The 57,671-nt window shown below is 71.2% G+C and carries 46 protein-coding genes (1 of these 46 running past the window's edge); 23 read left to right on the top strand and 23 right to left on the bottom strand.

The features are described 5' to 3' along the window. Window positions 1-1,004 carry the 3' portion of an Imm49 family immunity protein gene (locus AB0D99_RS16595; RefSeq protein ID WP_362361849.1) on the top strand. It extends 730 nt beyond the left edge of the window, so only the last 1,004 of its 1,734 coding nucleotides appear in the window; its start codon lies off the left edge, out of view; its stop codon occupies window positions 1,002-1,004. A gap of 515 nt (window positions 1,005-1,519) precedes the next feature. Beyond that, window positions 1,520-2,038 carry an RDD family protein gene (locus tag AB0D99_RS16590; protein WP_362361610.1) on the top strand — a complete coding sequence of 173 codons (519 nt, stop codon included), beginning with the start codon at window positions 1,520-1,522 and terminating at the stop codon, window positions 2,036-2,038. 595 nt (window positions 2,039-2,633) lie between these two features. On the opposite strand, the gene AB0D99_RS16585 is transcribed toward AB0D99_RS16590, so the two are convergent. The 3 genes from AB0D99_RS16585 to AB0D99_RS16575 form a co-directional block, all read right to left on the bottom strand. Continuing rightward, the gene (locus AB0D99_RS16585; protein WP_362361607.1) at window positions 2,634-3,320 is read right to left on the bottom strand and encodes a restriction endonuclease; all 687 of its coding nucleotides are present in this window, start codon (window positions 3,318-3,320) and stop codon (window positions 2,634-2,636) included. Window positions 3,321-4,430: 1,110 nt separating this feature from the next. After that, window positions 4,431-4,877, bottom strand: coding sequence for a hypothetical protein (locus tag AB0D99_RS16580; RefSeq protein ID WP_362361604.1), 447 nt, complete (start codon window positions 4,875-4,877; stop codon window positions 4,431-4,433). Between the two features lie 746 nt (window positions 4,878-5,623). After that, window positions 5,624-6,646 carry an excalibur calcium-binding domain-containing protein gene (locus AB0D99_RS16575; RefSeq protein WP_362361601.1) on the bottom strand — a complete coding sequence of 341 codons (1,023 nt, stop codon included), beginning with the start codon at window positions 6,644-6,646 and terminating at the stop codon, window positions 5,624-5,626. A gap of 659 nt (window positions 6,647-7,305) precedes the next feature. Here AB0D99_RS16575 and AB0D99_RS16570 point away from each other — a divergent pair. The 3 genes from AB0D99_RS16570 to AB0D99_RS16560 all read left to right on the top strand — a co-directional run bounded on the left by AB0D99_RS16570 (window position 7,306) and on the right by AB0D99_RS16560 (window position 10,031). Next, window positions 7,306-8,100, top strand: a complete 795-nt coding sequence (locus AB0D99_RS16570) for a hypothetical protein (protein ID WP_362361598.1) — start codon at window positions 7,306-7,308, stop codon at window positions 8,098-8,100. A 243-nt stretch (window positions 8,101-8,343) separates the two neighbouring features. Further along, window positions 8,344-8,826: a hypothetical protein gene (locus AB0D99_RS16565; protein ID WP_362361595.1), complete on the top strand. Its 483-nt coding sequence runs from the start codon at window positions 8,344-8,346 to the stop codon at window positions 8,824-8,826. 887 nt (window positions 8,827-9,713) lie between these two features. Further along, window positions 9,714-10,031 (top strand): Imm51 family immunity protein, encoded by a 318-nt coding sequence (locus AB0D99_RS16560; protein WP_362361592.1) that lies wholly within the window; start codon window positions 9,714-9,716, stop codon window positions 10,029-10,031. 112 nt (window positions 10,032-10,143) lie between these two features. Here the strand turns inward: AB0D99_RS16560 and AB0D99_RS16555 are convergent, their stop codons facing one another. Both AB0D99_RS16555 and AB0D99_RS16550 read right to left on the bottom strand, forming a co-directional pair. After that, a complete protein-coding gene (locus tag AB0D99_RS16555; RefSeq protein WP_362361589.1) occupies window positions 10,144-10,611 on the bottom strand; it encodes a S26 family signal peptidase in 468 nt (155 codons plus the stop codon). An 81-nt stretch (window positions 10,612-10,692) separates the two neighbouring features. After that, a complete protein-coding gene (locus tag AB0D99_RS16550) occupies window positions 10,693-11,262 on the bottom strand; it encodes a dienelactone hydrolase family protein (protein ID WP_362361586.1) in 570 nt (189 codons plus the stop codon). A gap of 395 nt (window positions 11,263-11,657) precedes the next feature. On the opposite strand from AB0D99_RS16550, the gene AB0D99_RS16545 reads away from it, so the two are divergent. Beyond that, a complete protein-coding gene (locus tag AB0D99_RS16545) occupies window positions 11,658-12,236 on the top strand; it encodes a hypothetical protein (RefSeq protein ID WP_362361583.1) in 579 nt (192 codons plus the stop codon). A gap of 278 nt (window positions 12,237-12,514) precedes the next feature. Then, window positions 12,515-12,952 carry an MscL family protein gene (locus tag AB0D99_RS16540; protein ID WP_362361580.1) on the top strand — a complete coding sequence of 146 codons (438 nt, stop codon included), beginning with the start codon at window positions 12,515-12,517 and terminating at the stop codon, window positions 12,950-12,952. A 30-nt stretch (window positions 12,953-12,982) separates the two neighbouring features. On the opposite strand, the gene AB0D99_RS16535 is transcribed toward AB0D99_RS16540, so the two are convergent. Continuing rightward, a complete protein-coding gene (locus AB0D99_RS16535; protein WP_362361577.1) occupies window positions 12,983-13,852 on the bottom strand; it encodes a hypothetical protein in 870 nt (289 codons plus the stop codon). Window positions 13,853-13,974: 122 nt separating this feature from the next. Between AB0D99_RS16535 and AB0D99_RS16530 the strand changes: the two genes are divergently transcribed. Both AB0D99_RS16530 and AB0D99_RS16525 read left to right on the top strand, forming a co-directional pair. After that, entirely contained in the window at window positions 13,975-14,523 is a 549-nt protein-coding gene (locus AB0D99_RS16530; protein WP_362361574.1) for a GNAT family N-acetyltransferase, read from the top strand. A 154-nt stretch (window positions 14,524-14,677) separates the two neighbouring features. Continuing rightward, a complete protein-coding gene (locus AB0D99_RS16525) occupies window positions 14,678-15,664 on the top strand; it encodes a glutathione S-transferase C-terminal domain-containing protein (protein WP_362361571.1) in 987 nt (328 codons plus the stop codon). Window positions 15,665-15,908: 244 nt separating this feature from the next. Here AB0D99_RS16525 and AB0D99_RS16520 read toward each other — a convergent pair whose 3' ends face one another. From AB0D99_RS16520 to AB0D99_RS16495, 6 genes are all read right to left on the bottom strand, one after another. Continuing rightward, window positions 15,909-18,704: a hypothetical protein gene (locus AB0D99_RS16520; RefSeq protein ID WP_362361568.1), complete on the bottom strand. Its 2,796-nt coding sequence runs from the start codon at window positions 18,702-18,704 to the stop codon at window positions 15,909-15,911. After that, window positions 18,701-19,822, bottom strand: a complete 1,122-nt coding sequence (locus AB0D99_RS16515; RefSeq protein ID WP_362361565.1) for an AAA family ATPase — start codon at window positions 19,820-19,822, stop codon at window positions 18,701-18,703. Before AB0D99_RS16515 ends, AB0D99_RS16520 begins: the two co-directional genes overlap by 4 nt. Before the next feature lie 89 nt (window positions 19,823-19,911). After that, a complete protein-coding gene (locus AB0D99_RS16510) occupies window positions 19,912-21,330 on the bottom strand; it encodes a VWA domain-containing protein (protein WP_362361562.1) in 1,419 nt (472 codons plus the stop codon). Continuing rightward, complete coding sequence (locus tag AB0D99_RS16505) at window positions 21,327-22,745, bottom strand: hypothetical protein (RefSeq protein WP_362361559.1); 1,419 nt, start codon at window positions 22,743-22,745, stop codon at window positions 21,327-21,329. Before AB0D99_RS16505 ends, AB0D99_RS16510 begins: the two co-directional genes overlap by 4 nt. Continuing rightward, window positions 22,715-23,236 (bottom strand): hypothetical protein, encoded by a 522-nt coding sequence (locus AB0D99_RS16500; RefSeq protein WP_362361846.1) that lies wholly within the window; start codon window positions 23,234-23,236, stop codon window positions 22,715-22,717. Before AB0D99_RS16500 ends, AB0D99_RS16505 begins: the two co-directional genes overlap by 31 nt. A gap of 289 nt (window positions 23,237-23,525) precedes the next feature. After that, a complete protein-coding gene (locus AB0D99_RS16495; protein WP_362361556.1) occupies window positions 23,526-24,119 on the bottom strand; it encodes a TetR/AcrR family transcriptional regulator in 594 nt (197 codons plus the stop codon). Window positions 24,120-24,263: 144 nt separating this feature from the next. Between AB0D99_RS16495 and AB0D99_RS16490 the strand changes: the two genes are divergently transcribed. The 3 genes from AB0D99_RS16490 to AB0D99_RS16480 all read left to right on the top strand — a co-directional run bounded on the left by AB0D99_RS16490 (window position 24,264) and on the right by AB0D99_RS16480 (window position 28,671). Further along, window positions 24,264-24,698 (top strand): hypothetical protein, encoded by a 435-nt coding sequence (locus AB0D99_RS16490; RefSeq protein WP_362361553.1) that lies wholly within the window; start codon window positions 24,264-24,266, stop codon window positions 24,696-24,698. Between the two features lie 273 nt (window positions 24,699-24,971). Then, on the top strand, window positions 24,972-26,255 hold the full coding sequence (locus tag AB0D99_RS16485; protein ID WP_362361550.1) for a family 16 glycosylhydrolase: 1,284 nt from the start codon (window positions 24,972-24,974) through the stop codon (window positions 26,253-26,255). A gap of 223 nt (window positions 26,256-26,478) precedes the next feature. After that, window positions 26,479-28,671, top strand: a complete 2,193-nt coding sequence (locus tag AB0D99_RS16480) for a discoidin domain-containing protein (RefSeq protein ID WP_362361547.1) — start codon at window positions 26,479-26,481, stop codon at window positions 28,669-28,671. Between the two features lie 70 nt (window positions 28,672-28,741). Here AB0D99_RS16480 and AB0D99_RS16475 read toward each other — a convergent pair whose 3' ends face one another. The 4 genes from AB0D99_RS16475 to AB0D99_RS16460 are packed head-to-tail and all read right to left on the bottom strand — an operon-like array spanning window position 28,742 to window position 33,347. Further along, complete coding sequence (locus AB0D99_RS16475; RefSeq protein ID WP_362361544.1) at window positions 28,742-30,118, bottom strand: GH1 family beta-glucosidase; 1,377 nt, start codon at window positions 30,116-30,118, stop codon at window positions 28,742-28,744. Window positions 30,119-30,155: 37 nt separating this feature from the next. Continuing rightward, window positions 30,156-30,995 (bottom strand): carbohydrate ABC transporter permease, encoded by an 840-nt coding sequence (locus AB0D99_RS16470; protein WP_362361843.1) that lies wholly within the window; start codon window positions 30,993-30,995, stop codon window positions 30,156-30,158. A 31-nt stretch (window positions 30,996-31,026) separates the two neighbouring features. Next, the gene (locus tag AB0D99_RS16465; RefSeq protein ID WP_362361541.1) at window positions 31,027-32,019 is read right to left on the bottom strand and encodes a sugar ABC transporter permease; all 993 of its coding nucleotides are present in this window, start codon (window positions 32,017-32,019) and stop codon (window positions 31,027-31,029) included. A gap of 14 nt (window positions 32,020-32,033) precedes the next feature. Then, on the bottom strand, window positions 32,034-33,347 hold the full coding sequence (locus AB0D99_RS16460; RefSeq protein WP_362361537.1) for an extracellular solute-binding protein: 1,314 nt from the start codon (window positions 33,345-33,347) through the stop codon (window positions 32,034-32,036). 185 nt (window positions 33,348-33,532) lie between these two features. Here AB0D99_RS16460 and AB0D99_RS16455 point away from each other — a divergent pair, with 185 nt between their 5' ends. Then, window positions 33,533-34,855: an ROK family protein gene (locus AB0D99_RS16455; RefSeq protein ID WP_362361534.1), complete on the top strand. Its 1,323-nt coding sequence runs from the start codon at window positions 33,533-33,535 to the stop codon at window positions 34,853-34,855. A gap of 6 nt (window positions 34,856-34,861) precedes the next feature. Here AB0D99_RS16455 and AB0D99_RS16450 read toward each other — a convergent pair whose 3' ends face one another. From AB0D99_RS16450 to AB0D99_RS16440, 3 genes are all read right to left on the bottom strand, one after another. Beyond that, complete coding sequence (locus tag AB0D99_RS16450) at window positions 34,862-35,869, bottom strand: HEAT repeat domain-containing protein (protein ID WP_362361531.1); 1,008 nt, start codon at window positions 35,867-35,869, stop codon at window positions 34,862-34,864. 3 nt (window positions 35,870-35,872) lie between these two features. Next, complete coding sequence (locus AB0D99_RS16445; RefSeq protein ID WP_362361528.1) at window positions 35,873-36,547, bottom strand: HEAT repeat domain-containing protein; 675 nt, start codon at window positions 36,545-36,547, stop codon at window positions 35,873-35,875. Between the two features lie 110 nt (window positions 36,548-36,657). Continuing rightward, on the bottom strand, window positions 36,658-37,605 hold the full coding sequence (locus AB0D99_RS16440) for an alpha/beta hydrolase (RefSeq protein WP_362361525.1): 948 nt from the start codon (window positions 37,603-37,605) through the stop codon (window positions 36,658-36,660). A gap of 471 nt (window positions 37,606-38,076) precedes the next feature. Between AB0D99_RS16440 and AB0D99_RS16435 the strand changes: the two genes are divergently transcribed. After that, entirely contained in the window at window positions 38,077-38,481 is a 405-nt protein-coding gene (locus tag AB0D99_RS16435) for a hypothetical protein (RefSeq protein WP_362361522.1), read from the top strand. A 95-nt stretch (window positions 38,482-38,576) separates the two neighbouring features. On the opposite strand, the gene AB0D99_RS16430 is transcribed toward AB0D99_RS16435, so the two are convergent. Next, on the bottom strand, window positions 38,577-39,095 hold the full coding sequence (locus AB0D99_RS16430; RefSeq protein WP_362361519.1) for an N-acetyltransferase family protein: 519 nt from the start codon (window positions 39,093-39,095) through the stop codon (window positions 38,577-38,579). Here AB0D99_RS16430 and AB0D99_RS16425 point away from each other — a divergent pair. Genes AB0D99_RS16425 through AB0D99_RS16415 form a run of 3 tightly spaced genes read left to right on the top strand, consistent with a single transcriptional unit; the run spans window position 39,094 to window position 45,007 of the window. Next, window positions 39,094-39,684, top strand: coding sequence for a helix-turn-helix domain-containing protein (locus AB0D99_RS16425; RefSeq protein ID WP_362361516.1), 591 nt, complete (start codon window positions 39,094-39,096; stop codon window positions 39,682-39,684). The two genes, AB0D99_RS16430 and AB0D99_RS16425, sit on opposite strands and share 2 nt — an antisense overlap. Continuing rightward, window positions 39,684-40,982: an MFS transporter gene (locus AB0D99_RS16420; RefSeq protein ID WP_362361513.1), complete on the top strand. Its 1,299-nt coding sequence runs from the start codon at window positions 39,684-39,686 to the stop codon at window positions 40,980-40,982. Before AB0D99_RS16425 ends, AB0D99_RS16420 begins: the two co-directional genes overlap by 1 nt. Beyond that, complete coding sequence (locus AB0D99_RS16415) at window positions 40,940-45,007, top strand: hypothetical protein (protein ID WP_362361510.1); 4,068 nt, start codon at window positions 40,940-40,942, stop codon at window positions 45,005-45,007. The genes AB0D99_RS16420 and AB0D99_RS16415 overlap by 43 nt, the downstream gene beginning before the upstream one ends. A gap of 45 nt (window positions 45,008-45,052) precedes the next feature. On the opposite strand, the gene AB0D99_RS16410 is transcribed toward AB0D99_RS16415, so the two are convergent. The 3 genes from AB0D99_RS16410 to AB0D99_RS16400 form a co-directional block, all read right to left on the bottom strand. Further along, window positions 45,053-45,199 (bottom strand): hypothetical protein, encoded by a 147-nt coding sequence (locus tag AB0D99_RS16410; protein ID WP_362361507.1) that lies wholly within the window; start codon window positions 45,197-45,199, stop codon window positions 45,053-45,055. Between the two features lie 318 nt (window positions 45,200-45,517). Then, on the bottom strand, window positions 45,518-47,095 hold the full coding sequence (locus tag AB0D99_RS16405) for a glycerol-3-phosphate dehydrogenase/oxidase (protein WP_362361504.1): 1,578 nt from the start codon (window positions 47,093-47,095) through the stop codon (window positions 45,518-45,520). Beyond that, window positions 47,092-47,691, bottom strand: coding sequence for a TetR/AcrR family transcriptional regulator (locus tag AB0D99_RS16400; protein ID WP_362361500.1), 600 nt, complete (start codon window positions 47,689-47,691; stop codon window positions 47,092-47,094). The genes AB0D99_RS16405 and AB0D99_RS16400 overlap by 4 nt, the downstream gene beginning before the upstream one ends. A gap of 74 nt (window positions 47,692-47,765) precedes the next feature. Between AB0D99_RS16400 and AB0D99_RS16395 the strand changes: the two genes are divergently transcribed. The 6 genes from AB0D99_RS16395 to AB0D99_RS16370 all read left to right on the top strand — a co-directional run bounded on the left by AB0D99_RS16395 (window position 47,766) and on the right by AB0D99_RS16370 (window position 57,501). After that, the gene (locus tag AB0D99_RS16395) at window positions 47,766-49,361 is read left to right on the top strand and encodes an FAD-binding oxidoreductase (RefSeq protein ID WP_362361497.1); all 1,596 of its coding nucleotides are present in this window, start codon (window positions 47,766-47,768) and stop codon (window positions 49,359-49,361) included. Between the two features lie 68 nt (window positions 49,362-49,429). Beyond that, window positions 49,430-50,311, top strand: coding sequence for a diacylglycerol kinase family protein (locus AB0D99_RS16390; RefSeq protein ID WP_362361493.1), 882 nt, complete (start codon window positions 49,430-49,432; stop codon window positions 50,309-50,311). A gap of 323 nt (window positions 50,312-50,634) precedes the next feature. Then, window positions 50,635-51,183, top strand: a complete 549-nt coding sequence (locus tag AB0D99_RS16385; RefSeq protein ID WP_362361490.1) for an HPP family protein — start codon at window positions 50,635-50,637, stop codon at window positions 51,181-51,183. Window positions 51,184-51,315: 132 nt separating this feature from the next. Then, window positions 51,316-52,293, top strand: coding sequence for a hypothetical protein (locus tag AB0D99_RS16380; protein WP_362361487.1), 978 nt, complete (start codon window positions 51,316-51,318; stop codon window positions 52,291-52,293). A gap of 322 nt (window positions 52,294-52,615) precedes the next feature. Then, window positions 52,616-54,478 carry an HSP90 family protein gene (locus tag AB0D99_RS16375; protein WP_362361484.1) on the top strand — a complete coding sequence of 621 codons (1,863 nt, stop codon included), beginning with the start codon at window positions 52,616-52,618 and terminating at the stop codon, window positions 54,476-54,478. Beyond that, the gene (locus AB0D99_RS16370) at window positions 54,478-57,501 is read left to right on the top strand and encodes a hypothetical protein (RefSeq protein ID WP_362361481.1); all 3,024 of its coding nucleotides are present in this window, start codon (window positions 54,478-54,480) and stop codon (window positions 57,499-57,501) included. Before AB0D99_RS16375 ends, AB0D99_RS16370 begins: the two co-directional genes overlap by 1 nt. Window positions 57,502-57,671: the final 170 nt, after the last annotated feature.

The following is a 57,671-nucleotide window of genomic DNA, read 5'->3' as shown; positions in this document are numbered from 1 at the left end:
CACCGAGCAGCCTGCTCCCGCTCGTGCCCCTCGCGCTGGCCGCGATCGCCTACCGGACGCTCGGCTGGGCTCCGGCGGTTCACACGGACTACCTCCCGCACGCCCTGGTCACCGGTTTCGAGACCAGGGGCCCGCGGGTCGCGGGGCTTGGCCGGAACAGACGGCCGGACGCCGTCGCCGCCCTCGCCGCGGGACCGCTCGTGGTGGAACGGCCCGCCTGCGAGCGCGAGGGCATCGCGCGGATCGAGGCCATGTACGAGGAACACCTCCAGGAGGCCTTCACCCCCGCCGACGGCAAGCCCCTCGCGGTCTCGCGTCTGAGCAGCGTCCTGAGCGATCAGGAGCGCCTGTTCCAGTGGAGGGCGGGGACCCCCGGCGACGTCACGGAGTCCCAGGTCGCCCTTCTTCGGCTGGCCTCTCAGATGGGGGCGGCTCTGTTCCGCATCGCGCTGGCGGAGCCGGACACCGAGGTCGAGGTGTCCATCGGCGGGCGCACCCTGCGCTACCCGGCCAAGCGGGGCGCGGAAGCCGGTCCCGGGTACTGGCAGACGGCCGTTGCCTTCGCCCTCATCACCGGCGTGCGCGAGGACCTCGCCCCGCTGGTCCTCACCGGCCCCACCTTCGCGCGCCCGGACGGCTCCGCGTTCACTGCGTACCGCGAAGCCCTCCACGCCTATCTGAGGGGCACCGAGCCCGAAGCGGCCGCGAAGCGAGCGCTGCAGGAGGCCGAGAGGGCCAAGGACTGGGGCTTCGCGATGCCGCCGGCCGTGTTGCTGTCGCAGCTCGTGGACGGTGACGAGGAGAGCTTCAACCTGGCCCTGGCCGACGCCCTCGAAGCCCACCGCGCCTATTACGAAGTCGCCGACCGCGCCGACTATCCCGAAACCTCCATCAACCTTGACGTCCTCGCGCTGGCCTGCCACGCCCGCCGCCGCGGCTGGACCATTCGCGTGGACTCCCCCTACCTGCCACACGACCTCCTGGGGGCCGCCGAACCCTTCTAGAGACCGCACGAACGCTCCTCCGGCCCGAACTTCGAGGAGGCTGGAACGCGGAACCCCCGCACCTGCGCTCTCGCGCTGTTCCAGAGCGGCCAGAGGCCGCCCCAAGATCGCCGGCGAGCCTCCCGGCGTCGAGGTCGGCTCTTCGTTCGGGCCCCGGCATTAGCGAGTGACGGGTGCGGCCGGATCGCCTGGTGGGTGCCGTGTCCGTCGCCGGGGGCGAGCATGTGCGGCGTCGGTGCTGTTGGTGGGACGCGCATGTTGTCCGTGCATGGCCTCTCGTGTGGCCGGACAGCCCACGGATACCCACCCTGGTGGACCGGCCACCCCCGCCCCGCGCTTGCGGGCAGCGGAGCAAGCCAGTGACACCGGACAGCTCGCGCTCGGTCCGGGGTCGCTGGTGCCGGGCTGTCAGACTCGCAAAAATGATCATAATGCCACGAATCGCGCACCCCGCGATGGCTACGACGGTCCCTGCCGGGGAACTCTCCACATCAGCGGAATGTAGTATTCCGCCGATGCGCGAGATCGACATGTCCAACTCCATGGCCTCCGGCAGCGACCTCGGTCGACTCCAAGCGGCTCCGACCACCCGTCACGGATCTCCGGCGGGTCTCCTGCCGCGCTGCGCCGCAACTGCCATCGACCTGGTCATCGCTGTCGCGGTCATTCTTGTTCCGCTGGTCGGCCTCGACCGGCTTCTCGCGGCCGTCGGTGTCGCCGACGGTGAAGCCGGTGCGATCTGGCGCACCACCGCCGCCCTCTGGGTCACGGCCTTTTTGCTGCTCTACTCCCCGTTCAGCGTGTCGAGCCGGGGCGCGACTCCCGGCAAGCGGGCCCTGCGCCTCCAAGTAGTGCACCTTGAGACCGGAGAGCGCATCGGCTACGGCGCGGCCGTCACCCGGCACTTCACGAACCTCGTGGTGACGGGCATCCCGGTGTTGTGTGTCGCCAACGTCTCCTCGATCAACCTCAGCAAGGACCGCCGTGGCCTGCACGACAAGGCGTCGGGCAGCGTGGTGATCCACCGCCGGTGACGGAGCGGCCAGGGCGGACGGCGACGCCGGGCCGCCGACGAGAAGGTGGCTGGCAGAGGCCGACCACCAAGCCCACCCGGTTGTCAGTGTTGGGGGTGTTTCTCGGCGCCGGGTCGGCGGTTCGGTGGGTTGGGGTGCTGGCGCTGAGCCGGCGCGACGCTTGCTTCACTTGTCTTAGACCACGGTTCCCGCGATGCTGAGCCGGTGAGGGCGGCGCCGATGATGAAGCCCTGGCAGCGGTAGAAGTATCGGAGCGTGTCGGGGCGCAGGCGCGCTTGCCGGCTTCCTTGGCTACTTCCGCGCAGACCACGCCGTGGTGCCGCGCTTAGCTCGTGTCGCTCGTTCAGGACGGGTTGATGATCGCAGGACGCCGCCGCGTGGGTGGAGCGTTCGCGAATGTTCGTCACCGTGAAGGGGTGCCTCCCGCCGCCGAAGTGCGCCCGCACCGGGACGCTGGGTGGCCGTCCTGACGAGTTCGAGCGCGGTATGCGGCGGGAGGCCCGAGGGTTCTGCCGGGCCGGTGCTCACGCCTGTTGTGCGGGGCCAGGTCGCCGGTCTGTTGGCGGAGAGCAGGCCGGAAATGGTCTGCTCGGGGTCAGGACAGGGTGCTGGGTCCTCGCGGTGGGGGGACGGCGCGCAGCAGTTCCCACAGGGGACGGGAGCCGCCGGCCCACTGCGCGAGGACGGTGCGGTCGACCAGGTGCAGGCGCTGGTCGCGGGCGAAGGCGAGGGCGGGTTTGGAGAATCTGCCGTTGGTGACGAGGACGACGACGTCGCCCTTGTGAACGGGGCGTCCTGTGCCGTTGAGGACCTGCAGGTCGGGCGTGCCGACCGCGGCCCCTGCCAGGCCGGCCTTGCGGTGCTTGCACTGGATGACCCACCGCCGCCCGTACGGGTCGGTGGCCTTCACGTCCGCACCGTTGTCGCCGGCGCCGCCGACCTGCACGGCATCGCTGCATCCGTCGCGCCGCATCAGGTCCCGCACCGCGTGCTCGAACTGCCGGTGGTGCAGGGCGTCCAGGTGCGTGAGTGCGTAACGCAGCCCTTGGGCGCGCACTCGCTCCCACTGCGCTGCGCGCTGCCGTCGGATCACCCAGAGCGCGACCGCACCGCCGCTGAGCAGCACCAACACAACAGGGATCCAAGGGTGGGCGGTGAGGAAGCTGACCACACCCGTCAGCACCACCCACAGCAGTACCAGGCCGCCGCCGATGAGGGCGAGCTGATCGCCACCGGTTGCCTTCCGTGACCGCCGTCGCGCGGGCGGCCGCCGACGGCTCACCTGGTGCTCCCGCTACGGTCCCACTTGATCGGGTACGACACCGTCGGCACCGGGCGCGGCGCGGATTCTGTCCACCCAGGCCATTTGATCGGATAGGACACAGTGGGTGTTGGGCGGGGAGCTTGCTTCGCCGAGTCGGGCGACGTGATCGGATGGCTCGGCACGGCCGAGGGCCGCGGCGCCGGGTGCCGCTCGGTGCCGGGGCCGCTACCGGTCGAGGTGCCCGGGTTGCCGAACACGAACACGGCCGCAACGATCGCGACGGCCCACGCGGTCTGTTTGCTGGTTCCGGCCGGCGCCCTCCAGTGCGTTCGGACTACGGTCCCGTCCTGCTTGGTGTATCCCCTGACTAACGGCAAAGCCGTTCCTCCCCTGGTCACGGCGCGAATCCCGCGCAACGAACCAATGTAGCGGCCGCCACTGACAGCCCGTCATTACATGACCGCCCTTTGTGATCACAAAGGATGGTGGTGGCAGCGCGGCCTGTCAGAGCCTGTCCATGGCCGCGGCGTGCCAGCGGCTCGTTGTGAACGCATCGATCGGCCTGGAGGATTGGGCGACGACGGCGGAGGGTTGTGTGCGGCTCGCGCTGGTGGCGGCACGGTACGGATGCCGCGTGATCCACGGATGGAGCGAGGCGATGCTACCGGTGTGGGAGTTCACGATGACGAGTCCAGCCTTTCCTACCCCGTCACCCCGTTACGGTGCGGCCAAAGCGACGGCCGAGACCGGGGTTCTCGCCGTGCCAAGGCCACTGCCGCCCGAATCGTCGCTGATCAGCGGCCACGGCCGCTCGGCCCACGAGAGGCTCGTCCACGAAGTTGTTGAGGGAACCCGCAGACCCGTAGGCAGTCGGGTGGCCATCGAGGCCATCGCAAGGCGACCAGAGTGCCGAGTTCATGGCGTCGGCAGATGGTGTCGTGGCCCGCGAGGTGATGGATGCCAGTCGGGTCGGCTGTAGCCAGCTCCAAGGGCGCATGCGGCCAGGTCGGCCACATGCACCGGACAGCGGACATCCTCAGGAACAGCAAGCCGTCGTGGCTGGCAGGTGTTCTCCCCGCCGGCGACGCGAACTGCTAGGCAAGGGCAACGGCACCGGTCGCCGGTGAGTTAAAGAGCCCACCAGCAATACAGCCGTTGACCGGAGGAGTGAGCGCGCTGAGCCAGGTCGGCCAGTGCTTCCAGCACACCAGTCGTGAACTCGACGCCGACACCGATCTGCCGAAGCTCGTCCGTCTTCGACCACGGATCGGCAAAGCGGACGAGGTCGTCCTGCGATGCCGAGGCGAGAGCAGCGGTCAAGCTGTCCGTCAGGCTGACCACGAACGCCCCGCCTTCCTCCGGATCGGACAACAATTGCCCGGACCGCGGACGACCTCTTGCCTCCTCATGGCAGCAGCCCGTCATGATCGCTTCGAGCCGGACGACCGAGACGACCGGGTCGATGTTCTTGAGAGAGACCACGTCGAGGTCTGCCTGACCCGGCCCTCCCGAACTCTGGAGGACAGCGATAGCAGCCTGATCGTCAGCGGCCGAGAAATAGTCGCACAGTGGCATGCCGAGGATTCTGGCACCCGCGGCTGACAGCCCTGCCGCCACGAGCGGGGCGCTAGCTGACAACCACGCCAGGGTCAGACGGGGCCAAATTTCAGGGAGCGTTGACGCAAGGATGCTGTCGATGAGTGCTGCGTCCCAGACGTTGCCACCGTCGGCCCAGGTCCACAGCCACCGCTGCAGTCACGCGGTCGCATGACGCAGCCCGTCGTGGGGACGCTGGCCCTGTCTGCGTCCGCGTTCGTGGGCACGGACTGCCAGCTTCTCAATCAGCTCATCGTCGTCTCCCTCCTCTGCGTTGGTCGCCGGTGACGTTCCGGGTGGGGAGACGTCGGATCGTCGGGGAAGGCCGAGGCCATGAATCGGGCGCCCTACTGCGAGGCTCAGACTGCTTCCCCAGCCGTCGCAGGCAGATGATCGCGCAGGCCAGGTCCAGCCGGCTTTGATGCAGGTCGGTCCCCGCCGCTCGTAGCGAATGCGCCGGTGTCCGCGGCATCGAGTGGACGACGGCCGCGGACAACATCCAGCTCGTCAGATGGCCAGGAGGGAGCACGAGATAAACGAGAACGCTCCCCGCTCGCCCCAGACCGAGGGCCTGTTCATCGCCCGCGAGGGCAATGCCGCCGCGACCCGCGCGCAGCAGGGGGCGGAGGGCGGTTCGAACGGGGCTCCGACAGCAACGACCGAACGGAGCCTCGACCGTGACAGCCTTCTCGAAGGCGGCTGAGGTGCTGTCGTGAGGTGAGTCGTTACTTGTCGCAGGCGATACCGTCGCCGTCCCGGTCGAGGGCCTTGCGGTAGCCGGGTTCGCCGCGGCGGATAGGAGCTGCGTTGGCGGCCTTAGCGGCGTCGCAGTTCTTGTAGTAGGCGCTGTCGCCCCCACCGGACGGCGAGGAGTTGGAGTCGTCCGTACTGGGCGGCGTCGGGTCGGGGTGCAGCTCAGTGAACTCCGTCTTCGGGCACGCGGTGCCAGGCGCGGTCACTTTGAGGTAGGCCGTAGTGGTCTTCGGGTACTCGATCTTCTCGCCGACTTCCGGCCCCTGGAAGCAGACGGTCCAGTCGTCGACGGTGGCGGGGAGAGTGACGTCGGTGTAGGCGCTGTCCGCCTCGATCGCCTTGAGGGAGAGCGGCTTGAGCGACATGGACGCTTTCTCGAAGGTCTGGCCGACGACCTTCGGCATCTTCGGGTACGGGATCGGCTCGCCGTCCTTCACCGGGCACGGCCACTCGTTGCGGACCACGCCGAAGTCGAGCGTGGGCATCGAGCCGACCTTCTTGGTCGCCGAGGTCTGGAAGCACACCTTCCAGTTGTCATCGTCCCACTGTCCAGTGTCGCTGTCCGAGGCGTCATGAGAGACCGAGTTGAAGCCGGCGGAGTAGGCAGCAGCCTTGGCGTTCTTGAGGTTCTGGCCCACATAGCTGGGCGGCCCACTGGGTGACGGGCTCGCAGACGGGGTGGACGCTGCCGTTGCCGGCACGGTTGCAGCGGCCTTCGGCTTGGCGTCGTTCTTCTGGTCCTTCGGCGGGTCGCCGAGGAACGGCGTGATGAACCAGAGGCTCGCGAGAACGGTGGCGATGATCTTCTTCGCCCGACTCCATGAGGTGAGCCACACGAGCGCGATCCCGCCGGGCGGGAAGACGACCAAGGCGGCGATGACGACCGCCGGGTGCTGCCACCACCGCCGCACGGGTGCGGGCTGAGGCGCGTACGGGTGATGGTCGTACGGCGGCGGCTGCTGGGGGTAGCCGTAGCCGGGAGGCGGCGTCGACATGATGAACTCCTCAGAGCGTGAACTTGAGCGGCGCTCAACGTACACAGAAAATTCACGTTATGTGCGCTAGGTGTCTGAACTGAGATGGCCCGGCTCTCCGGCCATGGGACGGCACAGCGTCAAGAAGTGCTACGGCAGGGCGTATTGCTGCACGCACTCGTCCCTTCCCGCTCTCCCTTCGCCGGAGTGCGGCACGCCGCCGCGTCTGATCAGCGCTTGTGTGTCTCCCTGCCCAGTGCGGACAGGTCCTCGCGCGAAGAGCAGCGAAGTTGTAGCAGCCCAGGCGGTCGAGGACGGTGTGCCTCAGCGGGGGAGCCCAGGCCCACTTCCTGGACCAGGACGCCACGCTCCGGCCGCAGGAGGTCTATGGCGGCTGAGAGGTAGCGTGTTGTCCAGTACGCGGCGGCATTGATGGCCAGGCCGAGTGTGCCGAGTTGTTACCCGTGCGCCTACGTCAGCCGTCAGCGCTTGCCCTGGCGAGCATGACAGCGAGGTCCGGTCTTGGGGCGCCACAGGAACATGTTGCCGGTATCCCGGCCGCCGCACAGGGCCGGGCTGTCGGCTGGGTGTGCTGGGGGTCACACGTGGGCCGATGCAACTTCCCTGCTCTCCCGGTGGTCGTGGCTACGCCAGGTCGTGATCGTGAGAGTGGGAACCGTATGACCTCTGTCCGGAGGGTTCGGATCGCGTCGCTGATGTGCGCCGCTGTTGTTGTCTCGGGCGTTACCGGCTGCGTCAAGAGCGAAGGTGCAGTCGGCGAGCCGGGGAGCAGTGCGAGCGCGTTCCCCGCGGACGCCTTCGCCGGCCTGACCGCACAGCAGATCGACCGAAAGGCTCGCGACGCCACCAGCGGTGCCGCGTCGCTCCGGATCGCGGGCACGTTCACCACCAACGCCAAGAGCATCGAGTTCGATCTGGCGGTGACCAGGGCCGGGACCTGCAAGGGCTCGTTCAATGACGGAACCGGCATCCTGCAAGTGCGCAAGACCAGTGAGACCGCCGTCTACATCCAGGCCGAGGAGGCGTTCTGGCGGGCAGCGCTGGCCAGCAGGTCGAAAGAGTTCAGTCCCGTGCAGCGGGACACCGTCGCGGAAAGGCTCGGGGGTCATTGGGTGAAGGCCGACCGGGCCATGGCGCGAACCCTCGGCGGCGGTCTGTGCAACCTCGACAAGCTGATGAAGCCGCTCCTGGACGGTGGCACCGGCAACCCCGTCAGGGTCGCCGACAGCAGCGTGGACGGCAAACCGGCTGCCGTGCTGACAGAGCGGGGCAAGGGGGGAACGTCCATCCTCAACGTGGCCAAGGAAGGCAAGCCGTATGTGCTCACGTGGGAATCAGTCGGCGGAGCCACCTCGGGCAAGCTCACGATGGGCGAATACGAGAAGCCAGTCGTGGTGACCCCGCCGCCTGCCAGTGAGATCGTCACCCCGCCGAAGCCCCGCCCCGGCTCCTGAGCCCGCCAAGTGTTCCGCGCGAGTGCCGGGCAGCCGTTCTCGGGCTCCCCCGCATGAGGGCTGGGTCGGCCTTGCGTTCGTAGCGGCGGCTGAGTCGGCGCCAGCGCGAGCCTGGCCATGGTGCGTTCGATCGTCTGTCTTTGCCAGCCGTTTGGACATCCGGGCCCGAGTTGCGAGCTGAGTGACTAAGACATCGCTTCTTGCGGCGTTTCCGCGCTAGGGGCCATGCCGGATACTGCTGTGGTGCTGTTGACGTGGATTGCTGAGGTGGCAGACGAGCCGCTGGTGCTGGAGCCGACTGACCGTCGGGCGGAGTGGGAGACCAACACTTGGTGGCTGAGCGCGGAGGACGAGGACAGGAAGTCGTTGTCCGTCACCGCGGTGGTGGCTGCCTTCGAGCGGACTGCCTCAGCCATCCAGGTCCGTATCCGTGAACTGGGCTTTCATGGGGTGGCGACGTTCTACGTGTGGCATGACGAGCAGGCCGGTCAGCTCCGGTGCTCCACGGGATCGGTGCCTGTGGAGGCATTGTCGTTCGGCGGCGCCTACGAGCTCTGCGACGGCCTCGGGCCAGTCATCGAAGGGTTCCTGACCTGCAGCGCTCCGGGCGCCATAGGCTGGCCGGTCCTGGAAGACGTGCAGAGCCACTCGGAGCAGACTGCGGCCGAGCCAGCGACAGTGCCCATTCGGGTCTGGGCTTGCAGAGTTGGAGCAGCTTCACGCTGACCGGTCCTGCGTGTCTGCACGGACGAGTCGGCGGTGGCAGATGACGGCTGCGGAACTACCCGCAAAGGTGAGGAAGTGCTCGGCCTTGTGTTCGTGTTGCCGGTGCAGGCCGCGGCATGGGCTGCCCAGGTCGGCCTTCACCGGCCGCCCGGGGAGGGTTGCACCACTCGCTCGTTGGTTGTCGTGGACGCGGAATCCCTGACTCTCCTGGAACCTTCGTTTCTCCGAGAACAGCTCGTATTCCGTAGCCAACTGATGCCAGGTGATGTTCGCCTTTGCCACTCGACCTGGATCGTCCAGGCCGACGGTGTGGTCCCGCCGGCCCTCGTCGGGATGGCATGACGTCACCATTCCTGCGAGGTAGGGTGGAATCCGGTCGAGCGTTTGAGCCCGAGGAACCGCAGGCCACACTCCAATATCGCGTGGTGGAAGAACTCGCTGTCCACTGCGGCTCCTTTGTTTTTTTACAGGCATCGGGGAACGTGTCAATGAGCTTGTCGCAGTTATGCCCGGCTCCCTTCTGGTTTCCCTGAGGGTTTGACCGTTCTCGGCGAACCGCTGGTCTCTGAAGTATGCGGCCGACGGGCAGTCCTTCCGGCACGACGCATCCCCTCAGGTGGCGCACAGTCTGCAGGCGGCCCGGCTCGACCTGGGCGTTCCTGTGCCTTCTCGAGTCGCTCGACTCATCCGCGTACAAGGATGGGCCGCCGCGCTGTGCCTGCGACCAGTGGCCCGTGCAGAGCCCGCAGGAGACGTACGTGGCGAACACAGCACCTTGTCGAGTGGCCGGACGCCTCCTAGTGCTGCGGCCGGAATGGTTCACCGGGTTCGGGAGCGGTGAGGGGATGGACGAACGGTGCGTGAGCTGGGCGTGAGAGGATCGCGTCGTGACCCTCCACCTGCATGACTTCGATGGCGAGTACTCGTTGACGTTCGATGCCGGTGGACTGGCTGCCGATGCCGCGATAGCCGCCACTGGGCACGAGCCGAACGGGTACTTCTGGGAAGGTCTCGTGCGATTTGCTTGGCCGGACCTTGCCGAGCGCCTCGATTTCGACAGTGAGGCTGGCATGTTCTGCGCGGTCGGCGTTTTGAGCGACCTCACGCGGCTCAAGACGGCCGTCGAATCCGTCATCTCGAACCCTGAGGAAGTCCGCGACATCATTGCCCGTGCGGGGACTTCGGGCTTCGATTTCGACGATTAGTGCTGCGACATCGCCCGGTGGGCGGGTCAGGCCGCGGCCGACTGTGGCCTGCCACCCCAGCGGAGACCTCGTCCTCGCCGAAGGCATCGCCCACACCTACATCAAATCCGCATCACCGTACCTCAACGGCACCTTCGAACGCGCACACCGGCATGACGCCGAGGAGTCCTGCCGAATGCTCGACGCCGTCGTCATCGATGACACCCCAGCCTTCGACGACGGGGTCGGCTCGCCGCGAGGCAGCGGGAGTCTTGCCCGCGATTCCCGACCGGGGGACGCCGTCGACCGCCACGCACAAGCCAAAGACACGATCGTGGCTGGTCCAGCCGTTGACGTGTCCGCGGTTGTTGCTGCTCTGGCCCGCTTCCTGGCGAGGTCGACGGACGACACCATTGCAGGTATACCGTCCCCGAGACGTGGGCGAGGACGATGTCTCGACCTCCAGCTTCGAGGGGGCGACCGGGGCGACGACCACCTGCTGCCGGCTGCGTATCAGCGGGACCATGGAGGAGCCGCTGGGCCGGGACGTCACGGTGACCCCGCCGGCAACCCTGCTTGCCACTGCGTCCCATGCGCCCATCCCATGATGGTGTCGGCTTCCCCGGCGCCACCCCACCGATTTTCTTCTCCGTGCTCCACCCGCGAGGCGACCGACATCGCCCTACCGGGAGCCGAGGAAGTCGATCGCTCGTTGGGTCAGGAGCTTGGCGGCGTCCGGGTCGTGGGACGGCAGCGAACCGTCCGCGAACAGGTGCTGGTCTCCGGGATACAGGAACATCTCCGCGTCGGGGCACGCGGCGACGAGTGCGCGGGCGGCGTCGATGTCCTCGGTGAAGAACGGATCCGACTCCTTTGCGTGGATCTGTACCGGCACACCGTCGGGCCATGCCGCACCGAACTCTGACACGGGGATGCAGGCGTGGAACAGCAGCGCCCCCAAGGCGCCCGCCCGTGTCTGGGCCAGCTTCTGGGCCGGCAGCACACCGAGCGAGAAGCCCGCGTACACGGCTTCCCGAGGCAGGGGCTCGGCCGCGCGGACGCCGCGCTCGATGATCTCGCCGAAACCGGTGCGCCCGACGTAGTCCATGCCGTCCTCGAGCGAGTCGAAGGTGTGCCCCTCGAAGAGATCGGGCGTGTGGACGGTGTGGCCGGCCGCGCGGAGTTCGTCGGCGAACGCGACGACTCCGGGAGTCAACCCCTGCGAGTGATGGAACAGTACGACCTCGGTCATGCCCGAACTCCCCTATCTGCCCGTAGCGAATGATCCGGAACTCTAGAACGATCGAGATGTGTCGAACAATGCCCGTCTCCCGGACCGCGGCCTCGCCGACGCCACGGAAGCGACGGCATCGGTGCGGCTCCGCGCGCCGGGCGATCGGTTGCGCGACGCCGCCCTCGAACTCCTCCTCGAACGCGCCGTGATGGTCAGCGAACCGACCTCGGGGTCGACCGTCCGCAGCGCACGGTCGCGCCCCACGGGGGCGTCCTGGTGGGCGCCCCCATGGTGCACGTCGTACGGACCCGCCGCGTTCGGGCCGTCCGCGTTTAGGCGGCAGTGATCGTTTGCTATAGCGTGTCCGCGTCAAAAGGCGCGCTCGCCTCACACGTACTCACGGGGTTTCCCACATGACCTTTCCGCCGCAGCAGGGCCCTGGCCCGTACGGCCAGCCTGCTCCGTACGCACAGCAGCCACCGCAGGGACACCCGCCCCAGCCGGGGTACGGCTACCAGCAGCAGCCGTACCCGCAACAGCCGTACCCACAGCAGCAGTACGCGCCTCAACAGCCCTACCCGCCCCAGCAGCAGATGCCGATGCAGCCACCGCCGCCTCAGCAGCCGCAGTGGTCGGCGCCGCCGCCGTCCCGGAGCGGGGGGATCGGCATCATGAAGATCCTCAAGGGCATCGGTGTGGTGATCGTCCTCATCGTGTGCGTGGTGGCCTACTTCGCTAGCCAGGACGACGCCGACCACGCGGAGGCCGGAGACTGCCTCAAGAACGCCGGGTCCACGGTCTCTCCGGACCTGGAGGTCGTCGAGTGCGGCGCCACCGAGGCCACGTACAAGGTGGTCGAGGTGATCCCCGACACGCTGGACACCACCCAGTGCGAGGGCAAGTCGGACCTCGGCTACCACGAGCAGACCCGCGGTGGTCGACGCAGCTCGGGCAAGCAGTTCGTGCTCTGCCTCGACGAGCTCAAGAAGTAGCCGAGCCCGCGAACGCCTCGGCCGGATGTCGCGTTCGAGGGCCTGGACGGAGCGGTGGGCTTAGCGATCGGGTCCCTTCGACCTGATCGCCGAGCCCACCGCTCCGTCGTGTCGCCCCGGGCCCGCCGGCCCGGGGCACTCGGGGTCAGGGCGGCCGCGAGGCGCGGCGAGCGCGCCGGTAGCCGCCGTCCGGGTGCTTCCCGCTGTGGCGCACCGCTCCGGAGCCGAGCGGGACTTAGCGTGCTGAGCACTCCTGTCTCCGGAAAGAGAGAAGAAACGTGCTCAAGGGCTTCAAGAACTTCCTCATGCGCGGCGATGTCATCGTGATCGCCGTCGGTCTGGTCATCGCGCTGGCCTTCTCCACTCTGATCAAGGCGTTCACCGACTACGTCATCAACCCGATCGTCGCGCGATTCCAGGGCGGCAGCTCGGACGGGCTGGGCTGGCAGCTGGGGGACGAGGGGAACTCCGCGACGTACCTCGACATCGGGCAGTTCATCTCGGCCCTCATCTACTTCCTCATCTTCGTGGCGGTCGTGTACTTCCTGATCGTCGTCCCCTACAAGCACTATCAGGCTCGCCGCGGTGTCACCGTCTTCGGTGAGCCGGGGCCGGTCAAGACCTGCCCCGCGTGCCTGTCCGAGGACATCCCCGAGGCGGCGACCAGGTGCCGGTACTGCACCACCCAACTGCCGCCCACGGGCGCACCCGCCTGACCACCCCGATCAGAACCGACGCCCCGGGAATCACTCCCGACCGGCTCCCTCCGCCCGACCGGCTCCCTCCGTCCGCTCGTGCGGCCGGCAGGCGGAGCACACGCCGACGTCGAGCGGCAGCCGGTAGGCGTCCGGCGAGGGCGGCGCGGCCTTCTGGGCGCCGCTCAGGGGAGACTCCCACGTGGGGTCGTGCCGGGACCGTCGCTCCAGATGGGCGAGCAGGTGCTCCGCGGCCGTGGCGGCCGTATCCCCCGGTGAGCCGACCGCGGTCAGGGCGGCGGTGAGCGTCTCCGTCGCCGCGTCCGGCAGGCCGGGGTCGGCGAGGAGGGGAAGGAGCAGGAGGAGACGGGCGGCCGTGTCCCGGACGCCCACGTCCGCGGCGGACGGGTTGTCGGCGAGGTGGACCAGTTCGTGCCAGGACAGTCCCGTCCCCGAGAAGTCCTGCTCCCAACTGGCGATCCGGCGGACGCCGCTGCCGTCGGGACGGGTGAGGAGGTAGTCGGTGCCGTACGCGCCGTCCAGGTTGCGGTAGATCACCACGGCCCCGGGACCATGGTCGGCCGGCACCCGGAACACCGGCCACCGCTCGGGAGCGAAGAGGGCCTCGGACATGGCATCGGCATCGGCGCCGTCATCGCCGAACCACTCCGGGCTCGGCTGCTCGGTGCATGACCCGTCACCGCACATCACCAGCAGGTGGTTGGACCAGAAGCCCGGCCGGGCCACCCATGGTTCGCCGGCCACCAGAGGGCTGCCGTCGTATCCCTGGATCGCGGTCACGGGTTCCCGGCGTGGCTCGGCGTCGGCCGCCATGATCAACTCCGTACCCACTCGGTCGGAATCGAGCGGTACCCGCCGTACCGCTTCCACCCTGTCGGCGCCCGAGGCGTCAGTCGTCATGCGCGGATTCTCGCGTGTCACCTCTCACCGGCCGTGATCGGGGTGCTCGACGGCGGGCGCCGATCGCGCCGAATGCGCCGAAGCCTGATGACCGCGGCCCGCGCGGGACCTAACGTGGGCCCATGATCATGATGCCGTCACGGGTCGCACTGGACCCGCTCACCCTTTCCGATCAGGACGAGTTCTGCGCGCTCGTGCAGGCCAGCTCAGAGCTGCACCGGCCCTATTCACAGCTGCCCGCGACCGCGGAGGCGTTCCGGGCATGGATGCGTCGCTTCGACGACGGAACGAACCTCGGGTTCCTGATCCGTGTCCGGGAGACCGGCGTGGCCGCCGGCATGGTCAACATCAACTCGATCATCCGGGGCCGCTACCAGGGCGCGTCCCTCGGCTACGCGGCCTTCGCCCCGTCCGCCGGCGGCGGATACATGACCGAAGGGATCGCCGCCACGCTGCGGTACGCCTTCACGGAACTGCGCCTGCACCGGCTGGAGGCCAACATCCAGCCCGGGAACAAGAGATCCCTGGCCCTCGTCCAGCGGCTCGGCTTCCGGTACGAAGGCAATTCTCCCGCCTACCTCTTCATCGACGGGGACTGGCGGGACCACGAACGCTGGGCCATCACCGCACCGGCCCCCTGGACTCCCGACCCCTCCCTCCCCGAGGTCTGAGCCGCCCGGCGGAGCCCGGAGAGCCACGCTCTGAAGACGCCCCCGACGCCGGGCAGGATCTCGGGAGCTCCGGACCCGCGCCCGAGAGTCCCCGAAAGGGGCGGAGGTCGTCCGTACCGCCACCGAGAGGGCCGCGCATGGCTAGGCTCGACACATGGCTGGTGACGGTGAGTTCAAGCGGGACAAGAACTACATCACGACGCGGATCACGGCCGACGGCCGCGACGGCTACCCCGTGGAGCCCGGGCGCTACCGCCTGATCATCGCCCGGGCCTGCCCCTGGGCGAATCGGGCGGCCATCGTCCGGCGTCTCATGGGACTCGAGGACGCGCTGTCGCTGGGTGTCGCCGGGCCGCTGCACGACGAGCGGAGCTGGTCGTTCCATCTGGACCCGGGCGGCAAGGACCCGGTCCTGGGGATCGAACGGCTGCAGGAGGCGTTCTTCGCCCGCCGGCCCGACTATCCGCGAGGCATCACGGTGCCCGCGATCGTCGAGGTCTCGACGGGGCAGGTGGTGACCAACGACTTCGTCCAGATGACACTCGACCTGGGGCAGGAGTGGGCGGCCCACCAGCGGGACGGCGCGCCGGACCTCTACCCGGAGAAGTGGCGCGACGAGATCGACGACGTGGCGGACAAGGTCTTCCAGGACGTGAACGACGGTGTCTACAAATGTGGCTTCGCCGGCTCGCAGGAGGCGTACGACACGGCTTACCGGCGGCTGTGGGAGCGCATGGACTGGCTGGAGCGGCGCCTGGAGAGCCGGCGCTACCTGGTGGGCGACACCCTCACCGAGGCCGACGTCCGACTCTTTCCCACCCTGGTCCGGTTCGACGCCGTCTACCACGGCCACTTCAAATGCAACCGGCAGAAGCTGACCGAGCTGCCGGCGCTGTGGGCCTACGCGCGCGACCTGTACCAGACGCCCGGATTCGGCGACACGATCGACTTCGAGCAGACCAAGGAGCATTACTACGGGGTGCACCGCACCATCAATCCGACCGGGATCGTCCCCCGGGGCCCGGACACGAGCGGCTGGCTCACCGCGCACGGCAGGGAGGCGCTCGGCGGGCGGCCGTTCGGGGACGGCACGCCTCCCGGTCCGCCACCACCGTCCGAGCGGGTGCCCTCGATCACCTGAACCGAGCGTCGGTGAACGTCCGCCGGCCCGTATGGGCGGCCCTCCGCCGGCACGGACTGCCCGTCGGCCCATACGGGTGGCCTTCACAGGCACGGGAGACGACGAACGGCCTCGTCGCCGCGGCCGCCGTGTGGCCCGGCGAGTCGCGGGGCGGCCGATCATGCGGGTGTGCCCGCGCAGGAGCCCCCCGCCGGGTGCACCGGCAAGCAGCGGCTCCTGCGCGCTCCGCGACGGACGACGGGCCTCAGATCCGGGCCAACAGCACCCCCACCGCCTCCGCCGTGGCGGGGTGCCGACCCACCAGTGCCACACCGGACGGCGCCGTCGTGGCAGGCTCCCAGGAGCCCTCGCAGCCGAGCAGTGCGGCGACCGCGTCGCAGGACGCCGGATGGGCGTCGAGCAGGATCGCGCGGCTCCCGGCCCCCGGGCCCGACGTCGCACGGGTACGGATCGGGTGCGGCGTCTCCCGCCACGGCGGGACCCAGCGGTCCAGCTCGCCGAGGCGCGAGGGGAAGATCCGTCCGGCCTCGCGGATGAGGAGCGGGGCCAGTTCGGCTCCGCTGGAGCGCAGGGTGGTGATCAGGGTCGGCAGCCAGGGCAGGAGCACCGGGTCGGGCAGCCGCCCGAAGGCGTTCGACACCGCCTCCACGACGAAGTCGGTGAGACCGGGCGCCGGCTCCAGGGCATGCAGGAGACCGCTGAGGTAGCGCGGGTACGTCGGCAGGGCGAGGGGGTTGTCGAGCAGGTCGTCGCACCGCTCCCTGAGCTCGCTCCGCGTCATGGTCCCGAGCTGGGTCTGCGCGGCCCACAGCAGCGCGGTCTTCGCCGGGTCCTCCGGGTGCGACTGCGCGACCGCGAGCTCGAGCTGGGTACGGTCGCAGCCGAGCGACAGCGCCAGGGACTCCATGCTGAACAGGAAGCCCAGCATCGCCGCCACCTGCCGGACTCCCGCGTCCTCGTCCGCGAACGCGGTCGGCAGCAGCGTGCAGTAGTGCGCGTACCCCGTCTTCACGAACGATTCGATCCACCCGGGCAGCACCGGCTCGCTCGTCCGGTAGTACGCGAGGAGCCGGCGTACGCGGCGAAGCACCTCCGGCGCCCCGTCGACGCTCCGCTCGGCCGCCAGCACCTCCAGGGCGCGCGTGCCCAGCTCGTCGGCGAGGCGACGGCTGCGCAGATGGAGTGTGGCGTCCTCGACGGCCTGGAGGACGGTCGCGGCGGTGGCCTGCGGTCCGTAGGCCGCGCGGCGCAGCCGCTGCTCCAGGACCTGTTCGATGCTGACGCCCTCGTAGCCGAGCTCGATGAGGGCGCGCTGGTGGGTGCCGAGGGCGAGGTCCCAGGACTCCTGGATCGGACGCTCCCCGAGGGTCCGCTCGCCCATGATCGGACGGGCGGCGCCGTGCGGCATCAGGTACCGCAGCATCCAGAGCACGTCGGAGCAGCGCTCCAGCTCGGGGCGGCCGGCGATGTCCAGCAGCGCCCGCTTCACGCCTCGCGCTTCGAGTTTCAGCCCCAGCGGTGCGAGCCGGTCGTGGACGTCGCGCGCGAGGGGCGGCAGGGCTTCGTAGCCGACCTGCCCGATCCGGTCCCCGCCCATCATGATCTCCACGAGCCGGCGCACGTCGCGCCGCCCGGGGACGGTGTCCTTCTCGATGCAGGTGACGGCCGCGTCCTGGAAGTCGTACGGGGTGGGCTTGGCCCGGTCCCGCATTCCGGCGAGCAGGATCGACGTCTCGAAGACCGCGATGGCGTCGGCGGTGGAGGCGAGATAGCCGTTGCGGCGGGCGGCCCGCACGATCTCCACGGACCAGCCGAGCAGTTCGGTCTCGTCCAGCCGGTCCAGGACCGGCGGCTGCCGAAGGAACCCGGTGAGCATGTCCGCCGGCTCGGCCTGCGTCACGGCCGCCACGGCCGCGGTCTTCTTCGGCCGCGTCTTCTTCGCGCCCGCCTGCCCCACCAGCCGGTAGGGCTCGACGCGGGTGCGCTTGAGGTTCTTCGCCCACACCGTCGCCGCGATCGACACCGAGCCCGCGGCCAGCCCGAACTGTGCCTCGATCGCCGCGTGGCTCGACGGGATCAGGCCGTACTGCCAGGTGGTGCCGGTGCGGGGGCTGATCTCGAAGGTGTCGTCGCCCTCCACACCGAACTCCGCCACACGGCTGGCGGCGTGGAAGGCTCCGCAGACGTAGAGGCAGTCCGCCGGGTCCGTGCCGGTCGCGCTCAGGTGTTCGCGCATCCGCGTCCACATGTACCGCTCGCGGTCCTCGTCGACCCGTACCCGCTCCGCGTCCCCGGGGGCCAGGCGACGGAAGAGGCTTCCGATCAGGAACATGGCCTGGCGGTACGTGTCGTGGTCGCTGTCGCCCAGGGGCAGTTCGACGTACTGGTGCCACCACTCCGACCAGTGCCGCACCCGGCCGTGCCGCAGCAGGTGCTCCTCGAGCTCGGCGAACCGCGGCCGCAGGTCGCCGATCTCCACGCCCACGGCGTCGCCGTGCAGCGCAGCCTCCTCCTCGGCCGCCGGCGCGTCCGCGTCGCCCGTCTCCGTGCCCTGCTGGCGGGAGTTCCACTGGAAGACGTGGTCCGAGGAGCGGTCGACGAGGACGAGTTCCACCCCCGGGGTGTCCAGCGCGTACGCGATCGCCTGGTACTCGGCGGACGCCTCGGTGATCGGGGCGACCACCGAGAGCGGCGCCCACTCCTCCGGGAAGCCGTCGAGCCGGGACGCGAACGCCTGGACCGCGACGGGGAGCCGGCAGTTGCGCAGTTCGGTGAGCAGGGGCGCCATGTCCTCGCACAGCTCCAGGTACACGACCTTCGGCTGCTTCTCGCGCAGCCGGCGTGCCATCGCGAGCGCGGAGGCGGGGGAGTGGTGGCAGACCGGGAAGATCTCCAGCGGCTCGCGCGCGGCGCGGTCGACGTCGTCCACGAGGCCGAGGAGTATGCCCTCCAGTGCCGTCGGCCCGTCGGAGAACTCGGCTGCCGCCTGCTGGAGCTGGACGCGAAGGGCCTCGAAGGTCCCTTCCTGGCGGCCGCTCACGAGAGGGTCGCGATCGCGTCACGGCCGCCGTCGAGGAACTCCGGCCACAAGCCGCCCTCCTCCTTGCCGCGGGGCTCGACCACCCCGTGCAGGTACTTGTTCAGGATCGCCAGGTCCTCGGGCTCGCGCCGGACCAGGGAGCCGACGAGGGAGGAGGCGAGGGTGCGGGCGGTGAGGGAGCGCTCGCCGAAGAAGTTGGAGTGCAGGATGGCGTCCTCCAGGACTCCGATCTGCTCGGCGGTCGACAGCGCGGACTCCAGCTTCTCGTCGTCGCTGGTGGCGGCGGTCGCCGAGGCGCGGAGATCGGCGAAGCTCTGCAGCAGCACGTCCAGCAGGTTCGGCGGGACGTCCAGTTCGATCTGGTGGCGGCGCAGGAGTTCCTCGGTGCGGAAGCGGACGATCTCCGTCTCGCTCTGCTTGTTCGTCACGACCGGGATGCGGACGAAGTTGAAGCGCCGCTTCAGCGCGGAGGAGAGGTCGTTGACGCCCCGGTCCCGGCTGTTGGCGGTGGCGATGACGGAGAAGCCGGGCTTGGCGAAGACGATGTTCTCGCCGTCGGCGCTGTCGAGTTCCGGGACCGAGATGTACTTCTCGGACAGGATCGAGATGAGGGCGTCCTGCACGTCGCTGGTGGAGCGGGTGAGCTCCTCGAAGCGGCCGATGGTCCCGGTCTCCATCGCGGTCATGATCGGCGAGGGGATCATCGACTCGCGGGACTGGCCCTTGGCGATGACCATGGACACGTTCCAGGAGTACTTGATGTGGTCCTCGGTGGTGCCGGCCGTGCCCTGGACGACCTGGGTGGAGTTGCGGCTGATCGCGGCGGACAGCAGCTCGGCGAGCCAGCTCTTGCCCGTGCCGGGGTCGCCGATGAGGAGGAGACCGCGGTCGGAGGCGAGCGTGACGATGGAGCGCTCGACGAAGCTCCGGTCGCCGAACCACTTCTGCGCGATCTCACGGTCGAGGCCGTCGGCCCGCTCGGAACCGAGGATGAACAACCGGACCATCTTCGGGGACAGACGCCAGGAGAACGGCTTGGGGTTGTCGTCGATCGACTCCAGCCACTCCAGCTCCTCGGCGTACTTGATCTCGGCGGGGGCGCGCAGCAGGTCGGACATGTTCGGTGCCTTTCGTACGGTTCTGGGGCGGCGCGGGGCCGCGGGTCTTTTGGGGGCCGCCGGTCATGGGGCGGCGCGGGCAGGAGCGGTCAGGTGAGGAAGTTCTTCAGCTCGTGGACGAGCTTGCGGATGTGGCCGGAAAGCACGGGAGTGCCCTGGTCCTTGAACCGCTCCCGGAACCACGGGTTGACGCTGCCTCGCCCGGCGCTCGTCACCGAGCCGACCGGGATGAACTTGGCCCCGGAGCGATGCACGGCGGCCATGGAGGCGAAGAGTTCCTCGCCGCGCCATTCGTAGAAGTCGGAGATCCACACCACGACGGTGTTCCGGGGCTCGGCGATCTTCGGCTGGGCCAGTGCCATGGCCACGGTGCCGTCCGTGCCGCCGCCGAGCTGGGTGCGCAGGAGCGTCTCGAAGGGATCGTGGACCCAGGGAGTGAGGTCGAGGGCCTGGGTGTCGTACGCGATGAGGTGGACGTCGACCTTCGGCAGCCCGGCGAAGATCGAGGCGAGGATGGTGCAGTTCACCATCGAGTCGACCATCGAGCCCGACTGGTCGACGACCACGATCAGCCGTTGGGGCGTCGTCTTGCGAGCCGTGTGCCGGTAGTAGAGGCGGTCGACGTACAGCCGCTCCTCCTCCGGGCTCCAGTTGGTGAGGTTCTTCCAGATCGTCCGGTTCACATCCAGGTTCCGGAAGACGCGCTTGGGCGGGATAGAGCGGTCCAGTTCCCCGACGGACGCCTTCTCGACCTGCGTACGCAGCACCTCGGCGACCTCGTCGACGAACCGTCGGATCAGTGCCTTGGCGTTCGCGAGCGCCACACCGGAGAGGTTGTTCTTGTCCCGCAGCAGCTGCTCGATCAGCGACATGCTGGGCGTGAGCCGGGACGCCAGCTTCGGGTCGGCCAGCACCTCCCGCAGGTGCATGCGCTTGACGAGATCCGCCTCGATGGCGCCGAGCTCCGGTCCGATCTGGGGAATCAGCCGGCTCAGGTCCGGCGTGCCGCCGCCGACTCCGGTGCCGTGGGGGCTGACACCGGGAGCGCCCGCTCCCGCGCGACCTCCGCGCAGGTCACCGGGCCGGCATCCGAGGGCGCGCTCCAGCCATCCCGCGTCGGACTGCCAGCCGGCGAGGTGCCCCGCGCTGACGGATCCGGAGGGCGACGCGAACACGTTGAGCAGGACCTTCGACAGCAGGGCGGCGCGCCGTACCTCCGCCGCGCGGTCGCGCGGCCCGTCGCCGTCCTGGTGCAGCATCAGCCCGTCGAACTCGTCGGCCAGTTCGGGGTGGCGCTGGACGACGGAGTCGACGGACGCCTGCGGGTCCAGCAGGCCGGGCGGCAGCCCGATGTCCTCGACGACGGCGAGGCTCGCGGATTCCAGACCGGGCTGCTCCTCGGGGTCGAAGAGGCGCGCGAGCAGGCGCCAGTACAGCACCTGGCGGCGGTTCTCGTCCGAGTCGGCCGACGGGCCCTCGGGGATCGGGTCGGGTGTGGGGTCGGTCATCCGCGCAGCAGCCTTCCCGCTCGCTCCCGCAGCACGGCCACGGCGTCGGTGGCGGCCTTCTCGCCCTTGACGCCCGCCTTGTCGGTGGTTCCTCCGGCCCATGCCCCCGCATGGATCGCGAGGCTCTTCTTCCGCACGGTCGTCTCGACGGCGAGCGGCTGTACGCGGAAGGCTCCGGCGTCCCAGCGCAGGAGGCCGATGCATGCCCCGGACGCGGCGACGTTCTCGGGGGTGAGAGGTCCGGCGGCCGGGATGCGGTCGGCGTCGACGGCGAGTGGCTGACCCGCGACCGCGAACGTCAGCCCGTCCGCCTCCTGGGACACGGCATACCCCTCGAGGAACACCGGGACGGCGATCCGGGCGGGATGGCGGTCCAGTGGTGCGGGGGCGGAGCCGACGGCCGTCGGCAGCACGACCCGGGCGGTGACGAAGGGGTCGGCCGGTGCGCCCGCGCGGGCGAGGGCGTCGTCCCAGAGGAGGTCTCCCTCGGCCGTGATCGGCATCCCGTCCAGGTCCATCGTCCCGCCCTCGCCGACAGCGGTGAGGAGCGACATGTGCGGCCGGAGGAGCTGCCACAGTCCCGCACCGACGACGGTGTCCGGCTTCGGCGCGGAGACGGAGGCGCGCACCAGGCGCGCGGCGCCCCCGTCGGAGGGCTCCAGCACGGCATGGACCTGCGCCTGCACGGCCGTCGCGTGCTCGTGGAGATCGACGCCGAGCGGAAGGAGACGACCGCTCACGGTGCCGGTGGCCGGCAGGTCGGCCGCTCCGGGGAGCGTCAGGAGCAGGGCGCGCGACCACAGGTCGGCCCAGCGGCGCTCCGGGACCCGGTCGAGCGCGGCGCCGGGGCAGCAGGCCGCGAGTTCGGTGGCGAAGCCGTCCAGCAGGACCGCGAGGCGGCGCAGCGACGGGTCCGGCAGCATCGCCGAGACCACGGGGGCGGCACCGGTCACGATCTCGTGGTCCAGCCCCCGCCAGCCGGTGCGCGCGAGGTCGCACAGCCATGACCGGGCGGCCGCCAGCACGTTGACCGGCTCGCCGCCGGGGGCCGGCTGGGCCGCGTCGTGGGCGGCCGGCCGGCCGGTCGCCGCGGTCACCCGCTCGGCGAGCGCGTCGTGGACGGAGCCGAGGAGGGCGGTGCGGGCGGCGGCGAGAGCGAGGAAGTGCTCCTCCCCGGCGGCGCCCGCGGCGGTCTTCTCGGCCGCCTCGCCGACCCGGGAGGCGAGCGGGGTGCCGGCGACGGCGTCGGCGAACGCCATCAGGTCACCGGCCTGAGCCGCGCGGGGGCGCAGGAGGCCGTCGGTCAGAAGGGCGTCGAACCCGGCGACGGCGGTGATCGCCTCGTCCAGACCGGGAACGGGCTCGGTGAGCAGGTCGGCATGCATCAGGCCACCTCTCGGGTCGGCGGGAACCACTGCATCTCGGGCAATGGACCGGTCGACGCCTGCAGTTCGAGGTAGGACAGGTGGCGCAGGAAGCGGCTGAACACGGGCGCCGCGGCAGCGGTTCCGCCGGCCGCAGCGGACGGGCGCGTGGCGCACATGGCGTTCGTGACGCCCGCCGCGTTCAGATCGTCCGCCGGGTCGACCTTCAGATACCGGGCGACGCGCTCGGCTCCGTACTGCAGCACCGCCTCGCCGATGAGGGCCCGGATGTGGTTGCAGAAGGAGCCACGGGCGCCGCCGCAGGGCCGGTTGTTGTTCGTGCTGCACGCGAACGCGTAGTCGCCGACGGCGACCGAAGAGACGTAGACCCGGGCGATGTCCGATCCGCTGGACACGACACCCTGCAGGCGCCCGTCGGCCAGCTCGACGAAGGGAACCTTGGCCAGTTTCCGTGGGCGGGCGGGCTGCAGCACCCGCGTCAGACTCGAAGTCTCCCAGTGGGACAACGCAGATCTCCTCAGGGCATGGGAGGGGTAAGGGAAGGCCCGCGCCTGATCGGCGGGACAAGAAAGAACCTAGTGGCGACCACTGACATCGCCCCTGCGGGGGACGGGAGCGAGACGCGAGCGACCAACGGCCGAGGCGCGTCCGGGGCCCGGGCTCAGGGGCCGGCCGGCTCGGTGGCGGCCCGTAGGGGGCGGAAGGCGCTGAGCGTTCGTCATGGTCGCTATCGCGCCATCGGGTTCCTCGGTCACGACCGTGATCCGGATGGCGCCGAAGGCCGGGAAGTCGTCGGCTGCCTCCGGAAGGTCAGGAGGACCGCTCGTCGGCCGGCCCGGCGGCCCCGATGCCGGCGATCAGCGTGTCGAGGCCGTGCTTGATGCGGTCCACGTCCCAGCCGCGCTCGGTGCGTTGATGGTCGAAGAGGCCCGGCGTGTACGCCATGAGGAGCAGATCCGCCAGGTAGGCGGCATCCGCGCCGGGGGCGAGCTCCGCGACCATGCCCGTGATCTGCTCATGGTGCCGGCGGAAGGGGGCGCTGCTGTAGCGCCCCGCCGGCGCGCTCGCCTCGGCCAGGAGCAGCAACTCCCTGTTGTCGTCCACGAGGTCGGCCATGCCGTGCAGAAAGGCACGCAGCCGGTCGTGGGCCGACAGGATCGCATCCCCGCAGTGCCGCCGGAAATCCTCCTGGAAGCGGGTCTCGTTGTCCTCGATCAGCGCGTAGACGAGCCCGGCTCGGTTGTGGAAGCGGCGGTAGACCGTGCCGACGCCCACCCCGGCCTCCCTGGCCACCGCGTCCAGGGAGAGGTCGGCGAAGCCGTCCGTCGCGAGCAGGTGGCGAGCGGCGCCGAGGATGCGGAGGCGATTGCGGGCGGCGTCGGCGCGCTCGGTGGGGGCGGTCATGCGGAGCAGCGTAGCGGAGAAGTCTCCGGTTGACTCTTGGAAATCGGAGAGGTCTCCGTTTAATGTGACGACACCTCAAGCGGAGAAGGCTCCGTTTGAGGTGTCGGATACTCAACACACCTCGCTCGCAGGGAGATTCACGCCATGACGACCATCGACACCTCCTCCGCTCCTCTCCTCGACGGCCAGGCGATCGGGATCGCCTACCACGCGATCGCCGCCGTGCGGGATCGTCTCCTCGCCGCCTCGGGGCTGACCTTTCATCAGTCCGTGGCGCTCAATGCCGTCGCGGCCGGGCTCGACCGGGCCGACGCCGTCGACCGTCTGGTCGCGACCCTCAAGGTCGGCGAGCCGGAAGCGCGCGCCCTGCTCGACGAACTCGCCGACGCCGGGCTGATCGACGGCCCCCGCGTGGCCGTCACCGACAAGGGGGCGAGCCTCCGGCGGGAGTTCGCGGACGCCGTGGCCGGACTGACCGAGCGGCTGTACGGGGAGATTCCCGTGGCCGAGCGCGAGGTGGCGGCCCGCGCGCTGGCCCATGTCACCGCGAGGGCGAACGCCGAACTCGCCGGCTTGTAGGCGCCTGCCGGGTCTCGGCCCGTGCGGGTGGCCCGAGCCGAGGGCCTCTCGTGCGGGCGGGGTCTGTGCCCTGGTGCCGGTGTGGCCGGAGTTCATCAAGGGTGCGCAGGTCCATACCAAAACCCTTGACGGCTCTCTTAGTTCACTTCTTAAATCATGGGTGCAACAAAGCGGTCCGGCGTCCCGCACCGTCGAGGCGGCTCCGCCCGTTGCCGCTGAATGTCATGAGCATGACTTTCAGTGCGTCCCCCACACCCGACGGAAGAGAGAGCCATGCACTCCTCCCGCTCACCACGGCGCCTGCTGTCCTCCGCCGCGACGGCCCTCGCGCTCGCCGCGCTCTGCCTCGGCCTCACCGCCCCCACACCGGGCGCCTCCGCGTCCCCCGATCGCGGCACCGCGCTCCGGCCCGCCGCCGAAGCGGCCGCCGTCACGTTCTCCGACGACTTCGACGGGCCCGCGGGCTCCGCCGTGGACGGAACCCGGTGGCAGATCGAGACCGGCGACAACGTCAACAATCACGAGCGGCAGTACTACACGGCCGGCAACAGCAACGCCGCACTCGACGGCCAGGGCCATCTCGTGATCACCGCGCGCAAGGAGAACCCCGGCAACTACCAGTGCTGGTACGGCCGGTGCGAGTACACCTCGGCCCGGCTGAACACCGCGGGCCGGTACACCGCGCAGTACGGCCACGTGGAAGCCCGGATGAAGGTCCCGCGCGGGCAGGGCATGTGGCCCGCCTTCTGGATGCTCGGGAACGACCTCGGTCAGATCGGCTGGCCCGACTCGGGCGAGATCGACATCATGGAGAACGTCGGCTTCGAGCCCTCCACGGTCCACGGCACCCTGCACGGCCCCGGATACTCCGGCGCGGGCGGCATCGGCGCCGCGTACACGCTGCCCGGTGGGCAGGTCTTCGCCGACGCGTTCCACACCTTCGCCGTCGACTGGTCGCCCGGCCGGATCACCTGGTCCGTGGACGGCACCGTCTACCAGACCCGTACCCCGGCCGATCTCGGCGGACGGCAGTGGGTCTTCGACAAGCCCTTCTTCCTGATACTCAACCTGGCGGTCGGCGGCTACTGGCCGGGCGACCCCGACGGGTCCACCGTCTTCCCCCAGCAGCTGGTGGTCGACCACGTCCGCGTCACCACGGGCGACACCCCCACGACAGGCGGTCCCATCACCGGGATCGGCGGCAAGTGCGTCGACGTCGCCGCGGCGGGAACGGCCAACGGCACGGCGGTCCAGCTGTACGACTGCAACGGAACCGCCGCCCAGCGGTGGACCGTCGGCGCGGACGGAACGATCAGGGCGCTGGGTAAGTGCCTCGACGTCGCCTCCGGCGGCACCGCGGACGGCACCGTGGTCCAGCTGTGGGAATGCAACGGCACGGCCGCCCAGCGCTGGGACGCCAACGCCGCTCGGGACATCGTGAACCCGCAGGCCGGCAAGTGCCTGGACGCGACCGGCAACAGCTCGGCCAACGGCACCCGCCTGCAGATCTGGACCTGCGCGGGCGGGGCCAACCAGAAGTGGACGGTGACCCGGTGACCGGCCTCCGTCGGGGTGTCCGCGCTTCGCGCCGCCGCGAAGCCGGGGTGCCCCCGGGCGCCCCGACCCGGGTCGGCGACACTGCTTCGCCGACTTAATGAAAGACCTAAGAAAAGTGCGGTCGGAGTCATTGACCCGGGCTTGACCGGCGGGCAGGGTGCGGGAGAGCGCTCTCTCGCACCTTCTCCGCCTACTCCAACTCCCTTGACGAGGAGACCTCTTCATGCCCGTTGTCGGCCTACCCGTGGCGACATCGCCACACCGTCCACGCCCCGCCGCACCGCACCGAGGCGTCGCGGCGGCCGTCGTGACCGCCCTCGTGGCGGCGCTGCTCGCACTCCTCCCGGCCCCCGCCGCCCACGCCGCGCCGGTGCTGCTCTCCCAGGGCAAGCCGGTCACCGCCTCCAGTCAGGAGAACGGCGCCACGACAGCCGCCGGCGCCGTCGACGGCGACCTCGGCACGCGCTGGTCCAGCGCGTTCGCCGACCCCCAGTGGCTCCAGGTGGACCTCGGCGCGCCGACGGTCCTCGACCGCGTCGAACTGCGCTGGGAGGCCGCCTACGCGACCGCCTACAGGATCGAGATCTCCGCGGACGGCACCACCTGGTCGACGGTGCACGCCACGACCGCCGGCACCGGCGGCTCCGAGACGGTCGCCGTCTCCGGAACCGCGCGCCACGTCCGGATGCAGGGCCTCACCCGCGCCACCGGATACGGCTACTCCCTCTGGGAGTTCCAGGTGTACGGCACCACGGACGGCGGACCGATGCTCCCCGGCGGTGGCGACCTGGGCCCGAACGTCCACATCATCGACCCCTCCACGCCCGGCATCCAGGCCAAGCTCGACCAGGTCTTCCAGCAGCAGGAGTCGGCCCAGTTCGGTACCGGCCGACACGCCTTCCTCTTCAAGCCGGGCACCTATGACGGCCTCAACGCCCAGATCGGCTTCTACACCCAGATCGCCGGTCTCGGGCTGCGCCCCGACGACACCACCTTCAACGGCGACGTGACCGTCGACGCCGGGTGGTTCGACGGCAACGCGACCCAGAACTTCTGGCGTGCCGCGGAGAACCTGGCGCTCAACCCCGTCAACGGCACCAACCGCTGGGCCGTCTCGCAGGCGGCCTCCTTCCGTCGGATGCACGTCAAGGGCGGCCTCAACCTGGCCCCGAGCGGCTACGGATGGGCCAGCGGCGGCTACATCGCCGACAGCAGGATCGACGGCACGGTCGGTCCGTACTCCCAGCAGCAGTGGTACACCCGCGACAGCGCGGTCGGCGGCTGGACCAACGGCGTGTGGAACATGACCTTCTCCGGTGTGGAGGGCGCTCCGGCGACGAGCTTCCCCGACCCGCCGTACACCACCCTCGACACCACCCCGATCTCCCGCGAGAAGCCCTTCCTCCACCTCGACGGCGGCGAGCTGAAGGTCTTCGCGCCCGCCAAGCGCACCAACGCGCGCGGCGTCAGCTGGGCGAACGGAACACCGCAGGGCGAGTCGATCCCGCTCAGCCGCTTCTACGTCGTCAAGCCGGGCACCACGGCGGCCACGATGAACGCCGCCGTCGCCCAGGGCCTGCACCTGCTCTTCACCCCGGGCGTCTACCACGTCGACCGGACCATCGACATCAACCGGGCGGGCACCATCGTGCTCGGCCTCGGCCTCGCCACGATCATCCCCGACAACGGTGTCACCGCGATGCGCGTCGCCGACGTCGACGGCGTCCGCCTCGCCGGCTTCCTGATCGACGCGGGCCCGGTCAACTCCCCGACCCTGCTGGAGATCGGCCCCCAGGGGGCCTCCGCCGACCACGCCGCCAACCCCACCACGGTCCAGGACGTCTACCTCCGCATCGGCGGCGCGGGCCCGGGCAGGGCGACCACGAGCATGGTCGTCAACAGCGACGACACGATCATCGACCACACCTGGGTCTGGCGGGCCGACCACGGCGAGGGCTGGGGCTGGGAGACCAACCGCGCGGACTACGGCGTCCGTGTCAACGGGGACGACGTCCTGGCCACCGGTCTGTTCGTCGAACACTTCAACAAGTACGACGTCGAGTGGTACGGCGAGCGCGGCCGCACGATCTTCTTCCAGAACGAGAAGGCGTACGACGCGCCCGATCAGGCCGCCATCCAGAACGGCCCGACCAAGGGCTACGCCGCCTACCGCGTCGACGACTCCGTCGACGTCCACGAAGGCTGGGGGATGGGCAGCTACTGCTACTACAACGTGGACCCGACGATCCGCCAGGACCACGGATTCAAGGCCCCGGTGAAACCGGGAGTGAGGTTCCACAGCCTGCTCGTCGTCTCACTCGGCGGCAACGGCCAGTACGAGCACGTCATCAACGACATCGGCGCACCGACCTCGGGTACGTCGACCGTCCCGTCCAAGATCGTCTCCTTCCCCTGACCGGAGGAGCACGGAAAGGGCCCCGCCCACCGGTCGCATCCGGTGGGCGGGGCCTTTCCACGCGCCGTGCTCAGCTGCCCGAGGCGGCCGCCCTGTGGGCCCGGATGATCTCCGCGTACCGGTGACCGCTCGCCTTGACCGTGCGGGCCTGGGTCGCGTAGTCGACGTGGACGAGGCCGAAGCGCTTGTCGTAGCCGTAGGCCCACTCGAAGTTGTCCAGGAGGGACCAGGCGTAGTACCCCGCCAGCGGAGCACCCTTGCGGACCGCCCGGGCGCAGGCCGCGATGTGCTGCTCCAGGTACCGGATCCGGTCCTGGTCGTGCACGGACCCGTCGGGGCCCACGGCGTCGGGGAACGCGGAGCCGTTCTCGGTCACGTAGAGCCGCCGTACCCCGTAGTCGTCGGTCAGCCGCAGCAGGAGCGCCTCGAGCCCCCCGGCGTCGATCTCCCAGTCCATGCCGGTGCGCGGAACGCCGGCGAGACGCACCTCCCTGGCGTACGGGACGGGACCCGCGGGGTCGTCCTCGACGGTGGCCGGGAAGTAGTAGTTCAGGCCGTGCCAGTCGAGCGGTGCGGCGATCGTCTCCGGGTCACCGGCGTGCTCCGGCAGCTCGACCCCGTACAGCTCGCGCATGTCGGCGGGGAAGCCGCGCCCGTAGACCGGGTCGAGCCACCAGCGGTTGGTGTGTCCGTCCATGCGGACGGCAGCCGCGATGTCCTCGGGGCGCGTGGTGGCGGCCTCGACGGTGGAGTGGTTGGTGACCAGGCCGACCCGTGCGCCGGGGGCGGCCGCACGCAGGGCCTGGGTGGCCAGGCCGTGGCCCAGCAGGAGGTGGTAGGAGGCGTGGACGGCGGCCGTCAGGTCGGTCAGACCCGGGGCCATCCGGCCTTCCAGATGGCCGATCCACCCCGAGCAGAGCGGCTCGTTGAGGGTGGCCCACTGGGTGACCCGGTCACCGAGCCGGCCGGCGACGGCGGAGGCGTACGCGGCGAGTCGCTCGGCGGTCTCGCGTGAGGTCCAGCCGCCCCGGTCCTGGAGGACCTGGGGCAGGTCCCAGTGGTAGAGGGTCACGGACGGGGTGATCCCGGCGGCGAGGAGTCCGTCGACCAGGCGGTCGTAGAAGTCGAGCCCGGCGGTGTTGACCCGGCCGTCCCCGCCGGGGACGACGCGCGGCCAGGCGACGGACAGCCGGTACGCGTCGGTGCCGAGCCGCTTCATGAGCGCGATGTCCTCGGGCCACCGGTGGTAGTGGTCGCAGGCGATGTCGCCGTGGTCGTCGTTGTCGACCTTGCCGGGGGTGTGGGAGAACGTGTCCCAGATGGAGGGGGACCTGCCGTCCTCCGCGACGGCCCCCTCGATCTGGTAGGCCGATGTGGCCGTGCCCCAGACGAAGTCACGGGGGAGGGCGGCGAGTTCGCCGGACAGCTGGTCGGTCGTTTCGGACACGGAGATCCTCTCGGAGGCGTGCTGGTGGCAGAGGGGGCTACTTGACCGCTCCGGCGGTGAGCCCGGTGACGAGGTACCGCTGCAGGAGGAGGAAGCCGGCGACGACGGGCACGCTCACGACGAGGGAGGCGGCCATGACCTGGTTCCAGTACACGTCGTTCTGGGTCGAGTAGCCCTGGAGGCCCACCGCGAGGGTGCGGGTGGCGTCGTTGGTCATCACCGAGGCGAACAGCACCTCGGCCCAGGCGGTCATGAAGGCGTAGACGGCGACGGCGACGATGCCGGGGACGGCCGCGGGCACGATCACCCGGAACAGCGCGCCGAGCGGACCGCAGCCGTCGACCTTGGCCGCCTCGTCCAGGTCGCGGGGCACCGAGTCGAAGTACCCGATGAGCATCCAGATCGAGAACGGCAGGGAGAAGGTGAGATAGGTGAGGATGAGGCCGCCGCGGGAGCCGAAGAGCGCGATCCCGGTGGCGTTGCCGATGTTCACGTAGATGAGGAACAGCGGCAGCAGGAAGAGGATGCCGGGGAACATCTGGGTCGACAGCACCGTGACCGTGAAGACCTGCCTGCCGCGGAAGGAGTACCGGCTCACGGCGTAGGCGGCGAAGACGGCGATGACCACCGAGCAGACGGTCGCCGAACCTGCCACGATCAGGGAGTTCATGAAGTAGTCGGCGAGCGGGACCGTCTCCCAGATGTCGACGTACGGACGGATCGTGAGATCCGTGGGGATCCACCGGAACTTGCCCGAGACGTCCTGGAGCGGTTTCACCGAGCTGGAGACCATGACGTACACCGGCAGCAGGACGAATCCGGTGAGCAGGGTCAGGAAGATCCGTCGGCTCCACAGGAAGGACCGCGGCGGGGCCATGGGGGAGCGCGGCGGACGGCGCAGGGTGCCCTCAGACATCGCCCGTCCTCCTTCCTCGGGAGGTGGCCAGGAGGTAGCCGCCCGTCACGGCGAGCAGGAAAAGCAGCAGCAGGACGGACATGGCCGCGCCCGTACCGAAGTTCCAGGTCTGGAACGAGGACTGGTAGATGTGGATCGCGATCAGGTCGGCCGCCTCGGGCGCCGCCTTGCCGAACAGCACGAACGGCGTGTTGAAGTCGTTGAACGTCCACAGGAACAGCACCAGGACGAGCACCTGGTTGACCGGGCGCAGCGAGGGCAGGGTGATCCGGCGGATCTGCTGCCAGACCCCCGCGCCGTCCAGGGCGGCGGCCTCGTAGATCTCCCGGGGGATGTTCTGCAGGCCGGCCATCATGATGAGGAAGGCGAAGGGCCAGCCCTTCCACACGGACACGACGAGCAGTGTCACGAAGCTGTTCTCGCCGATCAGCCAGAACGGCGGGGTGTCGGTCAGCCCCAGTTGGTCGTGGAGCACATGGTTCACCAGACCGTTGTCCCGCTGGAACATGAACGCCCAGGTGATGACGGCGGCGTAGACCGGCAGGGCGTACGGGACGAGGAAGAGGGTCCGCAGGACGCCCCGGCCGCGGAACGTCTCCTGGAGGAAGATCGCGGCGGCCGTGCCCAGCATCCAGCACAGTCCGACGGAGAGCAGGGTGAAGAGGCAGGTGGTGAGGAAGGAGCCGAGCAGCGCCCGGCCCACCGGCGCGTCGATGTCGACGGTGACGGCGTAGTTGTCGAAACCGGCCCACGGCGCGGTGCCCCAGTCACGGATGAAGAACTGGGTGAGTTCCTTGAAGCTCATGACGACGCCGATGACCATCGGCACCAGATGGACCAGGAGTTCGAGGGCGAGCGCGGGAAGCAGCAGCAGGTACGGCAGCGAGAGGCGGCGGAGCCGCCCGGGAGGGCGCGGCGGCCGCGCCCTCCCGGGGTGGGGCTTCGAAGCGGTCCGTCCCGCCGGTTCGATGGCGGTGGTGGTCATGTGGGTGTCCGTGCTCACTTCTTGGGCATCTGCTGCTGGGCCTTCTCGAGCTTGGCCCGCACCGTCTCGGTGGTCACCTCACGGCCGGCCGCCGCCTCGGCGAAGAGTTCCTTGACGGCGGTGCCGACGACCGTCTCGAACTGTGACTCCTCCGGGACCTGGGGGAGTGCGGCCGCGCTGGTGGCGAGGGTTTCGCGCAGGACGGTGAGGGCGGGGGTGTTGAAGGCCGGGTCCTGCTGGGCGGAGGAGACCGGCGGTATCGAGCCGTACGCCTTGTTGAGGATCTTCTGCTCCTCGTCACCGGTCATGAACTTCACGAACTCGAGGGCGCCGTCGATGTTCTTGGTGTTCTTGAAGACGGCCATGTTGATGCCGGCCGCCATGGAGTTCGTGGCCCTGCCCTGACCCGGCGTGCCGGACAGCACGGGAGCGGGGGCGACACCCCACTCGTCCTCCTTCATGCCCTGGGAGGCGAAGGTGGCGGAAGCGGTCTGCCAGAGCACCATGGCGGTCTTGTCGTTGGAGAAGTCGCTCAGGGACTGGTTCTGCGCGTACTCGGCGTTGCCCGGGGCGACGATCTTGTGCTCGGCCATCAGGTCGACGTACTGCTCGACCGCGGCGACGGCCCCGTCGGAGGTGAAGTCGGCCTTGCCGTCGGGGGTGAAGAAGTCCGCGCCGTGCTGCTTGCCGAGGACGAACACCTGGTGGATGTTGTTGGCGAGGTTGGAGCCCTCGACGCCGATCGCGTGCTTGCCGTCCTTGCTGAGCTTCTTGCCGGTGGCGACCAGCTCGTCCCAGGTCGCCGGCGGCTTCGTGACGCCCGCGTCCGCGAACATCTTCTTGTTGTAGTAGAGGGCGTACGCCATGGAGTACAGCGGGACGGCGGCGGGGTCCTGGCCCTGGATGCCGGTGGACGCGAGTGACGACGCCACGAAGCGGTCCTTGCCGCCGATCTTCTCGAAGTTCTTCGCGTCCCAGGGCAGCAGGGCGCCGCTGGACTGCAGGGAGGCGCTCCAGGTGTTGCCGATGTTGAGGACGTCGGGGCCCTGGCCGGAGGTGGTGGCGGTGAGGATGCGGTTGAGCAGGTCGCTCCAGGGGACGACCTCCAGCTTCACCTTGATCCCCGTCTGCTTCTCGAACTTGTCGAGCTCGGGCTGGAGGACCTCCTTGTCCACCTCGATGCTCGCGCCCTGGTTGGACGCCCAGTAGGTGAGAGTCCTGGGGTTCTCGTTGGATCCGGCGCCTGAGGTGCCGCCGCCACAGGCGGCCGCCGAGAGGACGAGGGAGAGCGTGACGGCGCCGACGACTGCGGCTCGGGTTCTGCGCATGACTCCAGAAGCCTTTCGTGGAGTGGCGGATCGCCCACGAGGGGGAACGGCGCAAGGTCCCGCGTTCAGTTCCCGAACAGCCTCAGGGCTTAATTTAGGATGTGAGTTAAACCTCAAGCGAAGGTCGCGTCAAGAGGCGTGACAGCGGTATGTTGCTTACCAGGACATGACGACGAGGGGGCACGGTGACAGTGCGCAGCGGCCGTACAGTGCGTGACCTGCGGCGGGAGAACCGCACCGCGGTGTTGCAACGGTTGTATTTCGACGGGCCGTTGAGCCGCTTCTCGCTCGGACCGGTCACCGGCCTGAGCTCGGGCTCCGTGAGTAACGTGGTGGCCGAACTGGTCGCCGAGGGCCTGGTGGAGGAGGCGGGCAGCGTCGACTCCGCCGGCGGCCGCCCCCGCACGCTGCTGCGCATCAGGCCGGACAGCGGATACATGGTCGGTGTGGACGTCGGGGAGACCCGGGTGCGGATCGAGCTCTTCGACCTCGCCCTCACCGAACTCGCCCGGGTCGAGCGGCCGTTGGAGACCCAAGGGGAGCGCCGGGTCGACCGCTACGACGTCGGGGTGGTCCTCGGCCACCTCCGGGAAGGCATCGCCGAGGTCCTGGAGCGGGCCGGCATCGCGGCGGAGCGCCTGCTCGGGGTCGGCATCGGCGTGCCGGGCATCGTCGCCAGGTCCGAGGACGACGGCGCCGTCGTGCACGGGCAGACCATCGGCTGGGACGCCGTACCGCTGGAGCGACTGCTGCGCGAGTCGCGACTGCTGCCCGACAACGTCCCCTACTCCATCGACAACGGCGCCAAGACCCTCGGCCAGGCGGAGATGTGGTTCGGCGCCGGGCGGGGCGCCCGCAACGCCGTCGTCGTCCTCTTCGGCTCCGGTGTCGGAGCGTGCGTCGTCGCCGACGACATGAAGCCGGGCCGGGCCGTCGAGTGGGGTCATCTGACCGTACGGGTACGGGGTCGCCGCTGCCGCTGCGGAGCCCAGGGCTGCCTGGAGGCGTACGCCGGCGCGGAGGCGCTGCTCCAGCGCTGGGCGGAGGCGGGCGGCCGCCCGCCCGAGGGCGCCGACGAGGAGACGGCGCTGACCGCGATGCTTGCCGCGGCCTATCCGCCTCCCGGACCCGACGGCGCCGTGCCGGAGGCCGACGGCACGGCGCTCGCGGTGCTGGAGGAGACCGCCGAGTACCTCGGCGCCGGCTTCTCCGACCTCATCAACCTCTTCCAGCCCGAGCGCATCCTCGTCGGCGGCTGGGCGGGCCTCCAACTCGGCGCCCGCTTCCTGGATTCCGTACGGGCCCACGCCACGTCCTACGCCCTGTCGTACCCGGCCGCGCACGTACGCATCGACCTCGGCACCCTCGGCCCGGACGCCGTCACCGTCGGCGCGGCGATCCTGCCGCTGGCGGACTTCTTCGCCCGAGGCGGCCGCCGCGCGGAGGCGAACCCGGAGGAGCAGCCGCCCGCCTGGCACACGACCCTCCAGGAACGGGCGGCTCAGTAGGAACCGCTATCGAGGCTCCTCGCGCCGTGCGAGGACGTACGCCGCGGTGAGCGCGACGGCACGGTCGTGGTCCTGCGCCAGTTCGGCCAGGGCACGAGCCGCGGTGGTTCCCGGGATGTCCGCGAGCGCCTGCGCGAGGCGCCGGCGCGCGGGCGAACCGGCGCTGCCGTGGGCGAGGCGGCCGACGAGCCCGGTGGCGCTCCGGTCCGCCGTCGCGGGATCACCGGCCAGTGCGCCGAGCGCGTCGGCGGCGTCGACGTCGTTCGACTCCTCGACGACCATGTCGATCAGCGTCGGGATCGCGTCGGCGGCCCCACGCGCCCCGAGTGCCAGGGCCGCGCAACGACGCACCACGACATCGGAGTTCGTGAGGGCCTCGCGAAGCAGCGCGGTCGCCTCGGCGTCCGGCACCTCGGCGATGGACCGCACGGCACGGTCTCGTACCTCGGCCTCCGAGGAGCCGAGACCCTCCGCCAGCAGGGCCAGGCCGTCGGCGCCCGCCTGCGCCAGCGCCCACCGGAGGGCTCCGGCGACGTTCGGGTCCGACTCGCTCAGCACCGCCTCGACCAGTGCTTCCACCGGCACCGGCCCCTCGTCGACCGAGGAGAGGGCCGCCCGCTGACGCTTCCCGGCGCTCTCCGACCCCAGGGCGTGGAGGAGCGCGACGATCTGCAGCACCTCCTCCCAGCCGGCGGGGTCCGCCGCGTCGATCCGGCGGAGCCGTGTGAGCAGCGCCGTCTCGCCGGCGATGCGCTCCCGAGTCCGGCGGATGAGGTCGTCGACGAGTTCCGCGGGCGCGAAGCCCGGATCGTCCAGGGCGGAGCCGACCTCACGCAACGACAGCCCCAGGGACCGCAGACTCTCGATGTGGAAGATGCGGCGGATGTCCTCGCCCGAGTACTCGCGATAGCCGGCGCCGGTCCGGCCGGTCGGCCGCACCAGGCCGAGCGACTCGTAATGCCTGAGCATGCGGGCGCTCACCCCGGACCGTCGCGCCACATCACCGATCAGCACTGCCTACCGCCCCTCCTCGCCCATGCCGCCGAGCGCCACGACACGCTTCGCCTCCTCGACGGCGAACTCGAACCCGGCGTCCGGGTCGTCCCACAGCCGCTCGGTGGCGAGCGCATGCCGACGGACCCGAGGGTCGGGATCCGTCATCGCCGCCCGCACCACCGGCAGGATCGTCTCACCGAGTGCGATGAGCGCGCGGCTCAGACTCAGCCGGGTCTCACGCTCGCCGCGCCCGAGCTGTGTCGCCAGCGCCCCGGCCAGCTCGGGCTCCTCACCCTCGGGTACGAGCACGACCGCCGCCCGCCAGGCGCTTCGCGCCACCTCGTCGTCGGCGTCGGTGAGCACGGCCCGGGTGATCGCCGGCCACGCCCGCCGGTCCCCGATCTTGGACAGCGTGTGCAGGGCCTGGCTCCGCGCCTGGGCGCGTGACGAGCGGACCGCGTCGAGCAGCGGGGGAACGGTCACCGACGGCGAGTGGCGCGTGAGTGCCCAGGTCAGCATCTCGCGGACGGAGAAATCGGGCTCGACCCCGCACCGCTCGACGAGTCTGCCGACGCACCGCGCGTCGGGGTTCGTGCCGACCGCGAGCGCCGCCCGCAGTCGTACCGACGAGCGGCTGTCCTCCAGCCCCTGAAGAGCCCGTACCGCCGTATCCGTGTCCTGCCTCGCCATGGTCATCCGGACCACCTCCTGCGCCCCACTGAAGACCTTGTCACCGTGTCAAGGTCAAGGAGCGGCGACGCCGCGAGAGCACCGGGCGACCTCCCGGCGTCCGTCACGTCAGGCGATCACACCGCGACCGCGGGCGAGACCCGCTCGACGGCCCGGAGGTACTCCCGCCCCTCCAGCGGTTCGTTCATGAGGAAGCGCATGCCCAGGTCCACGAGCTCCACCGGTCGCTCCACGGGCAGCATGTGGTCGGCGTCGGACACCACGGCGAGGTGGCTGTCGGCGCAGGTGGCGGCGAGGTCGCGGCATCGGTCGGGCGTGGTGAAGCTGTCGTGTTCGCCGGACGCCACCAGCACGGGCATCGGCGGCGGCTGGTGCCGGTCGAGCCCCTCGTGCCGGAGCAGACGCTGCGTGTTCGCGATGAACTGCGCCCTGTCGTGCGTGGTGAGGTTCTGCAGTCGGCGGCGGAGGAATCGCCGTACCCGCGTCCCCGCCACCACGGAGTCGACCGTGTCGAGGTTCATGAGCATGCCGAGCGTCACATCGGTGAACTCCTCGATCCGCTCGGCCTTGAGCAGTTCGACGCTCCGCCGGATCGGGCCCCGAGCCTGTTCCGGGATGTGCGTCATGGTGCCGATGAGCACCAGCTTCGCGACGAGCTCGGGACGCTTCTGCGCGAGCCGGTAGGCGACGGCGCTGCCGTAGGACCCGCCGAGGAGATTCACGGAGGTGAGGCCGAGGTCGTCGAGCATGTGGCCCAGGGCGTCCGCGAGGAAGTCGGATCCGTACCGCTCGGGCAGGACGGGGCTGGCTCCCCAGCCGGGCAGGTCGACGGTCAGCACGTCGGCGAAGTCCAGCAGTTCGCGTTCCAGTCGTCCCCAACTCTCCTTCGTCTGGAAGGCGCCGCCCACCAGGACCAGCGTTCCGATCCGCGAGGAACGGCCGCGGACGAACCGCGACTCGCATCGGAATCCGCCCCATTGATGGTGGGCGACGGTCACCTCGCCCGGACCGTCGGTCCGGGCGCCTGCCCGCACCCCCAGCGTGGAACCTGTCGCCAAAGCCATGAAACCCGCCCAAACTGAATGAACTTCACGAAGTCATGCGTGATCCGGCATCAGAACTGCCCATGCGGGCCGGGGTTGCGCACCGGGGGGTGCAACCGGCACCTGGTGGTACATAAAATGACGAATGGTCGAAACGGTGAACACTCGCCTCCCATCCGCCTATTACGGATAGGTCACCGATCCTACCGCTCCTTCCGTGGCCGCAGTCGTCGCGGCCCTCGCCCTGCGCATGGCGGCACCGTGGCGGACCGGGCGTCGCCCCCTCGCCCGAGTCGTCCGGCGGAAGTGATCTGCCTCACACGCTGTCACAAGCGGGGAGTGCGCGGTGTCTTGAGGTCGAACCCCGTGAGACGGAGAGGCCGAGAGATGACCGACCCCGCGAACCGAGAACGTCGTCGCCCACCGCGACCGGCTCTTCACGCCCCTGCGATGATCACGCGGCCACCGTCCCCACCACGAGAGGAGCCCATCATGGCCGGACCGGCGACGACGAAGCCGCGCGGTGTCACGTTTCTCAAGGTCGCGATCGGACTGCAGACCTTGACCCTCTTCTTCCAGGCGGCCACCGCGGGGATGCTGCTGTCGTCCGCCCACGGCGCCCTGTTGCACGACATCGGATCGCGCGTGATGTACGGCTCGTCCATGGTGTACGTGCTCGCCGCGGTGCTCGCGTGGCGCCCGGGCGGCGGCGGTCCGAGACCCATCCTGTACGCGACGGGCTTCCTCGCCCTGGCCTCGGTGCAGGTCGTGCTCGGCATCGCCCACATGCCGACGCTCCATGTCCCGCTGGGCGTCCTGATGTTCGGCCTCAGCACGCTGGCGCTGGGCCACGCACTGACCACGCGGGCGTGGGCGCGTCCCAGGGTGACGGCGTAGCCGCGGAGTCTCCCTGCGACCGCTCCGCGTCGCGCCTCGGCCGAAGTCCGGAATCGGTGATCCGGGGCCGGGGCGGCGGCGTTTCACCGGGGCGTTCAGGTCAGCGGGAGCCGCATGATCGTGAGGTCGAGCCATCGGCCGAACTTGGTGCCGGCCTCGGGCATCGTGCAGACGTGCTGGAATCCGAAGCGCTCGTGCAGGCGGACGGACGCGGCGTTCTCCGACTCGATGTCGGCGATCACCGTGTGGTGGCCCGCCTCTCGCGCCGAGCCGATCAGGGCGGCCAGCAAGGCGGAGCCGATGCCGAGCCCGTGCCGGCCGTCGCGGACGTAGACCGAGTCCTCCACGGTGTGGCGGAAGCCGTCGAGATCCCGCCACGGCCCGTACACCGCGAACCCGGCCACCTCGCCCTCCACCTCGGCCGTGAACGCGGCGCCACGTCCGACATGGCCGCGCAGCCAGGCTTCCGCCTCCGTGGGGGACTGCGGAGTGTGGGTCCACAGGGCCGTCGAATGCTCGATCGCGTGGTTGCGTATCGCCTGGATGGCCTCGGCGTCGTCGAGGGACGCCGGGCGGACCGTTACCACCTCGGTTCTCTCATATATTGGATTCATGTCCAACATGGTAGACCCCTTGGTGGGGCAGATCGCGGACCGCGTCCGCACCGAACGCGAGCGTCGCCGGTGGACCCTGGCGCGGCTCGCGGAGGCGTCCGGCGTCTCCCAGGCGATGATCAGCAGGATCGAACGAGGTGAGAGCAGCCCCACCGCCGTCGTCCTGGGCAAGCTGTCCGCCGCCTTCCAGCTCAGCGTCTCCTCCCTGCTCGCCCTCGCCGAGGGAACACCGGGCGACACGGACGGAGGCGTCGGAGTGCGCCGCGGTGACGAGGCGGCGGAGTGGCGCGACCCCGCCACCGGATACCGGCGCCGCCAGATCACGAGTCCCCGGTTCCCGGCGGAGATCGCCGAGATCCATCTGCCCGCGGGAGCGCGCGTGCCCTACCCGGCCGCGGCCTTCGCCTTCGTACGGCAGGTGGTCTGGGTCCTCGACGGCCACCTGACCTTCCACGACGGAGACTCGGTCCACGAACTCGACGCGGGCGACACCATCGAACTCGGCGAACCCACCTCTCGCGTCTTCGCCAACACCACCGAGGCCGCATGCCGTTACGCCGTCGTCCTCACCCGCGGCACACAGCCCTGATGCGGCCCGGCACCGGAGGCGGCACGTTCCTCCTCGCCGCCATAGCCGGCACGGCGATCGCCAACAACTACACCCTCCAACCCGCGCTGACCACGGTCGCCGCAGACCTGGACGTCCCGCTCTCGGTGATCGGTCTCGTACCCACGGCCGCACTCGTCGGCTGTATGACCGGTTTCGCCTTCCTGCTGCCCCTCGCCGACCACCTCGCCCCCAACCGTCTCGTCGCCGTGCAGCTCACCGCCCTGACGGCCGCCCTCGTCCTCGCCGCCGTCGCACCCGGCGCGGCCGTGCTCCTGGCCGCCTACCTGGCCATCGGCGCCGCGGCCGGTGTCGCGGCCCAGGCCGGCACCATCGCAGGCCGCCACGCCCCGCCCGGCCGCGGCGGAAGGAGCGTCGCCACCGTGGCCGCGGGGATGTCGGCCGGCATCCTCCTCAGCCGCATGGTGGGCGGCACGCTCACCGACCTGCTCGGCTGGCGTCGGATGCTCATCGTCTTCGCCGTGCTCGCCCTGCTCGGCGCGATCGCGGCCGCCGCTCTGCTGCCCCGTCGGCGCCCGACCTCACGCCTCGGGTATCGCGCCACCCTCGCCTCGCTCTTCCCACTCCTGCGCCGACACCCGCCCCTGCGCTCCGCGGTGGCCACCGGAGGGCTCTGGTACTTCGCCTTCAACCTCACCTGGGTCGCCCTCGGCCTCGCGCTGGCACAGCCGCCCCGTTCCCTCGCCCCGACCGACATCGGCCTCTACAGCCTCGCCGGGCTCCTCGGCTTCGCCGTACTGCCCCTGACCGGACGTCTCGTCGACCGGTACGGCTCCCCGGCCGTGATCACCGCTGCCGTGCTGGCGGCGGCAGCCGGGGTCGCCCTGCTGGCCACCGGTCTGGACACCCCGCCCGTCGTGGCGGCCGGTCTCGCGCTCTTCGACGCCGGCTGCTTCGCGGCCCAGGCCGCGAACCAGAGCCGCGTCATCGCCCTCGACCCCGCACGCTCCGGCAGCCTCAGCAGCGTCTATCTCGTGCTCTACTTCACGATCGGTGCCATCGGAACCGCCCTCGCGGCCCCCGTGCTCCACACCCTCGGCTGGCGGGGCGTCACCCTCATCGCATGCGTCGCGCTGCTCCTCGCCGCCGCCCTCGGCCGGAGAGCGCGGGGGAGCGGAGCGGAGGATGGCGGGCGGGCGCGCCGGGCACCCGCGGCGATGTCAGTGACGACCCGTAACGTGGAGGCCATCGATCGGCAGCACGGGGAGAACGACGCATGGGCACACGTGTCGCAAAGAACGGATACACCGCAGAACTGACGGACGATCTGGAGATCGTCTACCGCAATCCGCAGGGGCGGAGACTGAAGAACTTCCCCGGCCCCCTCTCCGGCGCACCCGGGCTGGACGCGCAGTTCGAGGCCCGGTGGCATCTGAGGGAGCAGCGTGAGACGTGCCGTCTGCGGGCGCGTGAGTGGGCGCGGGCCGGGGCGAGCGTGCCGCGTGCGCTGGCCGACGCCGATCCGTCGTGGCAGGCGGCGTTGGAGGCCGAGCAGGTCCGGATCGACGACGAGCCGGGTGACGGCGGTCTGTGGGCCCGTACGTATGTCGGCTTCGACGGCCGCACGCTGACGCAGCTGCTTCCCGAACACCTCGTCCCGCACCGCGACCGCCTGATGCGCGAGGACCACTGGGAGCCGGACGGCTGCTTCTCCACCGGCATTCCGGACCCCTCCGGCGGTGGGCTGCCGTTCCCCGAGCGGATCATCGCCGCCCACCCCGGCCTCGAGGAGCTGGTGACCCGGAAGCTCCTCGCCCTGCGAGGAGTCACGCACCGGTGGAGTCTCCTCTACAAGCCCGATGTCGACGGTGAACTGCGGGAGTTGGAGGAATCGGCTCCGGCGCTGTCGATAACGTTCCTCGACGAGATGGCCGATCTGGCCCTGCGGCTGGGCGACCGGCCGGCCGCCGCCGCCTGGTTCGGGCGTGCCCGCACCGCCGAGCGCGTACAGGCGCGCAAGGTCGACACATCGTGGCTGCTCGGCCGCTACCTCGCCTACGCCGACGCCGAGGCCCTCTCCGCCACGGCCCTGCGGGCCTGGGCCCGAGAGCTCGCCGTCAAGGGCGTCGCGACCGAGGCGGACCTCACCGGCTTCCGTGAGGTGGCGATCCGTCGCGTCCGGGCGTCGTCCGAGGTGTACCCGCAGCTGGCCGTCGACGTGCGCAAGATCGCCAAGGCCGCCGGCCTCGACCCCGAGAGGGAACTGGCCACGCTCATCGGCGAGATCATCGAGGCGGACGGCATCTCGCTGCACGACGGCGCGTTCTGGACCGACTGCCTCAAGGGCGCGGCCATGGACCTCCTCGGCGACCACGCCTCCACCGCGGTCGACCGCGTCCTGAAGCTGCGTCCACGCCACTTCGTCGGCACCCCCGCGCTCTGGAGGGAGCTCCTGGAGCGCACCGGGGCGCTGGCACGGCTCACCGGTGAGACCGAGGGGCTGCCGGCGGGTGAGGCCGCGGCCTGGCTCTCCGCGTGCGTGCGGACGAACAGCCAGGACCGTGGACCCTGGCCCGCCTTGTACGAGATCGCCGAGAGGATCGCTCCGCGGCTGGCGGCCGACGGCGTCCCCGTGGAGTTCCGCTACCGGCTGTACGGCGACCGGGGCAACGGACGGACACCCCTCGACCTGATCGACCTCCTGCTGGAACACGGCGCCCCGGTCTCCGACCCACCGGAGCTCCTCGGCCCGACGCCGCTGCACGCACTCCTGCTCGGCCGCCGGCCGAAGCTGGAGCATCTGTGGGCGGACGAGCGCTTCGCCCGCGCGCTGCGAGCACGGGTGCGCGCCGATCTGGAGATGACCACCAAGGACCTCGCGTCCAACAGCTGGTACCAGCCCCACGAGACCAAGGGATGGCCGGAGATCCCTCAGCTGTTCGACAACCCCATCGGACACGAGGAGATCCGCGCCTGGTGCGACCGCGAGCGGGCGAAGCTGCGCGCGGGGATCGGCTTCGAGGAGCTGGTCCTGCTGCTCGGCCGCTTCGTCCACGTCGGCGTGGCGGTGGACCTCCTCCTCAAGGACACGGACGCCGCGGCGGAGTTCGCGGCGGTGGACGTCATGGCCCCGCTGATGGCCGAGCTGCCCGACACCGTCACGCGTGAGCAGGTGGAGGAGGCGATGAGCAGGCTCCAGCCCCTCGGCGTCGACCGGGACGGTGTCCGGGGCCCCAATCGCGGACCGATCCTGGAAGTGCTGCCCCAGGTGGGCGAACCGATGACCAGCCAGGCGGCACGCTCCGTGGTGATGGCCGTCAACTGCCGCGCCGGCCTGGAACGGCTCGTCCGGCGCCTCACCCCCGACGTGGCCGACGCGAAGCCGGTGGCCGAAGGCGAGCGGGAGGCCCCCGTCGTCCGGATCGCCCGTCAGATGATGCGGTTCGCGGAAGGGGACGCGGCCGTCTGGGGAGGGGATCTCGCCCAGCCCAGCACAACGTTCGACGTCTCGCTCCGCCTCGACGTGTTCCACCACGCGCACACCTTCGCCGCGCCGCTCGCGCTGTGCGCCGTCTCCTCGAAGCCGGGCCGCCCGGCGGACCACTCCCTGATGACGTACGCGACCCACCCCGTCGTCGCCGGTGAACCGGGTCGCTGGCGGATCGTCCACTGCGAGGCGCCCGAGGACCGTACCGGCGCCTACGCCCCCTCCCTGGGGCAGGTCTTCCGGACGGCCACGTCCGTCGCCTGCGTCATGGTCAGCAGAGGGACCAAGCCCCACCGGATGCTGTGGGAGTACGCCCCGGACGGCTCGTTCGCCGAGGACGGGCCGCTGGCCTCCGCGGGAGTGAGGCTCAAGCGTGCCCGTGTCCTCGAACCGGTGCGCCCGGCCGACTGGTTCGCGCGCTTCGCCGCGCTCTATCGAGAACGCGGCCCGGCGCCCGCCCGGCCCGAGCTCGCCGAAGCCCTCGCCGAGCGTCTTGGCCTCTCGACCGTGGAGGCGACGGTGCTGCTGATGGCGCACGTTCCCTGCGCGCCCCACCAGTTGGAGGAGGGGGACGACTACCGCTCCCGCCACCCCTCCGCCGACCTGGAGCACTGGAAGCTCCGCCGCAGCGAGGCGGACCTGGCCGCCGCGGCCCTGGCCCACGCGTTCGGCTCCCGGTTCTTCACGACGTTCTACGACAAGCTCCTCCCGGACGACCCCGAGCAGCTCTGGACGACGGGCCCCGATGTGGACCGCGCCGTGGAGTGGTGGCTGCGGGAGTCGGGCAGCCCCCTGCCCCTCCCCAGCGCACTGCTGCCCCTGGCGACCAAGGAGATGCTCCCGCCGAAGGGCGAGGAGGCCCTCGCACCGTCGGAGCTCAAGCGCGGACCCTGGTGGCCCCATCTGCGGCTGCCCTCGCTCCTGGGGCGCCTTGCCACCGGGACGCACTGCCTCGACCAGCCCCGCGCGGGCGCGGTGGGCGATCCTCAGCCGGTGGACCTGCCGAGGATCGCCGCCTGGGCCGCCTACCGCACCCCTGCCGGCGATCCGCTGCGCCCCGCGATCGCGGCGGCGATCGCCAGGCTCCACGAGGGCCTGGCCTCGCTCCCCGGCCCGGTCACGGTCTTCTCCCTGCAGAGCAACCACCTGATGGGGGAGCCCCCTTCCACCGAGGCGATCACCGCTCACCGGGCGGTCACGGAGGTCGCCGACGCGACGTACCGCATGCGTCACCTGCGCGTGGACCCCGCCGCGATCAAGGGGCCGGACGATCCGCTGCTGGACACCCTGGACGCCTACCTCGACTCCGTCCTGCCCTCCCAGTGGCTGCCCAGCCCGTCCGGGCTGCCCGCCCTCGCCGACCTCCGGCTGCTGCTGAGCGACGACTTCGCCGCGCTCGGCAAGCACCTCGCCGCCGATGGCGAGCGCCCGCCCGGCTGGGAGCAGGACCCGACGCGCTCCGTTCCGCACCTCGTCGAGGAGTGCGCCACGGCGTTCGGGCTTGGCGGGGACGCCGCCGCGCTCTACCTGATGCTGCTCGCCCTGCCGGACCCGACGGACCGCAACGTGAAGGCGTGGACCGGGTGGAAGCCCGCACGCTTCAAGGCGGCCGAGGCCGAACTGGGAGCGTCGGGCCGGGTGGTGCGCGCCGCCAGGCCACGGGCGGGCCGATCCCTCTTCCTGCCGGGCGCCTGGCAGGAACGGAAGCCGCCGCGCCTCCCGATCGAGGTGGCGAAGCTCGGTCTGCTGCCGTTGGCCAGGGAACACCGGTCGACGTCGCACATGGCCGCGGTGCCCTCCGCCCCGCTGCCCACGCTGTTCACCCGGGCGTGGGAGGTGCGTCGCATGCATGGGTGACGGCAAGGGGGGCGAGGCGCGGTGCCCGTGCGCGCCCCGTCCTCGTCACCGGCGTCCGCGCAACCGGCCGAGCATCGTGCGCGCCTGGGCGCGCCTGCGAGGGTCGGCGGCGGCGCGTCGGGCGGTGGTGACGATCCGCTGTCCCTGCCGGGTGCGGGTGAACTTCTTGATGCGCGTGATGATTCCGGACATGGTTCCTCCTTCGGACGGTACGTGCCGTCCGCTTACCCGGTGGCGGCGCGACGATGCCCGGTCGGAACGTGACCCCGGGGAACGGCACGCGAGGGAGCCGCGTTACGCGAGAAGCTCGCCCCCACGGTGGGGGCGAGCTTCACCGGCCGGCCGCATCGGCGTGACGGCGCGGGAGGCGGCCAGTGCGGCCGGGCCGGACGCGGCCGGTGGGCCCAGGACCGGAGGCGGCCGGTGCGCCCAGGCCTGCGAGGCCCGGCCCAGGACCGCGCGTCCTGGCCCGGCCTCGCGCGTCCCGGCCCGGCACGCGCGGCCCGGACGTCAGGCCTTCTGCATGAACGCCCCGAGGGCGGCCTGCTCGGCCGTGGCGCGGTCCTCGGCGACGAGACCGATGCGGGTGCGCCGGTCGAGGAGGTCCGACGCGTCCAGCGCGCCTTCGTGGCGTACGGCCCAGAGCAGTTCGGCGTGGGTGACGGGATGTCCGGGCACGATGGGCGTGGCCAGTTCGGGGTGCTTGACGCCGAGGTCGTGCACGGCCGTCGCCTCGATGCCGTAGCGGCGCACGAGGCGGGCCGGGACGTCGAGGCCGGCGAGGGTCGACGGCCGGGCGGCACCGACGAGCGGGACGGAGGCGGTGCGGCAGGGGCCGGCGGCGAGGCCGCGGGCGGCCACGGCGGCGTCGACGGCGTCCTGGGCCATGCGCCGGTACGTGGTGAGCTTGCCGCCGACGACGGTGACGACGCCCTCTCGCGAGGTGAGCACGGCGTGCTTGCGTGAGATGTCTGCGGTGCGGGCCCCGTCCCCGCTGGTGTCGAGGAGGGGTCGCAGGCCCGCGAAGGCCCCGACCACGTCGGTGCGGTGGAGGGTGACGTCGAGGGCGGAGCCGAGGACGTCGAGGAGGAAGCCGATGTCGGTCTCGGGGACCTCCGGCACATCGGGGACGTCGCCGTCGACGGGTTCGTCGGTGAGTCCGACGTACACCCGGCCGTCGCCCTGGGGGAGGACGAGGACGAAACGGTTGGTCTCGCCCGGGATCGGGATGTGGAGGCCGGCGGAGAGCCGGCCGAGGTCCTCGGCGCGCAGGACGAGGTGGGTGCCGCGAGAGGGCCGCAGGCGTACGTCCTCGACGAGACCGCCCGCCCACACGCCTGTCGCGTTGACGACGCCCCGGGCGCGGATGCGGAGTTCCTCGCCGGTCGTCTCGTCGCGGACGCGTGCGCCGTCTCCGGTGAGTTCGAGGGCGCGGGTGCGGGTCAGGACGCGGGCGCCGTGCGCGGCCGCCGTGCGGGCGATCGCGGTGACCAGCCTCGCGTCGTCGGTGAGTTGGCCGTCCCAGGAGAGCAGGCCGCCGCGCAGACCGGTGGTGCGCAGGGCCGGAGCGAGGTGGCGTGTCTCGACGGCGGACAGGGTGCGCGGCGCGGGGAGGGTGGCGCGCGACGTGCGGGCGGAGGCGCGCAGCAGGTCGCCCGCGACGAAGCCCGCGCGGGCGAGGGCTGCCTGGCCGCGGCTGACGAGTGGGGTGAGGGGCAGGACGAAGGGCTGGGCCCGGACCAGGTGGGGCGCGGTCCGTTCCATTAGGATGCCGCGTTCGACCGCGCTCTCGTGCGCGACGTCGAGCTGTCCGCTCGCCAGGTAGCGCAGGCCGCCGTGGATCAGCTTGGAGCTCCAGCGGGACGTACCGAAGGCGAGGTCGTGCGCGTCGATGGCGGCGACGGTCAGCCCGCGGGTCGCCGCGTCCAGGGCGGCGCCGGCTCCGGTGGCGCCGAGTCCGACGACCAGGACGTCGACCTCCGTGCCGTCGGCGAGCTCGGCGAGTTCACGGCTCCGGCGCTCGGCGTTGAGCGAGGAGCCGCGCGGGGAGGCGTCGCCCGGGCGGTTCAGGGGGGTCACGGGGCTCATGGGGTGAGGGTCCTCTCCAGCAGGGTGCGCAGCTCGTCGAGGAAGGCGGCTTCGCTCAGTTCGGGATCGGTCTCGTCGGTCATGGTGCGCAGCGAGAGCGTGAAGGACTGCACGACGAGCAGCAGGGACCGGGCCTGCCGGTCCGTGGGGGCGCGGCGCACGGACCCGTCGCCATGACCCTCGTCGAGCGCCGCGACGAGGAGGCCGAGGAAGGCCTCCTGGCTGGCGCCCCGGCGGTCGAGGATGTACGGCAGCAGCAGCTCGGGGTCCACGTCGAGGATCTTGTGGAAGAGCGGATGGGCGCGGAAGGCGGCGGCGCCCGCGACGAGACCGTCCACCATCCGGGCCCGGACGGGCCGGCCGTCGGCCTCGGCCGGCATGGCGTCGGCCGCGACCGCGATCCACTCGCGGGTCATCAGGTCGCCGACGAGGCTGCGGACGTCGGGCCAGCGTCGGTAGAGCGTCATTCGGGAGACGCCCGCGCGCCGGGCGACATCGGTGAGGGTCGTGCGCCGTACGCCGACGGCGAGCACGCAGTCGCGTGCGGCGTCCAGCACGGGATCTGCGTCCGAGTGGTTGTGACGAATGGGCGTCATCTGTCACAGTGTAATGCCAGTACGGGCCGAGCGGCAGCACCGTCCGTGAATCAGACCGAGAGGAACTTCTCGAAGTGGACATGTTGTGGAGTGGCTGGGGCGACCCGGCCAAGGCGGCCCCCCTGCCCGAAGCGGTGACCGGCCTGCTGCGTGACCTGCTCGGCGTCACCCCCCGCGAGAGCGGACCGTCGGCGCTCGACGAGATCGACCTTCCCGCCCCGGCACTGACCGACGAGGCGCGCACCGCGCTCAAGGCGGCGCTCGCGGCCGAGGACGCACTGCGCGACGACGCCGAGAGCCGAATCCGGCACACCCGCGGCAAGTCCACCCCCGACCTGCTGCGCATCCGGGCCGGCGAGGTCGAGGACATCCCGGCCGCCGTCGTCCTCCCGGGCGACCACGACGAGGTCCTCGCCGTACTGCGCGCCTGCGCCGCCCACGGCCTGTCGGCCGTCCCGTTCGGCGGCGGCACGTCCGTCGTCGGCGGCCTCGCACCCGAGACGAAGCGGCCGTTCGTCGCACTCGACCTCCGTCGCCTCGACCAGCTGCTGGCCGTCGACGAGGTCTCCCGCACCGCCGTCCTGCAGCCCGGACTGCGCGGCCCCCGGGCCGAGGCCCTGCTGAACGAGAAGGGCTGGACCCTCGGCCACTTCCCGCAGTCGTTCGAGTGGGCGACGGTCGGCGGCTTCGCCGCGGCCCGGTCCAGCGGCCAGGCGTCCGCCGGGTACGGCCGCTTCGACGAGATGGTCCTCGCACTCACCGTCGCCACCCCCGAGGGCACGCTGGAGACCGGACGCGCCCCCCGCTCGGCCGCCGGCCCCGACCTGCGCCAGCTGATCCTCGGCTCCGAGGGCGCCCTCGGAGTGATCACCGCGGTGACCGTGCGCGTCCGCCCCCTGCCGCAGAAGCGGGTCTACGAAGGGTGGCGCTTCGCCTCCTTCGACGCCGGCACCGCGGCCCTGCGCCGACTGGCCCAGGACGGCCCGCGCCCCACCGTGCTGCGGCTGTCGGACGAGACCGAGACCTTCATCGGCCTCGCGCAGCCGGACGCCATCGGCGCCGCCGACACCCCGCCGAGCTCGGGCTGCATGGCGATCACCGGCTACGAGGGCACCGAGGAGGAGACGGCCGCCCGGCGCGCCGCCGCCCGCGAGATCCTGCTCGCCTGCGGCGGCGAGTACGTCGGCGAGGAGCCCGGTGACCGCTGGGAGCACGGCCGCTACAACGCGCCGTACCTCCGCGACGCCCTGCTCGACGCCGGCGCCTTCGCCGAGACGCTGGAGACCGCCGGCTTCTGGTCGACGCTGCCCCAGCTGTACGCGGCGGTGCGCGACGCGCTGACGACCACCCTCACCGAGGCCGGCACCCCGCCGCTCGTCATGTGCCACATCTCGCACACGTACGAGAACGGCGCCTCGCTCTACTTCACCGTCGTCTCGGCCCAGGGCGAGGACGCCGTCGCGCACTGGGACCCCGTGAAGCGGGCCGCCAACGACGCGATCCTGTCGGCGGGTGGCACCATCAGCCACCACCACGGCGTGGGCACGGACCACCGCGACTGGTACACCCGAGAGATCGGCCCCCTGGGAGTCCGCATGCTGCAGGCGGTCAAGGCCGAGGTCGACCCGTCCGGCGTGCTCAGCCCCGGCGTCCTCATCCCCGTCCGCTGATCCCGCCCGCCCGCGGTACCCGCTCCTCCCGTCCCCCGACCCCCTGTTCCCGCCCGGAGGCCCGATCCATGCGACAGTTCACCGCCGTCGTCAACCCCACCGCCGGGGGATCCAGCGGCACTGCGGCCCTGCTCCCGTTGGCCCGGCTGCTGCGGGAAGCAGGAGCGCGCCTCGACACGGTGTACAGCCGCAGCCTGGAACACGCACAGGAACTCGCCCGACGGGCGGGAGAGCAAGGGCACGTCGTGCTCGCCGTCGGCGGCGACGGGATGGCCGGCTGCGTCGGCGGCGCGCTCAGCGGCACGGACACGGTGTTCGGCCTGGTCCCCGCCGGCCGGGGGAACGACTTCGCCCGCGCCCTGGAGCTCCCCACCGATGCCCCGGGGCTCGCGCGGGTGCTCCTCGAAGGGAAGCCGCGCGCGGTGGACACGATCGAGGTCGAGTCCGAGGTCCACGCGCGGATCTCCGTCCTCGGGAGCGTGTACGCGGGCGTCGACGCGGTCGCCAACCGGCACGCCAACGCCTCACGCCTGCTGCGGGGTGCGGCGTCGTACTACGCGGGCGGCCTCAGGGCGGTCCTCGCCTGGCGGTCGGCCGCGTACCGCATCACGGTCGACGGGGTGCCGCACGAGCGGCACGGCTACACGGTCGTCGCGGCCAACTCCGGGTTCTACGGCTTCGGCCGGAACGTCGCACCCGGCGCGCGCCTCGACGACGGGGTGCTGGACATCGTGGTGATCGGCGACGCTCCCAAGCGTCACTTCTTCGCCACGATGAACGAGCTGAAGACCGGCGCCCACGTGAACCGCCCCCAGGTGGAGATCCTGCGCGGCAAGGAGATCCGCATCGAGGCGGACCGCCCGCTCCCGTACGGCGCCGACGGCGAGGTCGACGCGACCCTGCCGGTCACGGTCCGGGTGCAACCGGGAGCGCTCACCGTACTGGCCTGACCGCACCGGAAGCCGAAGCACCGCCTCCGGCCGACACCCCCGATGGGCCGCCCGCCGTCACGGCGGGCGGCCCATCGCGGTGTCGGGGCCCGGTCGCCGCGACGGTGCCCGTGCCGTCCCGAAGGAGCCGGACCCCCGTGATCCCGCCGCCGACCCCGCGTCAGAGATCCGCAAACCCGCAGGTTAGAGTCGTGGACGGGTCGCGCCGCCGCACCAGGGTGATGCGCGGGGCCGGGCAGGCTGTCGATCACAGAGCCCGCTGCGACGTCCCCACCGCTCCCGCTCCACACGGCCCTCGGCCGCCTGCCACGGAAACAGCACACATGAGTACCGCCGCCCCTTCGCGCCCCGACCACGCCTCGCCCCGCACCTCCCGCCCGCCCCGCTTCAGCGGCCGCGCTCCGGCCCGGCCCACGCCGGCGGCCGCGTTCCACAGCGTGAGCGCCGCGACAGCCGTCCTGCTGACGCTGGTCGCGATCGGAGCGGCCCTCCACGAACCCGTGCTCATACCCCCCTTGGCGGCCAGCGCCGCCCTGGTGCACGCGGCACCCACGCTGCCCCTCGCCCAGCCCCGCAGCGTCGTGGTCGGCCACCTCCTCGGCGCCGCCGTGGGCTACGCCGCCCTCGCCACCGGAGGCAGCAACGCGTGGGTCGCGGCCGTCGCCGCCGGTCTCGCCCTGGCCCTGACGACGTTCGCCCGCACGCCGCACTCCGCCGCCTGTGCCACCGCCGTCGTCATCGTGCTCCAGACGCCCGAACCCACCCGGTTCGTCCCGCTCCTCTTCGGCTCGACCGTCCTGCTCGTGCTGACGGGGTACGCCGGCTCCCGCATCCGCCGCGGGTCACCCAGGTACCCCGCCTACTGGTGGTGACCCGCACGACGCCCACGCGCCGGCTCCGGACAGCAGAAAGAGTGTGCGATTGTCGGTAACGCGTGATAGTCACTACCTCCACGAGGAGGTTGATCATCGACCTCCCCGTTCGGACACAACAAGGGGTGGGACATGGCGTTGCTCCGTGAATGGGGGCTCACGCTGGGGAGATGGGCGGGTCGGCCCGGCGCGCGAGTACAGGAGGACTCCGGCGATCCCGACGTGCGCCGCGTGCGGGAGGCCGCCGCCGCGGCGGACTGGGACACCGTTCGGGACGTGCTCGAAGCGCGCCCGGAGAGCGAGGACCGGACCGAGCTGCTCTGGGCCGTCGGCGACACCGCGGGAGTGGAGCGGTGGATCGTGGGCGTGATCGAAGCGGAACCGGACGCGGCGCTGCCACGGCTCGTGGCGGGCATCCGCCACATCAGCTGGGGGTGGGAGGCCAGGACCGGGGCCCGGGCCCAGCACGTGTCACGCGAGCAGTTCGAGATCTTCCACGACCGGCTGCGCACGGCCGAGACGCACCTCTACGAGGCAGCCGAGCGCGAACCGCGATGGACGTCGCCCTGGTACGGCCTCCAGACCTCCGGCCGCGGCCTCGAGGTGGACTCCTCCGTCGCGCGCCGCCGCTTCGAGGCGACGGTACGCCGTGACCCGTACCACCTCGGGGCGCACAAGCAGCGCTTGCAGCAGGTCTGCGAGAAGTGGGGCGGCTCGCACGAGGAGATGCACGCCTTCGCGCGCACGGCCGCGTTCGGCGCCCCGGGCGGCACGCCGCTGGGACAGCTCGTCGCGATCGCGCACCTGGAGGAGTGGCTCTCCCTCGACCAGGGCCGCGACGACGCGTACATGCGCCGCCCCGAGGTGATCTCGTCCCTGCGGGAAGCCGCCGACCATTCCTTCCGGCACCCGGACTTCGTCCGTGAGGGAGCCTGGCTGGGGCTCCTCAACACCTTCGCCATGGCCTTCTCACTGGCCGGAGACCGCGCCTCGGCGCGCGAGTGCTTCCAGGCGACCGACGGCCGCGTCACCGAGTTCCCCTGGAACTACCTCGACGGCTCCGACCCCGCGGCGGCCTACCGGAAACAGCGTTCGTCGGCCGGGCGCTGAGAAGGACACGCGCCACCCGCACCGAGGCCACCACGCGCCGAAGGCAGCCCCACGACACCCGTCCGCCGGGCGACCCCTCGTGCCGCCCGCCTCGTCACGCGTCCCGCACGCGGTGCCTGCGATCCCGTAGGGACGCCTTCCCGACACACCCGCACACGGCCGTTCCGTCGCGGGCCCGGGCGCTTCCCCCCGCCTCGAACGGCGGGCTCCGAACCCGTCTCCAAACCACGCAGCAGCGCCGCGAACCGGCCCCGCCCCCTCCCTCAGACTTCCGCCCACGCCGCCGGACCCCGGCAGGCGCGCCACCGAAAGACTCCACAAGGTGCCCCGATCCGAGACCACTCACACCTTCCAGGTCGACCTGCGTGGACTGGTCGACCTGCTCTCCCACCACCTCTACTCGAGCCCCCGCGTCTACCTGCGCGAACTGCTCCAGAACGCGGTCGACGCCATCACCGCACGCCAGGCGCTCACTCCCGACGCCCCCGGCACCATCACCGTCCGCACCGGTGACACCCTCACCGTCACCGACACCGGCGTCGGCCTGACCGAGGCCGACGTCCACCGTTTCCTCGCCACCATCGGCCGCAGCTCCAAGCGAACCGCCGAAGGTGCCTTCGACGGTGCCGGACTCGACGCCGCGCGCGGCGAGTTCATCGGCCAGTTCGGCATCGGCCTGCTCGCCTGCTTCGTGGTGGCCGACGAGATCACCGTGCTCAGCCGCTCCGCCGCCGATCCGTCCGCGCCCGCCGTCGAATGGCGTGGCCGGTCCGACGGCGGCTACACCATCCGCACCCTGCCCGCCTCCGCCGTGCCCGAACCGGGCACCACCGTCCGCCTCACGCCGCGTGCCGACAACGCGGAGTGGACGAGCCCGGAGCAGGTCGTCGCCCTCGCCCGGCACTACGGCGGCCTCCTGCGACACGAGGTCACCGTCGTCGGACCGCGCGGCGAGACCCACCGGGTCAACGAGCCGGCACCGTGGGAGCGGACCCATCGTTCCCCGCTGGCCCGCCGCGAGGCACTGACCGCGTACTGCCGCGACCTCTTCGACTTCACGCCGCTCGACACCATCGAACTCGACCTCCCGGCGGCCGGGCTGCGTGGCGTCGCGTACGTCCTCCCCACGGCCATGAGCCCGGCGCAGCGTGCCGGCCACCGCGTGCACCTCAAGGGCATGCTCCTCACCGACCAGGCGCCCGAACTCCTCCCGGAATGGGCGTTCTTCGTACGGTGCGTGGTCGACACCACCAGCCTGCGGCCGACCGCCTCGCGCGAAGCGCTGTACGAGGACGGCACCCTGTCCGCCGTACGCGACGCTCTCGGCGACCGCATCCGCGACTGGCTCACCGGACTCGCCGCCAGCGACCCCTCCCTGCTCCACCGCTTCATCGACACGCACCACCTCGCCGTCAAGGCGCTCGCCCGCTACGACGACGAGCTGCTGCGCATCGTGCTCCCCTGGCTGCCCTTCGAGACCACCGACGGCAACGTCACACTGGAGGAGTTCGCGCGGACGCACCCCACCCTGCTGGTCACGCGCAGCGTCGAGGAGTTCCGCCAGGTCGCCCCGATCGCCTCCGCCGCCGGCCTGGGCGTCGTCAACGGCGGCTACACCTACGACCGCGACCTGGTGCATCGACTCCCCGAGATCCGACCCGGCACGGCCGTCACCGACCTCGACCCCGCCACCGTCACCGCCCACCTCGACGCCGTGGACCCGACCGCCGAACTGCGCGCGGCGGCCTTCCTCACCGTGGCCCGGGAGACGATCGGCGCCCACGACTGCGACGTCGTCCTGCGCGACTTCCAACCGGTCACGGCCCCCGCGCTCCTCCTCGACAACCGCGAGGCCCGCCACGAGCGCACGAGGTCCGGCCTCGCCGCCGACAGCGACGGACTGTGGGCCGACATCCTCGGCTCCCTGCGGCACGAGACCCCCCGCGCCCAGCTCGTCCTGAACCACCTCAACCCGCTGGTCCGCCAGGCCATCACGATCACCGAACGCGGGCTGGCCGTCACGACCGCCGAGGCCCTCTACGGCCAGGCCCTGCTGCTCAGCCGCCGCCCGCTCCGGGCGAGCGAGAGCGCCCTGCTCAACCGGGCCTTCATCGGCCTCCTCACCCACGCCATGCACCACCCCGGCGCGGCGGCACCCGGTTCCGAGACCCCGAAGGACATCTGATGCTGGACACCCCCGAGGCCGTGGTCGAGGCGCTGCGCGAGAACCACGACCGCCCCCACGGCACTCAGCGGAGCATCACCGCCGAAGAACTCGTCGAGGCGGCCGAGTCGTTCGAGAAGCCCGACGTCCTCGTCACCGCCCTGCTCGAGCTGATGTCGGCGTACGAGTTCACCGGCGAACACCGCAAGTCGCCCGTCGTCTTCGCCCGCATGCTCAAGCTCTGGGACACCGCTCCCGAATCCTTCAGCCAGTGGGAGGCCCACCAGGTCTTCTGGCGCTTCAAGTGGGTGACGACGTCCCTGCTCCAGGTGGCGGAGATGCCGCTGGCCACCGTCCACGGCTGGATCGACCAGATGCGCGGCCGATACGAGACGGCCGGGCACGGGATGCAACCGGTGGCGGCGATGCGGTACCACGTGGCCTCGCACACGGGCAGCGGTGTCGCCGACGCCTACGACCTGTGGGCCACCCGGCCCCGCACGGAACTCAGCGACTGCGAGGCCTGCGAGACCCGGCACTTCGCCTGGCACCAGGTGCTGTCCGGCGACCCCGCCGGGGCGCTCGACACATGGCGGCCGGTCCTCGGCGGGGAACAGGGGTGCAGTGAGGAGCCGCAGGTGAGCCAGGCGCGCGCCCTGCTGCCGCTGCTGCGCCTCGGCCGCACGGACGAGGCCCGCTCGCACCACCTCACCGGCTACCGGCGCGTCCGGGGCAACACGGGGCTGCAGGACGAGGTCGGCATGCACCTGGAGTTCTGCGCCCTGTCACGCAACGAGGGCCGGGGACTGGAGATCCTCGCCGAGAACCGTCCGCTCTTCGAGGCGACCGGGGCTCCGCTGTCCCGGCTGGGCTTCCTCACCGGCGCGGAAGTGCTGCTCGCCCGTCTCGTCGAGGAGGGACACGCCGACATCGCCGTCGCCGGCCCGCCCGGGCGGAACTGGACCGCCGGCGAACTCCTCGCCCATGTCCGCTCCGAGGCGGGGCCGCTCGCTGCCGCGTTCGACTCCCGCAACGGCACCACGGAGGTCGGGGACCGCCGTCGGCAGCGCCTCGAACAGCGCCCGCTGCTGGACGCGCCCCTGCCGCTCGGACTGCGGACGACCGTCGCCCCTGCGCCCGGAGCGAAGGCGACGCCGACAGCGCTCTCCGCGCCCGCACCCGCGGCCGCCAAGGACGTGCCCGAGGACTTCGTCTCCCTGGTGCGCGAGGCGCGACGCCTGTCGACCGTGGGCAACCCCGCGGGCGCCAGGCTCTTCGCCCGTGCCGCCGACCGCCTGGCGGACGGCAGCGGCAGCCACGACGACCGCCTGGGCCCCGAGGACCTTCTGCGGGCGGAACTCGCCGAGCAGCAGGCGTTCCTGCTGTCCGGCCAGGACCGCACGCCGGAGGCCATCGCCGAGCTGAAGCGCGCCGCCGAGCTGTTCGACGGGCTGGGCATGGCCTGGCATGCGCTGTCGGCGCGGGCGCGCGCCGTGGCCTGGCAGTTCGTCCACGACCAGGACGCGGAGGGCGAAACCGCGTCCGAGCAGGAGCACGGGGGGGAGCGGACGACGGAGGAACCGCTGCGGGCTCAGCGGGCCGCCGTCGACGAGGTCCTGCGCGAGGCGGAGCACCTCAAGGCCGACTTCCCGTTCACGAGCGAGTCCCTCGCGGAGGGCGAATCCGCGTCCGAGGGCGACCCGGGAACGGAGCGCGCACTCGAGTACCTGACGGTGCTCTACTCCTGCACCTTCCTCGCCTATCAGGAACTGGTACGGGGCCCGGAGGCATCCGAGTCCGCCCAGGACCGGTTCGAGGAGTTCGCCGACACGCTGCGCTCCGAGGCCGAGCGCCTGTCCGCCCCCCATCAGGTCGCCAACGTACGGCAGTTCGTGGCCGACGTCGCCCTCCGACGCGGTGACGTCGCGGTCGCCGAGACGGAGCTCCGCACGTCGCTCCAGGAGGTGGAGGCATCCGGGAGGCCCTGGCGAGGCTCGCGCCCCCGCGCGCTGCTGGCCCAGATCCTGATGTCCAAGGAGCAGCCGGCGGAAGCGGTGGAGCTGCTGCACCAGGCGATCTCCGACGCGGTCCGGCACGACGACACGGACTTCCCGCTGGCACCGACGTACGCACTGCTGGGCCACGCCAGCACCCATCTCGGGGACCTCGGCGCCGCCGTGCGCCATCTCTCGGAGGCGGCGACACGGTTCGATCAGAAGGGGGAGGAGAACGACGCCGCCGACATCCGGATCCAGCTCGCCGACGTCCTCGCGCGCAGCGGGCAGCAGGCCGACGCCGTCGCCGTGCTGGAGTCCGTCCTCGCCGACGAAGCGGCCTCCTCGCTCGACGAGCGGGTGCGCGCCCAGGCCCGGCTCGTCCTCGCCCGCGGCCTGCGGGAACTGGAGGAGTACCTGCCCGCGGCCGAGGAGTTCCTGCGCCTCGCGGACGCCGTGGCGACGTGGGAGGAGGACCGCGCGGTCCACACCATGGTCGCTGCCGACGCCGCCACCACCCTGGCGATGGCCGACCGCTGGGACGCGGCCGACGCGGCGTACGAACGAGCCCTCGCGTCGCATGCCGAGGCACCGCACCCGTCCTTGATCATCCGCATGATGTGCGAGTTCGCGCGCCTCACGTTCCTGTCCCAGGGGGCCGACGGCCTGGACAAGGCCCTGGGCCACCTCACGCGGGCCGATGGGATCCGCGACGCCGTGCCCGAGGACACGGAGAACTTCGCCCCCTGGTACGAGAGCGGCACCGTCCACTACCGCCGTGCCCTCGTCCTGGCGGAGGCCGATCGCCACGAGGAGGCTCTGAAGGAGGCCGAGGCGTCCATCGCCGCCAACGAAGAGGGCGGAGAGGACGGCGAAGTCCCGCGCGCGGAGGCGGTCCGCATCGCCGCCCTGATCGAGGGGCAGTGCCTCGGCCGGTTCAAGGAGGCGATCGCCCGCCTGACGACCGCGGCGGCGCGCTGCCGGAAGGCGGACCTTCCCGAGGCCGCCCAGATCCTCGACGCCATGCGAAAGGACTACCTGTCGCGGTAGGGGCGGGGATCGGGGCGGGTGGGGTTCCACGCTGTTCATCGCGTGATGGTTCCGCGCGGACGAGCGCCGACGGACCGGGCCCGCGCCGCCCACACCGCCCCCGGCCCCTGCAACGGACGCCGCAGGGGCCGGGACTGTCCCCGTACCGGCCGGGGCGCGCGGTCGCAAGG

Source organism: Streptomyces sp. NPDC047971, assembly GCF_040653355.1.
Lineage (GTDB): Bacteria > Actinomycetota > Actinomycetes > Streptomycetales > Streptomycetaceae > Streptomyces.
This window is presented reverse-complemented; position numbering and strand designations above follow the sequence as displayed.

Excerpts from the sequence above, each read along its gene's own strand:
- AB0D99_RS16590 (WP_362361610.1), top strand. The coding sequence starts at position 1,520 with ATGCGCGAGATCGACATGTCCAACTCCATGGCCTCCGGCAGCGACCTC.
- AB0D99_RS16580 (WP_362361604.1), bottom strand. The coding sequence starts at position 4,877 with ATGCCACTGTGCGACTATTTCTCGGCCGCTGACGATCAGGCTGCTATC.
- AB0D99_RS16575 (WP_362361601.1), bottom strand. The coding sequence starts at position 6,646 with ATGTCGACGCCGCCTCCCGGCTACGGCTACCCCCAGCAGCCGCCGCCG.
- AB0D99_RS16570 (WP_362361598.1), top strand. The coding sequence starts at position 7,306 with ATGACCTCTGTCCGGAGGGTTCGGATCGCGTCGCTGATGTGCGCCGCT.
- AB0D99_RS16555 (WP_362361589.1), bottom strand. The coding sequence starts at position 10,611 with ATGGGCGCATGGGACGCAGTGGCAAGCAGGGTTGCCGGCGGGGTCACC.
- AB0D99_RS16550 (WP_362361586.1), bottom strand. The coding sequence starts at position 11,262 with ATGACCGAGGTCGTACTGTTCCATCACTCGCAGGGGTTGACTCCCGGA.
- AB0D99_RS16545 (WP_362361583.1), top strand. The coding sequence starts at position 11,658 with ATGACCTTTCCGCCGCAGCAGGGCCCTGGCCCGTACGGCCAGCCTGCT.
- AB0D99_RS16535 (WP_362361577.1), bottom strand. The coding sequence starts at position 13,852 with ATGACGACTGACGCCTCGGGCGCCGACAGGGTGGAAGCGGTACGGCGG.
- AB0D99_RS16530 (WP_362361574.1), top strand. The coding sequence starts at position 13,975 with ATGATCATGATGCCGTCACGGGTCGCACTGGACCCGCTCACCCTTTCC.
- AB0D99_RS16525 (WP_362361571.1), top strand. The coding sequence starts at position 14,678 with ATGGCTGGTGACGGTGAGTTCAAGCGGGACAAGAACTACATCACGACG.
- AB0D99_RS16515 (WP_362361565.1), bottom strand. The coding sequence starts at position 19,822 with ATGTCCGACCTGCTGCGCGCCCCCGCCGAGATCAAGTACGCCGAGGAG.
- AB0D99_RS16510 (WP_362361562.1), bottom strand. The coding sequence starts at position 21,330 with ATGACCGACCCCACACCCGACCCGATCCCCGAGGGCCCGTCGGCCGAC.
- AB0D99_RS16495 (WP_362361556.1), bottom strand. The coding sequence starts at position 24,119 with ATGACCGCCCCCACCGAGCGCGCCGACGCCGCCCGCAATCGCCTCCGC.
- AB0D99_RS16490 (WP_362361553.1), top strand. The coding sequence starts at position 24,264 with ATGACGACCATCGACACCTCCTCCGCTCCTCTCCTCGACGGCCAGGCG.
- AB0D99_RS16485 (WP_362361550.1), top strand. The coding sequence starts at position 24,972 with ATGCACTCCTCCCGCTCACCACGGCGCCTGCTGTCCTCCGCCGCGACG.
- AB0D99_RS16480 (WP_362361547.1), top strand. The coding sequence starts at position 26,479 with ATGCCCGTTGTCGGCCTACCCGTGGCGACATCGCCACACCGTCCACGC.
- AB0D99_RS16470 (WP_362361843.1), bottom strand. The coding sequence starts at position 30,995 with ATGGCCCCGCCGCGGTCCTTCCTGTGGAGCCGACGGATCTTCCTGACC.
- AB0D99_RS16465 (WP_362361541.1), bottom strand. The coding sequence starts at position 32,019 with ATGACCACCACCGCCATCGAACCGGCGGGACGGACCGCTTCGAAGCCC.
- AB0D99_RS16460 (WP_362361537.1), bottom strand. The coding sequence starts at position 33,347 with ATGCGCAGAACCCGAGCCGCAGTCGTCGGCGCCGTCACGCTCTCCCTC.
- AB0D99_RS16445 (WP_362361528.1), bottom strand. The coding sequence starts at position 36,547 with ATGACCATGGCGAGGCAGGACACGGATACGGCGGTACGGGCTCTTCAG.
- AB0D99_RS16440 (WP_362361525.1), bottom strand. The coding sequence starts at position 37,605 with ATGGCTTTGGCGACAGGTTCCACGCTGGGGGTGCGGGCAGGCGCCCGG.
- AB0D99_RS16435 (WP_362361522.1), top strand. The coding sequence starts at position 38,077 with ATGGCCGGACCGGCGACGACGAAGCCGCGCGGTGTCACGTTTCTCAAG.
- AB0D99_RS16425 (WP_362361516.1), top strand. The coding sequence starts at position 39,094 with ATGTCCAACATGGTAGACCCCTTGGTGGGGCAGATCGCGGACCGCGTC.
- AB0D99_RS16430 (WP_362361519.1), bottom strand. The coding sequence starts at position 39,095 with ATGAATCCAATATATGAGAGAACCGAGGTGGTAACGGTCCGCCCGGCG.
- AB0D99_RS16420 (WP_362361513.1), top strand. The coding sequence starts at position 39,684 with ATGCGGCCCGGCACCGGAGGCGGCACGTTCCTCCTCGCCGCCATAGCC.
- AB0D99_RS16415 (WP_362361510.1), top strand. The coding sequence starts at position 40,940 with ATGGGCACACGTGTCGCAAAGAACGGATACACCGCAGAACTGACGGAC.
- AB0D99_RS16410 (WP_362361507.1), bottom strand. The coding sequence starts at position 45,199 with ATGTCCGGAATCATCACGCGCATCAAGAAGTTCACCCGCACCCGGCAG.
- AB0D99_RS16405 (WP_362361504.1), bottom strand. The coding sequence starts at position 47,095 with ATGAGCCCCGTGACCCCCCTGAACCGCCCGGGCGACGCCTCCCCGCGC.
- AB0D99_RS16400 (WP_362361500.1), bottom strand. The coding sequence starts at position 47,691 with ATGACGCCCATTCGTCACAACCACTCGGACGCAGATCCCGTGCTGGAC.
- AB0D99_RS16390 (WP_362361493.1), top strand. The coding sequence starts at position 49,430 with ATGCGACAGTTCACCGCCGTCGTCAACCCCACCGCCGGGGGATCCAGC.
- AB0D99_RS16385 (WP_362361490.1), top strand. The coding sequence starts at position 50,635 with ATGAGTACCGCCGCCCCTTCGCGCCCCGACCACGCCTCGCCCCGCACC.
- AB0D99_RS16380 (WP_362361487.1), top strand. The coding sequence starts at position 51,316 with ATGGCGTTGCTCCGTGAATGGGGGCTCACGCTGGGGAGATGGGCGGGT.
- AB0D99_RS16370 (WP_362361481.1), top strand. The coding sequence starts at position 54,478 with ATGCTGGACACCCCCGAGGCCGTGGTCGAGGCGCTGCGCGAGAACCAC.